A 57,175-nucleotide genomic window follows, 5' to 3' on the forward strand; every position below is an offset into this window, starting at 1 on the left:
GGCATGGTGTGCTTTGGTTTTGCCATGCGGGTGGGCGACGGCATCAGCAGCCGCGCGGTGACCCATGTGTTTCCCGGCGACCGGGCGCAGGTGCGCCAGGCGGCCGTGGAGTTTGCGTTGCGCGGCGTTCTGGAATTGCTGGGCGCGCCGGTCAACCGGCGCTGAGCCGCATCGCGCCGATCAACGTACCGCGTTGATCGCGTCGCGCAGGCCGCGGGCGGCCTGGCCGGCGGCGTCGCGCCAGTCGTCGCCGCCGCTGGCGTAGATGATGGCGCGCGACGAGTTGATCATCATGCCGCTGCGCGCGGCGTTGGCGCCGGCGTTGACCGTGGCGGTGATGTCACCGCCCTGGGCGCCGATGCCGGGCACCAGCAGCGGCACCGCGTCGCCGATGCGCTGGCGCACCGCGGCCAGTTCGTTCGGGAAGGTCGCGCCCACCACCAGGCCGCATTGGCCGTTGGCATTCCATTTGTCGGCCACCAGCCCCGCCACGTGCAGGTAGAGGGGTTCGCCGTTATCCATTTTCAGGAATTGCAGGTCGGACCCGCCGGGGTTGGACGTGCGGCACAGCACGATCACGCCGCGGTCGCGCCAGGCCAGGTAGGGCTCGACCGAGTCCAGGCCCATGTAGGGGCTGACGGTCAGGGCGTGCGCCTGGTAGCGCTCGTAGGCTTCGCGGGCGTAGTTTTCGGCGGTGGAGCCGATGTCGCCGCGCTTGGCGTCCAGCACGATGGGCAGGTCGGGGTGCTTGTCGCGGATGTGCTGGCACAGGGCTTCGAGCTGGTCTTCGGCGCGGTGGGCGGCGAAGTAGGCAATCTGGGGCTTGAAGCTGCAGGCGTACGGCGCGGTGGCGTCGACGATGTCGCGGCAGAACTGGAAGATCGCGTCGGGCTTGTCCTGCAATTCGCGCGGAAAGCGCTGCGGATCGGGGTCAAGCCCGACTTGCAGCAGCGAGTTGCGGGAGGTCCAGGCGTGTTCGAGTCTTTGGAGGAAATTCATGGGAGTTCAGTGCAATTTGACCCGGGGACGCGTGCGCCGCATGAGCAGGCGGGCCAGGGCCAGGGAGGCGGTGCGCGAGATGCCCAGCACCGCTTTGTGGTGCATCAGGTGCAGGCTCATGTACATCAGGCGCGCCAGTGTACCGCTTACGAAGAGGCCCCGTCCGGCCAGCTTGCCCATCAGGCTGCCTACGCCGGCGTCCTGGCCCAGCGACACCAGCGAGCCGTGGTCTTCGTAGACGTAGGGCTTGGTGGGTTCGGCCGTGCCGCGCAGGCGGGCGGTGATTTTCTTGGCCAGGTAGTCGGCCTGCTGGTGGGCGGCCTGGGCGCGGGCGGGTACCGTGCGGCCATCGCGCCAGGGCGCGGCGCAGCAGTCGCCCAGCGCCAGGATGTGCGGGTCGGCGGTTTCCAGGCGTTCGTTCACTTCGACCTGGCCCAGCTTGTTCAGCGGCAGGTCCAGGTCAGCCAATAGCGCCGGGCCCTTGATGCCCGCCGCCCACATGCAGAGCTGGGCGGGGAAGGTGCGGCCGTCGGCGGTCTTGACCGAATCAGCGGTGACTTCGGACACGCGGCAGGCGGTTTCGACGCGGATGCCGAGTTCGGTCAGGCGGGTGGTGGCCGCGGTGGAGATCTTTTCGGGCAGCGCCGACAGGATGCGCGGCGCGCCTTCGACCAGCGTGATGGCCAGGTCGCGTTCGGCGCGGAAGTTCGGCAGGCCATAGGCGCTGACGACGTGGCTGGCTTCGGTGAGTTCGACCGCCAGTTCGACGCCGGTGGCGCCGCCGCCGACGATGACGAGGTCAAGGCGGGCGGACGGGTCACGCACCTTGGCCTGGTCGACCAGCGCCATGGCCTTGAGCATGGTCAGGCGGAACTGTTCGGCGTTTTCGGTGGTGTCCAGCGTCACGGCGTGATCGGCCGCGCCGGGGGTGTTGAAGAAGTTGGACGTGCTGCCCAGGGCCAGCACCAGGGTGTCGTACGCCAGTTCGCGGCGCGGCAGGACTTCCTGGCCTTGGGAATCGGACACCGGGTCTACGGTGACCAGGCGGCGCTCGCGGTCGACGCCGACCAGCCGGCCCTGCGCGAACGAAAAGCCGTTCATGTGCGCCAGCATCAGGTAGGACAGGCCTTCCTGGTGGATATCGAGCGTGCCGGCCGCCGCTTCGTGCAGCGACGGCTTCCAGATGTGGAACGGGCGGCTGTCGACCAGGGTGATGTGCTGGCGGCCGTGGATGCGGCCGAGCTTGGCGGCAAGTTCGAGGCCGCCGGCACCCCCGCCGACGATGACAATGCGTTCCGGGGAAGCGGGCTTGGTGTTGGGCATCATGGCTCCCAGTATAGAGGCGCCGTTACGGGCGCGGGGGCCGGGGCGGGCAAGCCGGCGTCCGACTTTCAGTGCATGACGAACCGGCTCACGGCCACGCCGACCCAGACGGCCACCGTGAACAACAGCAATAGCATAACGGCGGCGCTGCCCAGGTCCTTGGCGCGGCCCAGCAGCGGGTGGGTGTCGACCGACAGCGCGTCGGCCAGCGCCTCGACCGCCGAATTGAGCAGCTCCACCGCCAGCACCAGGATCACGGTGCCGATCAGGAAGAACACTTCGACGGTGGTGCGGCCCAGGAAGAACGCGGCGGGGATGAGCAGCACGGCCAGCGCCAGTTCCTGGCGAAACGCCGCCTCGTACTTGATGGCGGCCTTCAGGCCCTGCAGCGAATAGCGCAGCGCGTTCAGGATGCGGCGCAGGCCGCCGGTGCTTTTGTAGGGCGAGTGGTGCGGATTCGTGGACATGGGGTGCGTAATAAGGCCGGGTGTGGCGGCTTTTTACCAGATATGGGTTGCTGCCGTGGTTTGGCTTTGCGGTCGTGCCTTTGCCGCCGTCATGGAACGCGTTTTAACGTAATACTACGTTACGTTTTGCCTTCGCCGCGGCCATACGATACGCTGGCGCGAATTCCCACCCACGCGCCTGGCTGCAGGCCTTTCGGCAGACGCACGACGGCGACCTTTTGGCACTGCAATCCATGCTCGAACGTTTGAATACGGAGTCGTTGACGCGTCTGCCCGCAGACGTGGAGAAGCCCCCCTATGACCGCAGCCGGCTCACGCCCGGCATCGTGCATCTGGGGCTGGGGGCATTTCACCGTGCGCATCAGGCGGTGGCCACCGACCTGGCCATGGCTGCCACGCAGGACCTGTCCTGGGGCATCCTGGGCGTGTCGCTGCGCAGCGCCGCCACGCGCGATGCGCTGACGCCGCAGGACGGCCTGTACACGCTGGCGCTGCGCGATACCGCGCCGGGCGGCGAGCCGCGCGAGCAACTGCGCGTGGTGGGGGCGGTGCAGCGCGTGATGGTGGCTGAAGAAGACCCCAACGCGGTGCTTGAACGCATCGCCTATCCGCAGACCCGCATCGTCAGCCTGACGATCACCGAGAAAGGCTACAGCCACGAGCCGGCCACGGGCCACCTGCGCTGGGACGATCCGGACATCCTGCACGACCTGGACAACCCGATCCGGCCGCGCAGCGCGATCGGCCTCCTGGTCTATGGCCTGGCGCTGCGCCGCGAGCGCGGCCTGCCACCGCTGACGCTGCTGTCCTGCGACAACCTGCAGGCCAACGGCGACACCCTGCGCAGCCTGGTGCTGGCCTTTGCGCTGCGCATCGACGCGGCGCTGACCGGCTGGATCGACAAGCACTGCACCTTTCCCAATTCCATGGTGGACCGCATCGTGCCGGCCACCCGCGACGAAGACCGCGCGCGCATCGCGCTGCGGCTGGGCGTGGAAGACGCCTGGCCGGTGGTGGGCGAGCCTTACCTGAACTGGGTGATCGAAGACAAGTTCGCCGCTGGCCGCCCCGCCTGGGAAGCGGCGGGCGCCACCTTCGTGACCAACGCCGCGCCCTACGAGCGCCTGAAGCTGCGCATGGTCAACGGCCCGCATTCGGCGCTGGCCTATCTGGGCGGCTTGCTGGGCATTGCCACGATCGGCGAGGCGGCGGCGCTGCCGGCCTTGCGCGGCTTTCTGGATGACATGATGCGCTGCGAGATCGCGCCGACGCTCAAGGGCATTCCGGACGTGGGGCTGGAAGGCTATCGCCACCGCTTCCTGGGACGCGTGGTGAACCCTGAACTGCCGCAGCTGACGCGGCAGGTCGCGATGGACGGCTCGCAGAAGCTGCCGCAACGGTTGCTGGCCACCATCCGCGAACGCCTGCGCGGCGGCGACGACATCCGCCGGCTGGCATTGGCGGTGGCCGCCTGGCTGCACTATCTGCGCGGCGTGGACGAAACGGGCGCGCGCCACCCCATCCAGGACCCGCTGGCCACGCCGCTGGCCAAGCTGCTGGCACGGGCCGACGTGGCGGCGCGTGCGGCGGCGCCCAGCCAGGCCGCGCATCGCCGCGCCATGGTGCTGGCGGGTTATCGGCCGGTGTTTGGCGACCTGGGTAAAAAGCCGGTGTTCATCGCCGCGCTGGCCGCGCAGCTGGAAACGTTGCGCGAGCATGGCGTGCTGCATGCCTTGCAGGAAGTCGCGCGTGAGCCGCAAGCCGCGGCGCCGATACCGGACGACGGCGAGGCCACGGTGGCAACGTCTGTGCGCGAGCCGGCCGGCGTCGGCGCGTAAACAGCGGGTCGTCGGTACGAACCATCGGGCGCTTGCGGGCGCCCGATGTTCTTTGGGGGCATCCCGGCCCTGGTCGCTACACGCCCAGGTATTGCAGCAACCGAGGTTCGTCGTCGATGAAGGCCTGCGACGTGCCCGTCCAGGCCACGCGGCCCTTCTCCACGATGGCGTGGCGGTCGGCCGTGGCGAGCAGCGGCTCAAGATTCTTGTCGATGCACAGCACCGCCAGGCCCGTGCGCTTCAGGCTTTCCAGCGCCTGCCAGATTTCTTCGCGCACCACCGGCGCCAGGCCCTCGGTGGCCTCGTCCAGGATCAAGAGGCGCGGGTTGGTGAGCAGCGCCCGGCCGATGGCCAGCATCTGCTGTTCGCCGCCCGACAGGTGGCTGCCCAGGTGGCGCGCGCGTTCGCCCAGCCGCGGGAACAGGCCGTAGACCCGGTCCAGCGTCCAGGGGGCTGCCAGGCCCTGGCGGTTGTGGGCGGTGGCGACCAGGTTTTCGCGCACCGACAGGTTGGGAAACACGTGGCGGCCTTCGGGCACCAGGCCGATGCCGCACTGCGCCACCTTGTACGAGGGCAGCGTCGTGATGTCACGGCCGTCGAACGCGATGGCGCCGCGGCTGGCGCGGTTCAGGCCCATGATGGCTTTGACGGTGGTGGACTTGCCCATGCCGTTGCGCCCGAGCAGCGTCACGAATTCGCCCGGCCCGATGTCCAGGTCGATGCCGAACAGCGCCTGGCTGGCGCCGTAGTGCGCGGTGACGCCGCGCAGCGACAGCAGCGGCGTGGCGGGCGTGGTCGGGCCGGCCAGAGGCGCCCCGGCATGCCGGGCGTTGTCCACGGTGGCGCTCACGGTGTTGTCTGCCGCGTGGTTCATGCCGTCGCTCCCGCCAGGGCGCCTGGCGCGCGGCGCCCGGCATGGCCGCGTTCGCTGCCCAGGTAGCATTCGCGCACCTGCGGATCGCGACGGATGTCGTCGGCGCTGCCGCAGGCCAGGGCGCGGCCGTACACCAGCACCGTGATGCGGTCGGACAGGGCAAAGACGGCTTGCATATCGTGTTCCACCAGCAAGATGGTGTATTGCCCGCGCAGCCGTTGCAGCAGCCGCGTCATGGCTTCGGATTCGTGCTGGCTCATGCCCGCCATGGGCTCGTCCAGCAGCAGCAGGGTGGGCTGGCACGCCAGTACCATGGCCAGCTCCAGCTGGCGCAGTTCGCCATGCGCCAATTCGCCGGCCGGGGTGTTGGCGCGGGCCGCCAGCCCGGCCAGTTCCAGCGCCTGGTGCGCCGGATCGCGCAGCGCGGGCGTGGCCAGCACCGGCCGCCAGAAGCGAAAGCTGTGGCCGCGCCGCGCCTGCACCGCCATGATGACGTTTTCCAGCGCGGTAAAGGGCTTGAACACGGAAGTGATCTGGTACGAGCGCGCCAGGCCGTGGCGCACGCGCTTGTCGACCGGCATGCGGGTCACATCCACCCCGTCGAGCCGCACGCGGCCGCCGTCGGGCCGCAGTTCGCCGCTCAATTGGCCGATCAGCGTGGTCTTGCCGGCGCCGTTGGGGCCGATGACGGCGTGCAGTTCCCCGCTGGGCACGTCCAGCGACAGGTCATCGGTGACGGTCAGGCCGCCGTAGCGCTTGACCAGGTTTTCCACGCGCAGGGTGCTCATCGCGGTTCTCCGGTGGGGCGTGGCGCGGGCCGCAGGCCGCCCAGGCGCCAGGGCTTGTCCGACAGGCCGCCATACAGGCCGCGGCGCGACACCAGCACCACTGCCACGATGAACAGACCCATCACCAGCATCCAGTGGTCGGTCAGCAGCTTCAGGCCTTCTTCGAGCAGCAGGAACGCCAGGGCGCCCGCGACCGGGCCGAACAACGTGCCCAGGCCGCCCAGCGCCACCATCACGATCAGTTCGCCCGAAGTCGTCCAGGCCAGGTACGACGGCGACACGTACAGCGTCAGGTTGGCCAGCAGCACGCCGGCCACGCCGCACACCATGGCCGATATGACGTAGGCCGCCAGCCGGTAGCGCAGCGTGGCAAAGCCCAGTGCGCGCATGCGCCGCTCGTTGGCCTGGCAGCCGCGCAGCGCCATGCCGAAGGGCGCGTGCACCAGACGGTGCAGCGCGGCCAGCGTGAGCAGCAGCACGCCAAATGCGGCCAGGTACAGCGCCAGCGGCGTATCCAGCCGGAACAGGCCGAAGTCGCTGCCCGAAAACAGCGACATGCCATCGTCGCCGCCAAAACCTTCCAGCCCCGTCGCCAGGAAATAGAACATCTGCGCGAAGGCCAGGGTGATCATGATGAAGGCGATGCCTGACGTGCGCATCGCGACGTAACCGCTGACCAGCCCGACCACGGCGCAGGCGCCCAGGGCGGCGGCCAGGTGCAGCCAGCCGTTGTCGATGCCGTAGTGGTTCAGTACGCCCACGGCATAGGCGCCCAGGCCCAGGTACAGCGCATGGCCGAAGCTGACCATGCCGCCATAGCCCAGCAGCAGGTTCAACGCCAACGCCGCGATGCCGTACACCAGCACACGGCCGAACAGCGCCAGCAGAAAGGGTTCGCCCTGCCACTGCGCATACAGCGGCACCAGGGCCAGCGCCAGCAGCAGGATGCCGGCGGCCAGCTTGCGTGCAGAAAGTTCAAGCATGTTGCGCGCCCCTTATCCGTGCCGCACGGGAAACAGGCCTTGCGGCCGCATCGCCAGCACCAGCGCCATGACGATATAGATCAGCATCGATGCGATCGCCGGGCCAGCCGCGTTGGCGGCGGCGGGCGACAGCGCCGCGCGCAGCAGGGCCGGCAGCAGCGCGCGGCCCAGCGTGTCGATCAGCCCCACCATCAGCGCGGCCAGGAAGGCGCCGCGTACCGAGCCGATGCCGCCGATGACGATCACCACCAGCGTCAGGATCAGGATCGGCTCGCCCATGCCGGTCTGTGCCGACAGGATCGGCCCGGCCATCAACCCCGCCACGCCGGCCAGCACCGCGCCCAGCACGAACAGCAGCGTGTTCAGCCGCGCGATGTTCACGCCCAGCGCGCCCACCATCATGCGGTCGGTCGACCCCGCGCGGATCAGCATGCCCAGCCGGGTACGGTGGATCAGCACATAGCAGCCCGCGGCCACCGCCAGGCCTGCCACGATGATGAGAAAGCGGTAGAGCGGATACGTGACGCCCAGAAGGTCGATGGTGCCGGACAGCCACGACGGCAGTCCCATGCTGATGGGCGCGGGACCCCAGATGATGCGCGTGAGCTCGTTGAAGAACAGGATGAAACCGAAGGTGGCCAGCACCTGGTCCAGGTGTTCGCGCGGATACAGCCGCGCCAGCGCGATGCGGTCCAGCAGCAGCCCCAGCAGCGCCATGCCGGCCACCACGGCGGCGGCCGCCAGCAGGAACGAGCCGGTGTGGCGGAACACGGTGGCCGCGATGAAGGCGCCCATCATGTAGAGCGAGCCGTGCGCCAGGTTGATGAAGTTCATGATGCCGAACACCAGCGTCAAGCCGGCGGCCAGCAGGAAAAGCAGGATACCCAGTTGCAGGCCGTTCAGGGCCTGCACCAGCAGCAGCGTCGCGGACATGGAGCCTTACCTCTCATCTGCCTGGGCGGCCCGGTTGCGCGGGCCGCCAGGGCTTCATTTCATGACGCACTGCGTGGCGTACTGGTCCGATACCTTGGACAGGTCGGGAAAGATGGGGCCCTTGTTGACGAAGCCCACCTTGCCGTCCGCGCCCTGCGCCACGTCGGCACGGAAGAAGCCGGCCACCGGGAAGTGATTGGGCTGGTAGCGGAATTCACCGCGCACCGATTGGAAATCGGCGGCTTCCAGCGCGCGGCGCAGCGCGTCCTTGTCGTCGACCTTGCCGCCGGTGCGCTTGAGCGCCGAGCCGATCAACTGCGCCGCATCCCACGATTGGGCGGCGTAGCTGGAAGGCTCGCGGCCGTATTTCTGCCGGAATGCGGCGGCAAAGGCCTTGTTGGCGGCGTTGTCCAGGTCAGGCGAGTACGGCACGTTGGTGACCGCGCCCAGGGCGTCCTGCCCCAAGGCGGGCAGCGTCGCGCCGTCGATGGTGTCGACCGACAGCAGCGGGATCTTGCCGAACAGGCCCGCCTGACGGTACTGCTTGACGAAGTTCACGCCCATGCCGCCGGGAAAGAACACATAAGCGGCATCTGGCTTGGCGTCGGCCAGGGCGGCCAGTTCCACCGAGTAGTCGGGCTGGTTGACCTGGGTGAACACCTCGTTGACGACCTGGCCCTGGTAGAAACGCTTGAAGCCGGCCATGGCGTCTTTGCCGGCCTGGTAGTTGGGCGCCAGCAGGTAGACCTTCTTGAAGCCCATCTGGTTGGCCATTTCGCCACTGCCTTCGTGGCGCTGGGTGTTGTTCCACGAGGTCGAGAAAAAGAAGGGCGAACAGTCCTTGCCGGCCAGGTTGGTGGGGCCGGCGTTCGAGCCCACCAGGAACACCCCGGCGCTGGTGACAGGCCGCGCCACGGCCAGCATCACGTTGGAATACACCACGCCGGTGATGATCGGCACCTTGTCGCTTTGCACCAGCTTGCGAGCGGCCTGCACGCCGACTTCGGGCTTGAACTGGTCGTCTTCCTTGATGACCTGCACGGGCACGCCGCCCAGCTTGCCGCCGCCTTGTTCCACGGCCAGCATGAAGCCGTCGAGCTGATCCTGCCCCAGCACCGAGCCGGGGCCGGTCAACGTTGTGAGCAGGCCGATCTTGACGTCGGCCCAGGCGGGCGCGCCGTGGGCCAGGCCCAGGGCCGCCAAGGCGGCCAGCAGATGGATGCGTTTCATGGTGATTCCCCTTGCGTTGCCGTGTCTCACGGTCATGTGGTGGCGATGCAGCGTTCAGCGGCCCAGGCCAAAGAACGCCACGGTGTTGCTGAACAGAATCTTCTGCTGCACGGCCGGCAGCAGGTCGGAATGCGAAACCAGTTTGCCGACTTCCTGTTCGCCCAGCGGGTACGGGTAGTCGGACCCCAGCAGCACGCGGTCTTCGCCCATCACGTCGATCAACAGGCGCAGCGAACGCGGGTCGAACACGGCGCTGTCGACGTAGAAGCGGTCGGTGTAGGACGAAGGCAGTTGCGGGCAGTCTTGGCGAATGATGTCGCGATGGCGCCAGGCGTTGTCGACGCGGCCCAGCAGAAAGGCAAAGCTGCCACCGCCGTGCGCGAAGCACAGCTTCAGGCTGCGCGGAATGCGCTCGAAGGCGCCGGACAGGATCAGCGACAGAATGCCAAGCTGCGTTTCGGCGGGCATGGCGACCAGCCAGGGCAGCATCCATTTCTTCATGCGGCCGTCGGTCATCATGTCCCAGGGGTGCACGAGCACCGGGATGTCGTCGTGGGCGCAGTGCACCAGGAACTGCACCAGCGTGTCGTCATCAAGGTCGCGCGGGCCGACGTGGTTGCCGATCTGCACGCCCAGGTGGCCGGCGGCGCGGGCGCGCGAGGCTTCGCGGCAGGCCAGGTCCAGGTCTTGCAGCGGCACCTGGGCCAGGGCCTTCAGGCGGGCAGGGGCGTGGGCGCAGTGTTCCAGCGCCAGGTCGTTCATGCGGGCGGCCCAGTCGGCCGCGGCCTGGGCCGGGTAGGTGTAGCCGAACATGACGGGGGTGGCGCACAGGATCTGCACGTCAACGCCGTGGCGGTCCATCTGCGCGACGCGCAGGGCCGGGTCCCACAGGGTGGCGTCGACGGGGCGGAAGGGGCGGTCGCCGGCCATGATCTGGCCGGTCGAGCCATCGCCGTCGCGCCGCAGCCAGGGGGCATTGACGGGGTCGAGCGCGGCCGCTTCCTGCCGCGTGATCGGCGGAAAGAAGTGGGCGTGCATGTCGATTTTCTGGGTCATGGGCAAGGCGTGCAAAAGGCGTGGGATGAAGGCGGCTTGTCGCGGGTTGGGCAACGGGATGTGCGAGGGCAAGCGCGGATCAGGCAAGCGGCTGTCGTTGGGCAGACAGCCAGGGTCAAACCAAGGCGCGGGGTCAGGCGGGCGCGGGCTGCGTGGCTGGGGCTTGCGCCTTGCCGGGGTGGATGGCGCCGCAGCCGGGGCAGGTGCGTTTCTGTTCGCTGCCGTAAAAGCCCTGGAACAGGGGCGGCAGGTCGGTGACGATGCTTTTCAGTTGGACTTCGACGCGGTGCACCAGGTGGCCGCAGTGGGGGCAATACCACTCGAAGCCGTCGAGCAGGCCCTGCGGGCGCTGGCGTTCGATGACCAGACAGGCGCTGTCGGTTTCAGGGCGCTGGGGGGAATGGCGCACGTGGGGGGGCAACAGGAAGATGTCGCCTTCCTTGAGGTCGACGCGTTCGGGCTTGCCGTCGATCCACAACGAAAGCCAGGCGTTGCCGCGGACCTGGTAGAAGAATTCCTCGAGCGGGTCGTCGTGATAGTCGGTGCGGTGGTTGGGGCCGCCGACGACGGTGACGATGAAGTCGGCGTCCTGCCAGATCTGCTGGTTGCCGACGGGGGGCTTGAGCAGGTGGGCGTGGTCCTGGATCCAGCGTTGGAAGTTCAGGGGCGGGCCGTAGGCGGGCATGTCGATCTCCGGGGAGGCTTGGGCTTGCTTTGATGATGGGAGTCTAGGCGGGTGGGGGGGCGGGGGGACAATAGAAATTGTGTGATCAGATATGCGGGTTATCTATCGCGGGGTTTCCCTTAGGGGTTCTTTTGGGGCTTTCCTTTATTGCTTGTGTGGTTGTTGGTGATTGCTAATGTGATAGTTGGGGTGCTGATGGTGGGGTGGGTTCTTAAGTCGCGCGGCGTCGTGGCGGGAGGCGAACGCGGGGCTACGATTGCGGTCCGGAGCCTTCGCTCCGGACTGCCCCTTCGTCATCGTCGTTGTCGCCTTCGGCGACTGCCTTCCGATTCCCTCGGGCGCAATCTACACGCCCCGCGTTCGCCTCCCGCCACGACGCCGCGCTGGCGTTGGGATCAGCTTTACGGGTGGGTGGATAGCGGATGGTTGGGGGGGGCGTTGCGGCGGTGGGGGGAAAGCGAGGGGGTGGGGCGGTGGCGGGCTTCGCCCGCCGTTGTGGGGGGGAGGGGCTTGTGTGGCGCGTTTGGGATGGCGGCTGGAGTTGGCGTGGCCGTCTATTCGGTTGTTGGTGTTGGGGCGCGTTGTGCCGTGATTTGCTTCAGGTAGTCCACCAGGCGTTGGCACGCGGGGGTCAGGGGGCGGTCGGCGCGGATGGAGTAGCCGACGTCGCCGAAGGTGCCGAAGACGGTGGTGGGCAGGCGGGCGAGCAGGCCCATGGTGAGGAATTGGGCGGCGGCGTCGTAGGGGATCAGGGCCAGGGCGTCGCTGTGCATCAGGATGCCGATGTTGGTCAGGAGCGAGAGCGACTCTACGTGGCGGGCGGGCAGGCGCAGGCCGGCGTCGAAGAAGGTGCGTTCTATCGAGGCGCGCAGGGGGGAAGTGGGGGCGGGCAGGATCCAGATGTGGTCGATCAGGTCGGGCAGGGCGATCTGGGAGGCGCGGGCCAGGGGGTGTTGGGCGCCGACGACCAGGCACAGGTCTTCGCGGTAGAGCTTGTGGTGGTCGACGGCGACGCCGGAGATCGAGGCCATGTCGGGGCCGGGCAGGCGGCCGACGACGATGTCGACGTCGCCGGTAGCCAGGGCGGGCAGAAGCTGGGCCGAAGGGCCTTCGCGGACGGTGACCTGGATGCCGGGGTGGTCGGTCATGAGGCGGGCGATGGCTTCGGGCAGCAGCTTGGCGGACGCGGCGATCAGGGTGCCGACGACGACGTGGCCGCTGGCGCCGCCCAGGACGGCGTCGATGTCGTCGGCCATGTAGCGGATCTCGGCCATCATGGCGTGCACGCGGCGGCCCAGGACCAGGGCCAGTTCGGTGGGGGTGACGCCGCGGTTGGAACGTTCGAACAGGGTGGCGCCGAAGAAGGCTTCCAGGTCGTGGATGGCCTTGGTGACGGTGGGCTGGGTCAGGTGCAGTTCGCTGGCGGCGCGCGACAGCGAGCGGCGCGCCAGCACGCGTTCGAAGATCTGCAGCTGGTGCAGTTTCAGCTTGTGGCTGAGCGCGTTGGGCGTGATGCGGAAGTTCGACATGCGCGCGGCCGTCCCGGCGGGGCGCCGGGGGCGGGGATCCTGTTCCGAAGGAAAAGCCGGAGGGCGGTCGCGCGCCATGGCCGTGCGCGGGGAAGGCTTAACGCGCGAGCGGCTTGTAGGCGACTGCCTTGATTTCAATCAGCAATTGCGGGTGCGGCAGCTGATGCACCGCCACGGTGGTGCGTGCCGGCCCATCGGCGTCGAAGAACTCGCCGTAGACCTGATTGTAGCCACCGAAGTCGTTCATGTTGACCAGGAAAGTACTGATCTCGACCAGGTCGGCAAGGCCGGCGCCGGCGGTGGCCAGGATGTCGCGGATGTTCTCGATGACGGCGCGGGTCTGCACGCGGATGTCGAGCGTGGCCGTGCCCAGCGCGTCGACCTCGGCGCCGGCGATGCGGTTGTCGGGCAGGCGCGAGCTGGTGCCGGAGACGAACAGGAAGTCGCCGGCACGCTTGATGTGGGGATACTTGCCGCGGGGCGTGGCTTTGCCGGCGACGACGGTGGCGCTGACGGGGGCGGTGGTCATGGTGGTTTCCTTGGAGGCTTAGAGCTTGATGCAGACGTTGGTGGGTTCGGTGTAGAAGTGCAGCGAATGGCGGCCGCCTTCGCGGCCGATGCCGGACAGGCCGCTGCCGCCGAAGGGCGTGCGCAGGTCGCGCAGGAACCAGCAGTTGACCCACGCCAGGCCAACCTTCATCGCCTGGGCCACGCGGTGGCCGCGGGTCAGGTTCTGGGTCCAGACGGCGGCGGCCAGGCCGTAGCGGGTGTCGTTGGCCAGGCGGATGGCCTCTTCTTCGGTGTCGAAGGGGGCCACGTGGCAGACGGGGCCGAACACCTCTTCCTTGATGCAGCGCGCGGTCTCGGGCAGGCCGGTCCAGATGGTGGGCTGCACGTAGGCGCCAGCATCGCGGGCGTCGCCGAATTCGGGGATGCCGCCGCCGGTGACGACGGTGGCGCCTTCTTCGCGGGCCAGCGCGAAGTACGACAGCACTTTCTCGCGGTGTTCGCGCGACACCAGCGGCCCCATGCCGGTGGCGGGATCGTCGGGCCAGCCGATGCGCAGCGCCTGCGCGCGCTCGGCCAGTGCGGCGACGAAGCGCTCGAAGATCGGGCGTTCGACGTACACGCGTTCGGTGCACAGGCAGACCTGGCCGCAATTGGCGAAGACCGAACGCGCGGTGCCTTCGACCGCCGCGTCGAAGTCGGCGTCGGCGAACACCAGCGCCGCGTTCTTGCCGCCCAGTTCGAACGACACGGGTTTCACACCCGGCGCCACGGCGCGCATGATGGCCGCGCCGGTGGCGGATTCGCCGGTGAAGGTGATGCCGTCGATGTCGGGATGCGTGGTCATGAATTCGCCCGCGGACCCCGGGCCGAAGCCATGCACCAGGTTCAGCACGCCGGGCGGCAGGCCGGTGTCGCGCGCCACTTCGGCCAGCAGGGTGGCGGTGGATGGCGTCACTTCCGATGGCTTCATGATGACGGTGTTGCCAAAGGCCAGCGCGGGCGCGACCTTCCAGGTCAAGAGCAGCAGCGGCAGGTTCCACGGCGAGATCACGCCCACCACGCCCAGCGGCTTGCGATAGGCGTAGTTCAGCGCCTGGCGGCCGTCGGGCGTGTCGGTCATGTAGCTTTCCATGTCCAGTGTGCGGGCCAGTTCGGCAAAAGCGCGAAAGTTGGCCGCGCCGCGCGGAATGTCGATCTGGCTGGCCCAGGACACTGGCTTGCCGGTATCGCCGATCTCGGCCTGCAGGAAGTCGTCGAAGCGGCGATTGATGCCGTCGGCCAGCGCCAGCAGATGGTCGGTGCGGGCGGCGACCGGCAGCGCGGCCCAGGCGGGCAGGGCGCGGTGCGCCGCGGCCACGGCGCGGTCGACCTGTTCGCGGCTGGCCTCGTGGGCTTGCGCGATCAGGGCGCCGTCCACCGGGCTGTGCTTGTCGAAGGTGGACGCGCCGTCTTCGAAACGGCCGTCGATGTAGTTGCGCAGTTGGCGGATCGTCATGATCGAGATTCCAGAAGAGGCCGTGGCGGTCGGACGACCGGACAGGCTTTGCGTATAAAGTACGTATACGTACTATTATGGCGATAGTAAGGAGCCGGCCAGGTGAAGTCAATGCAGGGTTTTGCCGGAGGACGCGAGGTCAGCGCCTACAATCGCCACGCGTATTTCAAGGAACCGCCCGATGCCCGCATCCCGTTCAGCCCCGCCTCAAGCGTTACAGGATTTCGACCTGACCCAGGTGGCATCCCACCTGCTGCGGCGCGCCCATTTCCGGGCCGAAGGGTTGTTTGCCCAGGCGTTTCCCGAAGAAGACCTGACGCCGCGCCAGAAGGCGCTGCTGATCACGGTGCATCAGAACCCCGGGGCCACGCAAAGCCGCATCGCCGAGCTGATCGCGCTGGACCGCAATTCCTTCGCGGAAATGATCGCGCGCATGACGGCCAAGGGCTACGTGCGCCGCACGCGCTCGGCACAGGACGCACGCGCCTACGCGCTGGAAATCACCGACGAGGGCATGGCGTTGCTGGCCCGCGTGCTGCCGCGGGACGCCGAGGTCGAGGCCGAAGTGCTGGCGCCGATTCCGCCCGAACTGCGGCCCATGTTCTTGAAGTGCCTGCGTCTGATGGCAGGGCTGGAGCCGGCAGAGGCGCCGTAAGGCGGGTGGCGTCAGGGGGCAGGCGGCTTGGGCGGGAGCGAGGGATCGGGTGCGTGTGCAGTCGGGGCGGCACCCTCTGACGTGCCCGGCGAAGCGGGCGGCGTCGATGCCGTGGCCGAAGCGGTGCCGGGCGATGCGGCAGGTGCCGAAGGTGTAGCAGGCGTCGCAGGCGCAGGCATGGCCTCGGCATCCGCCACCGCTTCTTCCTTCTTGGCCGCGCGGCCGAAGCGCAACGCGAACTGGCGCGTGAACACCGCGCCGAAAAAGAAGATCTGCGCCGAGTAATAGATCCACAGCAGCAGCGCAATCAACGAGCCCGCCGCGCCATAGGCCGACACGGCGGCCCCACGGCTGAGATACACCCCGATACCCCACTTGCCCACCAGGAACAGCGCCGCCGTCACGATGGCGCCGGGAATGACGTCGCGCCAGGAAATCCGCGCGCTGGGCAGCAGCTTGAAGATCACCGCGAACAGCGCCACCACCACCGAGAACGAGAAGGCGGTGGAAATCCAGTCGGCCACGGTGGCAAAGGCGGACGCGGCCCACAGGTCGCCGTAGTACTTGCGCGCCGCGCCCAGCGCCGCGTTCACCGTCAGCGAAATCAGCAGGAACAGCGCCAGCACCAGCACCAGGCCGAACGACAGCATGCGGCTGCGCACCATGCCTTGCAGCCCGCCTTTCTGGTTGGCCGACACTTCCCACAGATCGTCCAGGCTGGCCTTCAGCTCGGCGAACGCCGTAGTGGCGCTGAAGATCAGCACGAAAATCGAGATCAGCGCGGCGATCCAGCCGCCGCCCGATTCATGCGCGCTGGCCAGCACCGTCTGGATCACCTCGGCGCCGCGCTCACCCGTCAGGTCGCGCAGCGACGAGAACAATTCCGATCGCACCGCGTCTTCGCCAAAGAAGGCGCCCGCCACCGCAATTACCAGAATCAGCATCGGCGCCAGCGAAAACACCATGTACAGCGCCAGCGCGGCGCCCTTGCTGGACGCGCGGTGGGTCGACCACTGGTTGGCGGAATCCATCAGCAGCCCGCCGATCTCGGACGGGCGCAGGGCACGCAGGCTCTGGGGTAGACGCATGGGACTGGGCTCGGGCTTGGGATCCCTCATTGTAGGGACGCATGCGTCGCGGCGAAACCCGCAACTTGTAGGCAAGTGTTCCGACTCGGGACACCGGCGCGCCGCAGAACCGGGCGGCCAGGAACGCTTTGCACAAAAAGAAAAACCCCCGGGGCGAAGGTCCGGGGGTTTCTCGGGGTACTGTTCCCCGGCCGAAGCCGGGGAGGCCTTGCAAGGTAAGCGGGACTTAGAAGTCCATGCCGCCCATGCCGCCCATGCCACCCGGCATGGCCGGGGCAGCGGGCTTGTCTTCGGCCAGTTCGACCACGGCGGCTTCGGCCGTCAGCAGCAGGCTGGCGACGGAGGCAGCGTTTTGCAGGGCGGTGCGGGTCACCTTGGTGGGATCCAGCACGCCTTGCTCGACCAGGTCGGTGTACTCGCCGGTCGCGGCGTTGTAGCCGTAGTTGCCCTTGCCGTTCAGCACGTTGCTGACCACGACGCTGGCTTCTTCGCCGGCGTTCGTGACGATGGTGCGCAGGGGCTCTTCCACAGCGCGCAGGATCAGCTTGATACCGGCGTTCTGGTCAGGCGTGTCGCCCTTCAGGTCAGCGATGGCTTGCTTGGCACGCAGCAGAGCCACGCCGCCACCAGCCACGACGCCTTCTTCCACAGCAGCGCGGGTAGCGTGCAGGGCATCTTCGACGCGGGCCTTCTTTTCCTTCATTTCGACTTCGGTGGCAGCGCCAACGCGAATCACGGCAACGCCGCCGGCCAGCTTGGCCACGCGTTCTTGCAGCTTTTCACGGTCGTAGTCGGACGTGGCTTCTTCGATCTGGATACGGACTTGCTTGACGCGAGCCTCGATCGACTTGCTGTCGCCAGCGCCGTCGATGATCGTGGTGTTTTCCTTGCCCACTTCGATGCGCTTGGCTTGGCCCAGTTCAGCCAGGCCGGCCTTTTCCAGCGACATGCCGGTTTCTTCGGAGATCACCGTGCCGCCCGTCAGGATGGCGATGTCTTCCAGCATGGCCTTGCGGCGGTCGCCGAAGCCCGGAGCCTTGACGGCGGTGGTCTTCAGGATGCCACGGATGTTGTTCACCACCAGGGTGGCCAGCGCTTCGCCTTCGACGTCTTCGGCGATGATCAGCAGCGGACGGCTCGACTTGGCGACTTGTTCCAGCACGGGCAGCAGGTCACGGATGTTGCTGATCTTCTTGTCGAAGATCAGGACAAACGGGTCTTCCAGCACGGCAACTTGCTTTTCCGGGCTGTTGATGAAGTAGGGCGACAGGTAGCCGCGGTCGAATTGCATGCCTTCGACGACGTCCAGCTCGTTTTCCAGCGACTTGCCGTCTTCGACGGTGATGACGCCTTCCTTGCCGACCTTGTCCATCGCGTCAGCGATGATCTGGCCGATGGAGGAATCGCTGTTGGCCGAGATCGAGCCGACTTGAGCGATTTCCTTGCTGGTCGTGACCGGCTTGGATTGCTTCTTCAGTTCGGCGACGGCGGCGGCGACAGCCTTGTCGATGCCGCGCTTCAGGTCGATCGGGTTGAAACCGGCGGCAACGTACTTCAGGCCTTCCTGAACGATGGCCTGGGCCAGCACGGTGGCGGTGGTGGTGCCGTCACCGGCGTTGTCGGAGGTCTTGGAGGCAACGTCCTTGACCAGCTGGGCGCCGATGTTTTCGAACTTGTCCTTCAGTTCGATTTCCTTGGCGACGGACACGCCGTCCTTGGTCACGGTCGGGGCGCCGAACGAGCGCTCCAGCACGACGTTGCGACCCTTGGGGCCCAGGGTGGTCTTGACAGCGTTGGCGAGGACATTCACGCCGCGGACGATGCGCACACGGGCGTCGTCACCGAACAATACTTGCTTGGCAGCCATTTGTTAGCTTCCTTCGAAAATTCGTTTGAGGCAGGGTTTACTGGACCACGGCGAGGATTTCGTCCTCGCGGATGACGAGCAGCTCTTCGCCGTCAACCTTCACGGACTGGCCGGCGTACTTGCCGAACAGAACCTTGTCGCCAGCCTTCAGGTCGACCGGCAGAATCTTGCCGTCTTCGGTCTTCTTGCCGGGGCCGACGGCCACGACTTCACCCTGGTCGGGCTTTTCAGCGGCGCTGTCGGGGATGACGATGCCCGACGCAGTCTTGCGCTCGTTTTCGAGGCGTTTGACGATCACGCGATCGCCCAGGGGACGCAAGGCCATGAGGAACTCCTGTTACTTAAGAAGAAAGTGAATGATCGGTTTGGCCCGGGAGACTGTTAGCACTCACCGGAGTCGAGTGCTAATTATAGGGATGATGTGGTGGGGTTCAAGGGGGCGGGGGCGGGCTGTTACATCTTGGGAGGGGCGGAGGGGCCCTGAAGAATGTAACTGCGCAGGGCGTTGCCCGTGGCTGGCAATAGATCAGCCGGCCGGAAGGCGCTGGCTTGCGCCTCGGCGATCGGCGTTGCACCGACCGCCAGCAGGGCGCCGCGGCGCGTCAGCGGGAGATTCCCGCGTCGAAAACGCAGCCTACGAAAATGTAGCCTGACACTTTAAATGACCCCGGGCGCTTGCCATCAACCGCCATAGCATTGTGCGTAAGTAAAGTCGACCAGGCGCTTGTCTGAGGCATCCTGTGGCGTGGACGGCTCTACTTGGAAATGCCCGAACATGTCGTCGTTGCAGATCCTCACGTTCTTGCGCTGCGTACCTTCCTGCAATACGCAGGAGCCGCCAAAACTGTGATTGCTCCCAGCGACGCCAACCGGTAGATCAATCAGCTGGCTGCAACCGATGATGCGGCCTTTTTGCTTCTGATGCGCCAACGATTGGTTGAACGATTCAACGCGGGCGTTGGGATCACGAATCGGCACGACATTGACGCATTCGCCACTAGCGGTTTGCTTGCCCGGCAGCTTGCAGTCTGAGTACACCTCGCCATTGGCGATATGTTTGTCATTACGCGCCAGCATGGCGATGCGGGCTGTGTATGCCTGCTGCAGGCACGCGCTGTCTTGACACACGTCGCGAGCGTATTTGATCCAGTTGCGCTGTTCTTTAGCCAACTCTTTCTTGCCATAGGCATCGGTTGCGGCCTGTGCTGTTTCATAGGCCCCTTTCAATTTCCCATCCAGCGCGGATGTCTCGGCATCGCTGCAGATCAACCTTTCCGTCGTGCTCACGGCCTTTTTGCAATCAAAACTGGCGGCCTGGGCGCCAGTCCATAGCGTTGCAAGGCCCAACGTCAAGAGAAGCGTCATCGCAGCTGTAGACCGTATCTTCAGTGCGTAAGCGGGTGAGCGTGTGGAATGCGGCTGGGTCATGATCCTATCTTCTCAAGTTGGATGTCGACGATGTCTTGCGTACAGCGCGACACATCTTCCTCGTGCCACGTCAAATCAGCTTGACCGAGCTGATGCACAACTCTGGTCTTGTGATCTTGTCGCTGGAGCATCAGAGGCATTCTTATTTAGATACCCGGCTCAGTTTTTACCAGATTCAAGCTGGCGCCTGTGCCTTTACCAACTGAAGCGGCAGGCAGACCAAGGCGACCGGCCCGAAGGGGATGATCAGAAACCCATACGGGCCCGCCCAGAACGGCATCGCGCGGCCGCTTCGGCGCCGCCGTCGTAGACGTAGCCTGGCACCTTGAATTCCCCGCATCGACACGTCGATCAGGAGGTCGCCAGTAGTACCGAGGTCAGCGCTACGGTGCCTCGATCTCTTTTTCCTTCTGCTTCTCTTTGTCCTTTTTTTCGCCATCGTAGTGAGACTTGATGGCGAGGAACATGCCCGTGCCCAGGACGAGAAGCTTGAACGTACCGAAGATTACAGGGACCCAGAAATTCATCATTGCCTCAAAACGCTGCTTCAGGTGGGGAGGGGCGAGCGTGAGCGCCCACCTCCCGATTGACGGTCAAATTCTACCGTCAAAATCCATACAATTTGTTGAATGTCTATCTTTGTATGGATTTTTAGCGCGATTTTTTGAGGAATAAAACCATACATAAGGGTGTTAGGCATCTGGCATGCTTGCATAAAAAAAGCAAACATGCCGGGCCCCTGCCGCAGCACCGGTCATTCGATCCGGATGTTGCCGTCCTTGATCACCTTCGCCCATTTGTCATGCTCTGCCTGCACGAACGCGGCGAAGTCGGCCTGGCTGCCGACTTTGGGTTCGCCGCCTTGCCGGCGGATCTGGTCCGCGACGGCGGGGGAGGCGAGCAGTTGCTCGGTCTCGTCATGCAAGCGGGCTACGATGGCGGCGGGCACCTTGACCGGGGCGAACAGCGCGAACCAGCCTTCCACCGAATAGCCGGGCAGGCCGGCTTCGGCGATGGTCGGGACGTTGGGCAACAAGGGCGAGCGCTGCGCCGAGGTCACGCCAAGCGCGACCAGCTTGCCGGCCTGGATATGCGGCAGGCACACAGGCAGGTTGCAGAACATCACCTGCACGCGGTTGCTCATCAGGTCCGGCAAGGGCTCGGCGCCGCCTTTGTAGGGAATGTGCACCATGTCGGTCTTGGACAGGGATTTGAACAGCTCGGCCGACAAGTGCTGGCTGCCTCCGGCGCCGCTGGAGGCATAGCTGTAATTGTTGGCCTTGAGTTCTTCGATCAGGCCTTTGACGTCGCGCGCCTTGACCTGCGGACTGACGACCAGTACGTTGGTCACCGAGGCGACATTGGCGACAGGCACGAAGGCCTGCATCGCATCGAATTTCAGGTTCGGGTAGAGGCTGGGATTGATGGCATTGGTGCTGGCCGCGCCCATCAGCAGCGTGTAGCCGTCGGGCGCGCTTTCCGCGACGTACCCCGCACCGATGTTGCCGCCGGCTCCGGCCTTGTTCTCGACGACGATCGCGGCGCCCAGGCGCTCTGACAGGCCCGTGGCCACGACCCGGGCCAACTGGTCGGTGGCGCTGCCCGGACCAAAAGGCACGATCAGGCGGATGGGCTTGTTCGGATACTGGGCGTCCGCGGCGTGCGCGGCCGGCGTGGCGGCCATTGTCAGAATGCCGGCCATCGTCAGGCCCGCGGCAAGTGCTGCCCTGCGGTGTTTCTGCATGAACATTGGTGTTCCCCTTGAGCTATGTGTGCTTCGCCCGCGCTATCCCGCGCGTGGCGGCGAATTCATAGTAAGGAGCGCCTATTCATAGATCCAATACAAATACTCCCGCGTATTAAGACGAAAATCGACCTTATCAGCTGCGAGGCCGATCGCGGTCATCAGAGAGATGCCTGGCACCGTTCTCGCGCCAGCCGCGGGGCGACGAGCACGGCAAGGCGTTCCGGCTGGAATGACTGTGCACCGGCGTTGACAACGCATAACTGAAAAGTTATAAATAAATCCATAACTTCTTGGCTATGAATTGGGTGAGATCAGCGTATGGATAGGGAGCCGGCTCGTGTTCTGTTTACCGCCTTGGGCGATTCGACCCGGCGGGCGATTTTTCAGCAGCTCACGCTTGAAGGTGAGCTGACGGTTGGCCGCTTGACCGATCACGCCGGCATTTCCCAGCCGGCCGTCTCGAAACACCTGGCGGTGCTGCGGCACGCCGGGCTGGTGGAGGGGCGCAAGGAAGGGCGCGAAACGTACTACCACGCCACGTCGCAGGGGCTGGCCCCGTTGATCGACTGGCTGCAAGTCTATGGCGTCTTCTGGCGTGACCGGCTTGATGCCTTGTCCGACGTGCTGGACAGGATGGACACATGATGGCGACGCAAGACTCGCACAGCCTGGTGTTCAACAGGACCTTGCGGCATCCGCCAGAAAAAGTGTGGCGCGCGCTGACGCAGTCGTGGCTGATAGAAGAATGGCTGATGGCGAACGACTTCGTTGCCGAGGTCGGCCATCGTTTCACCGTGCGCGCCGCGCCGTTGCCGGGATGGTCGGGCATCACGCACTGCCAGGTCGTGGCCGTGGAATCGCCGCGATTGCTGGTCTATCGCTGGGGCGATGGCACCGAGTCGGCCAGCGGCTTGCAGACCACGGTCACGTGGACGTTGACGCCCGAAAGGGGCGGCACGCGGTTGCGTATGGAGCAGTCCGGCTTTCCGTCGCCGACCGCGCTCAGCTATGTGCGGCTGGGCCAGGCGTGGGCACGCTTTCTCGACAGGCTCGATAGCGTCGTGTCTCGCATCAGCGACTGATCACTCGTTTTCTTTTTTGTCTTTTCAGGGGCTGGCTGTCGGCCCCTGTGGCCAAGCTCGTCCTGCAAAAACGTCAGGCGGGAATTGTTTATGGAGCATTGCATGTCGAACGTCCAGATCGCGGTCATCTACCACAGCACCTATGGCCACACCGCCAGGCAGGCGCAAGCCGTGCGGGCCGGTGTGGAACGGGTCGAAGGCGCGCACGCGCTGCTGCTGACCACGGAACAGGCCCAGGCCCGCTGGGATGACCTGGCACAGGTGGACGGCATCATCTTTGGAACGCCTACCTATATGGCCAGCGCTTCCGCGGCGTTCAAGACCTTTCAGGAAGCCACTTCGCCCGCCGTGCTGTCCAAGGGCGCCGCCTGGCAGAACAAGCTGGCCGCCGGGTTCACGAACTCGGGCGCGCACGCGGGCGACAAGCTGGCCACGCTGATCCAGCTTGCCTTGTTTGCCGCGCAGCATGGCATGCACTGGATCAACATGGCCTTGCCCCCGGCCAACAACTCGGCGACCGGCTCCGAGCGCGACTTGAATCGCCTGGGCTTCTGGCTGGGGGCCGGCGCGCAATCCAACGTGGACCAGACCGCGGACACGGCGCCGCCGGAATCCGACCTGGAAACGGCAAGCCATCTGGGGCAGCGCGTGGCACAGGTGGCGCTGCAGATGGCTCGCGGCCGGGCAAATCAATAACCCAGCGCCCCGCCCGCCGGCGCCCGATTGTCGTGGCCGCCGAAGATCAGTCCGCGCTTTTCGTCCACCACGATGGCGTCGGCGACGCTCCAGTTTTCTTCCGTCGTGAAGCGGTGGCCCATCTTTTCGAGCATGGCCTGGGTGTCGGGCGACAAGGCGCCGGCTTCCAGGTAGGCCGTGTCCGGCAGCCACTGGTGATGGATGCGCGGGGCGTCGACGGCGGCCTGCACGTCCATGCCGTAGTCGATGACGTTGAGAATGGTCTGCAAGGTGGTGGTGATGATGCGCGGGCCGCCGGGGCTGCCGGTCACCATGAATACCTTGCCGTCCTTGAGCACGACCGTGGGCGTCATGGAGCTGAGCGAACGTTTGCCCGGGGCAATGGCGTTGGCCTTGCCTTGAATCAGGCCGAACACATTGGGCGCGCCTACCTTGGCGGTGAAGCCTTCCATGGTGTCGTTCAGGAAGAAGCCGGCGTCACCCGCGACTTTGCCCGTGCCGAAACGCAGGCCCAGCGAGTAGGTGACCGAGACCGCGTTGCCGGCCTTGTCGACGATGGAGTAGTGCGTGGTGTGGTTGCCTTCCTTGACCGGCACGCCGCCCTTGATGTCGGACGAAGGGGTGGCGCGGGCCGGGTCGATACTGGCCAGGACCTGTTTTGCGTAGGACTTGGAAATCAGGTTGTCGACCGGGTTCTGGACGAACCGCGGATCGCCGAGTTCGACGTTGCGATCGGCAAAGGCGCGGCGCAGGGTTTCGATATACAGGTGCGTGCTGGCTGCCGACCGCAAGCCCATGTCCTTGAGCGACACGTTCTCAAGCACGTTCAGGCTTTCGCACAGCGAGATGCCGCCTGAACTGGGAGGGGCGGCCGAAACCAGGGCGTAGCCCCGGTAGTTGCAGTGAATGGGCTTGTAGACCAAGGCCTTGTACTGCGAGAAGTCTTCCGCGGAAAAGATGCCGCCGCCCGCCTTGCTGGCGCGCACGGTTTCGTCGGCGATCCAGCCGCCGTAGAACGATTGCGGCCCTTGGTCGGCGATGGTTTGCAGGGTCTTGGCCAGGGCGGGTTGGCGGAAGCGTTCGCCGGCGCGGTAGGGGCGGTCTCCGTTCAGGAAATACTTCTTGGCGTAGGCATCCGTCTTGGCGAATGTGGTCAGCAGATCGGCGTGCGCGACCACGTCGTCCCACTGGGTCAGCACGTAGCCATCGCGCGCCAGTGCCACGGCGGGCATCACCAGCGATTTGCTGGGCAGGCTGCCAAAGTGTTCGCGCGCATATTCCAGCCCGGCGACGGTGCCGGGCACGGCGGCGCCCAGCCAGGACCGCGATACTGCTTCCTTGCGGACGTTGCCGTCCTTGTCCAGGTACATGTCGGCGCTGGCGGCCAGCGGCGCGGCTTCGCGGAAATCGACCATGGTCTCGCGGCCATCGGCCATGCGTATGACCAGGAAGCCGCCGCCGCCGAGGTTGCCGGCCTGGGGCAGGGTGACCGCCAGCGCATAGCCCACGGCGACGGCGGCATCCACGGCGTTGCCGCCCTGTTTCAGTACATCCACGCCGACCTGGCTGGCCAGTTTGTGGGCGCTGACCACCATGCCATTTTCTCCTTGGGCAGGGGGTGGCGATACCGCCTGTGCGGGTACGGCAAGAAGCAGCGCGCCAGCGCTGGCAATGGACGCGAACAGCGGACTACGGGTAAGGCCGTGCATGCAATGTCTCCTGATTATTATGGGTGTCGGCGCGCCCGGCGAGGGACGCTCCGCACAGCCATTCTGGAAGCGCGCCGGGCGGGCCACAAACGAAAAAAAATCCCGACGTCATTCCATGGCGGCATGCTGCGGCGCAAAAGCGGTTGGGGTCCGGCTACCTGGCAGCGCAGTGTGGCCGGGGGCAATCATCAAGACGTCAGGCCAACACAAGTCGGCTGGTCAGGCGCCCGCCCACACCGTCGGACGACGCGCATGCCAAGGCATCGTTTGCTCCAGTTGTCCGGCCAGGCGCAGCAGCACGTCCTCGCGGGCAAAGGCGGCTGCGAACTGCATGCCGATGGGCAGGCCGCTGCTCGCGGCGGTTGCCATGGGGACGGACATGGCGGGCGTGCCGGCCACGTTGAATATCGGTGTGAACGGCGAGTGCTGAAAGACGCGCGAGGTCCATTCCAGGCCATTCATTTGCGCCGCGCCGGCGCTGTACGTGCCCAGCGGCTGGGGCAATTGGGGCAGGGTGGGTGTCATCAGCACATCGACACGCTCGAACCAGCTGGCCACCGTCCGGGCCACGCTGTTGCGCACTTCCAGGGCGCCGGCGAAGTCGGATGCGCGTGCCTGTAGGCCATAGGCGTAGCAGGCCAGCGTCGAAGGCTCCAAGGTGCTGGCATCGATGCGGCGGCCGGTGGCCGACGCCAGGCCGTCGATCCAGCGCACCAGGGTGGCGCACCAGATCTGCGCGTTGGCATGCACGAAGGCTTCCCAGGACACACCCAGGTCGAAGGATGATTCTTCGATCTGATGGCCCTGCGCCTGCAAGTGCAAGGCCGCAAGCTGCGTGGCTTGCGCGATGTCGGCATCTACCGCGCCGGCATTCCAGGGCGTGCGCAGCAGGCCGATTCTCAAGCGCCCCGGGTCACGGCCGACCTGCGTTAGAAAGCGCTCGGCGGGTGCCGACGTGTAGTAGGGATCGCCAGGTGATTGGCCCTGTATGGCGTCCAGCAGCGCGGCGCTGTCGCGCACCGTGCGGCTCAGACCCAGCTGCACGCCGAACCCGGCGAACACTTCGTCCAGGCCGGGGCCGTGCGAACTGCGCCCGCGTGTGGGCTTCAGCCCGAACAGCCCATTGAACGCGGCGGGCACGCGGATGGACCCCGCGGCATCGGTGGCATGCGCCAGGGGCACGATGCCTGCCGCGACGGCGGCGCCCGCGCCGCCGCTCGACCCCCCGGCGCTGAGCAGCGGATTCCAGGGATTGCGCGTCGGCCCTGCCAGCGCCGATTCGGTTTCGGTGCTGAAGGCCATTTCGGGAGTGGTGGTGCGGCCGATGGTCTGCAGGCCTGCCGCCTTGAATCGGCTCATCAGGTACGAGTCTGCCGGGGCGACCAGGCCCGCCGCCAACCGGCTGCCCAGCTCGCTGCGCCGCCCCGCGTACGAGACGGCCAGATCCTTGATGAGAAAGGGCACCCCTGCCAGCGGACCGCTCGCCGGGGGCTGGGCAACGTCTGGCTGCCAGTGTTCGATGACCGCGTTCAGGCGCGGGTTCACCGTTTCGATGGCCAAGGCTGCCAAGGCGGCCAGCTCGGCGGCACTGACGTCGCCGCGGGCGACCAACTGTGCAAGGCCCACACCGTCGTGGGCGCTGTATTCGTTCAAATTCATGGCTTGTTCCAGAGAAGGGGTAGAGCAAAGATATCGGCTGGCGGCCAGTTTTATTAGCCCGTTTCAATGGCAAAGATTGAACCGTTCATGGGACAATCTGACGATGAACCGCGATATGAACGACACGCTGGTGTTTGTGCGCGTGGTACAGGCCGGCAGCTTCACTGCCGCGGCCCACGCGCTGCAGATGCCCAAGACCACCGTGAGCCGACGCGTCATGGCGCTGGAGCGCTTTATCGGTGCGCAATTGCTGCGACGCTCTACGCGGCGTCTGAGCCTGACCGAGGCGGGCGCCGTGTATTTCGAGAAGTGCAAGCAGGTGGCCGAAACTCTGGAAGCGGCCGAGTCCGCCGTCCAGCAGCTGCGTGACGGGCCTCGCGGATGGCTGCGCGTGACCTTGCCGTACTCGTTCGGCGTCAGCTGGTTTGCGCCATTGATTGCGGGCTTCAGAGCCCGTTACCCGGACATCCGGCTTGAGTTGCTGGCCTCACACGAGACGCTGGACCTGATCAAGGAAGAACTGGATGTGGCCCTGCGATTGGGTGCGCTGCCGGATTCCTCGCTGGTGGCTCGCCGCCTGGGCGGCTTTCCCACGGGCATCTACGCCAGCCCGGCCTACCTGGATCAGCACGGCTGCCCCCAAAGCCCTGATGATCTGGGCGATCACAAGGTGCTGTCCCTGCATCAGGGACAGCAGGACGTGGGGCATGTCTGGCCCCTGCGCCAGGGTAGCGGCCGGCTGCGCGGCTACCTGGTGAACCCGGTGGTGGTCGCGTCCGATCCGGCGCTGCTGCGCGATGCCGTGCTGGCCGGTGAAGGACTGACCTTGGCAATGGAAGCCAGCATGGCGGCCGACGTGGCCGAAGGGCGGCTGGTGCGGGTGCTTGCCCAATGGCAAGGACCCGTCCAGGAATTCCACGCCGTCACCCCGCGCGAGCGGCTGCCGTCGCCGAAGCTCAAAGCCTTCATCGACTACCTGCGCGAAGCTATCCGGCAGTAGGCGGCTGCGGCGAGCGCAGCGGCGTGGCGTCGGGAATTTTCAGCGTGTAAACGCTTAATGTTCCAGACAGGGAGAACCGCCTACAGTATTGAACGCATCGATTTCACGGTGCGATCAGGAGCGAGGCAATGAGAACAGGAAGATTCTTTTCGTACATCAAATGGGGGGTGCTGTGCGGGCCGTTGCTGTTGGCCGCGAACGGCTGTGCCACCCGCGAAGCCGCCAGTCCCCCGCCAGCGAAAGTGTCCAAGCTGGAGGCGCCGGTGAAGCGGGTCGCGGATCAGGTGCTTGCCGTGAAGGGGGCGGCTGGCGTGGGAGATCTTCCGCTGTATGCGTCGATGGACATCGTGGCCGCGGCCCCGAAGGTCTCGACCGTGCTGATCGTCATTCACGGCACGCTGCGCAATGCGGATACCTACTTCGACACCGGCAAGGAAATCCTGTCGGGGGCCGGCAAGCCGGACGGCAGCGTGCTGGTGGTGGCGCCGCAGTTCCTGACCGCGCCGGACGTCAAGCAATTCTCGATGCCGCCGCAGACCTTGATGTGGACGCAAGAGGGCTGGAAGAGCGGCGAACCTGCCATCGGGCCGGCGCCGATCAGTTCATTCGAGGCGATTGATGCCTTGCTGGATCACTTTGCGGACAAGCGTCTTTATCCCGCGCTGCGCAATGTCGTCGTGATGGGGCATTCGGCGGGCGCGCAGATCGTTCAACGTTATGCCGTGGTGGGCCAGGGCGGCAAGTTGCTGGCGCGCAAGGGCGTGCCGGTGCGCTTTGTGGTGGCGAACCCTTCCAGCTATCTGTACTTTAGCGACCAGCGGCCCAATCCTGCGCCCGCCGGCACGTGTCCCGCCGCGACGAAGTGGAAGTACCAGCTTGAGGGCGGGCCGCCCTACGTGGCGTCGCAGAACGCGGACGAGGTCGAGGCCCGCTATGCCAAGCGGCGCGTGGAGTACCTGTTGGGCCAGGCAGACACCGATCCCTATACCCACTTCATCGATCGTTCATGCGGCGGCATGGCGCAAGGCCCCAACCGGCTGGAACGCGGCCTTGCCTATTTCGACTACCTGAAGAGCCGGCATCCCGCGGGGCTGAATCAGCGCGTCGTGCAGGTGCCTGGGGTGGGTCACAACAACCTGGGGATGTTCACGTCGGCGTGCGGGATGGCCGTGCTGTTTGATCGTCCCGTGCCGGCGAGTTGTCCGGTGGTGGGGCGACCCGGGCCGCGCACCAACGCTGTGTCGCCACAGAGCCGGCGACCGCCAGGATGATCGGCACCAGGAAAGCCTGATCGACCCGCGTGAATTCCAGGATCAGGACGATGGCGGTCAGCGGCATGCGCATGGACGCCGCCAGGAAGGCCGCCGCGCCCACCACGGCGTAGGCGCCGGGCGGCGCGTCGGGCCAGATCAGGTTCCAGGCCGCGCCCAGCACGACCGCCAGCAAGGCGCCGATGGCGATGCCTGGGGTGAGCAGGCCGCCGCTGGCGCCCGCACGCAGCGAACCGCTGGTGATGGCCACCTTCAGGACGAGCAGCAGGGCGGCCATGCCCAGCGTCAGTTCGCTGCTGAAGCCCAGTTGTGCCGGACCCTTGCCGTTGCCCAGCAGGGCCGGCAGAAAGATCGCCAGGACGCCGATCAGGGTGAAGTTGACGAACGCCGCGACCGGCAGCCGCCACCCGCGAGCGGCCTGGCGCCGCGCGGCAGAGGTCAACTGCACGAAACCATGGGCCGCCACGCCGAAGAGGGGGCCGGCCACGGCGGCCCAGACGATCAGGCTGGCGCCGGCGGTCATGGGCGGCACCGCGTACTGGATTTCGTTGCCCAGGCCGATCCACGCGATGACGGCGCCGATGCAGCAGGTCACCAACGCGACGGCGGCGGCGGGCCACGCAAACGTACCCAGCAACACTTCCAGCACGAACAGCGCCGCGCCCAGCGGCACGTTGTAGACGGCGGCCAGGCCTGCGCCTGCGCCGCACGCCACGATCAGGCGGTGCTGGTCGGCCGGCAGGCACAGCCATGCCGACACGCCGCTTGCCGCCAGCGCGCCGACTTCTCGTGGCGCGACTTCGCGGCCCAGCGGCGAGCCCAGTCCCACCGTGATGATCTGCAAGAGGGCATGCGCCAAGGTGGTCTTGGCCGGCATGCGCGCGGCCGGGTCCTGCACGGCCTGCGTCACGCTGATGAGCGGCCTGCCGAACCGGTAGATCAGCCACCAGCCACAGCCTGCCACGAGGCCGCACAGCATCAGGACGGCCAGGCGCCGACTGTCGCTGGCGCTTTGCACGCCTTGCAGGAAGGTCTCGGGGCCGATGATGCGATCCAGGCTGTAGCCGTAGGCCAGGTGCTGCACGGCGTGCAGCAACATGCCCAGCAGCATGCCGCCCAGGCCGGCGGACAGGCCGGTCAGCAGGATGGCGAGCAGCAAGCGTGTACGAGCGGTGTGATCGTCGGCAGGCGTGTCGTTCATGCCAGGGGCGATTCCTGTCGGTGGCGGATGGGGCAGGCCGCCAGGGGTGGTTGATGATGGACGGTAGGCCAGGCGGCGTCAACGAATCGTTAAGAGGCGCCGCGCGTCAGGTCAGGGCGCACGTGCCGCGTCGGCGCGTGCAAGACCGGCGGTCAGCCCCAGGCAGGCAAAGAGGATCACGGCGTCGCCCGCCGTCAGCCTGTCCATCAGCCACCCGAAGCCCGGCGCGCCGGCGGTCTGGCCGATGGCCAGCGCCAGGAAGGCAAGGGTCACGCCGGTGGCGGGCCGGTCGGGCAGGGCCGACACGCCCCATAGCAGGTATATGCCCGTGAGCATGATGTAGGCGGCGCCGAACAGCAGGCCGCCGGCCAGCGTCAGCGCGGCCGAGGTGCCGTCGATGCCGATCAGCAGGATGCTGGCCGCCATCGCCGCAAGCGCTGCCCGGTGCACGGGGTTGATGCCGAATCGCGCGATCAGGTGGCCGGCGCCGGCGCCCGCGATGCCGGCCGCGCCGATGGCGGTCCAGAGCAGGCCCGCGCCCGTGCTGCCCCAGTTGAGCCGCAGCGCAACCAGCTGCCCGCCAAAGGACCAGATGGCGGTGCTGGCCGCGCCTGCCAGGCATGCCGCCAGGATCAGGCGTCGCAGCGCGCCGTCCAGCGCGGGCATGCCCTGTGCGGTGGTTGTGGTGGCGGGCGAGGCGCGCGGCAGGATCAACGCCACGGCGAAGGCCAGGCCGAGCGCCGCCAGGGCAAAGCCCGCGAACGCGTAGCGCCACAGTTCACCCAGCAGCAGCGCCACGGGGCCCGACAGGGCCACGCCCGCGCCGGTGCCGGCGTTGATGAGGGTGTTGGTGGCGTTCTGCCGATGGGGCGGGACGGCTGCGGCTACCGCGGCAGCCAGGGGCGGCGAGACCAGTCCCGTGCTGGAGCCGGCCAGCATGACAGCGCCGGCCAGCCAGCCGGGCGAGGGCGCGATGGCGATGCCCGCCATGCCCGCAGCGGCGATCAGGGCGGCGCCCAAGGCCACATACCGGGCGCCGACGCGTTCGGTCAGCCATGCGGACAGGATGACGGCCACGCAATACGTCAGAAACGCGCCGCCGGATATCAACCCGACCAGCGTCGACGACAAGGGCATGTCCGCGCCGATGCGCGGCAGGAACAGGCCGAAGGCAAAGCGCGCGAAGCCGTAGCAGACGGCGATGAGGGCGAAGCCGGTCGCGCCCAGGGAACGGCTCGGGCTCATGAGGATGTCCGTATTGTGGGCAAGCCACCTCCGGAAGCGGGGCCAGGTGAGGGGCTTTCACCTTATCGCGGTCTCTTCACGCCCGGCAACACCTGCGTCGCCGGATTCGTTGCAAGACGTTATCCGTCATGTCGGCGCCAGAGGATGATGCGCCGCATCGCAAACCATCGACACGACGCGGCCACGTCATCCCCGTGTGATCAGCCCGCCGTGTCGGACACCGGCGTATTGAGCAGCTGCTGTTCCCACAGATACGCGATGCCGCTGCCTGCGGCGTGCTGAACAAGAACGTCCGTCAGCGCGGCAGCGGTGCCCACGCGCGCCCAGTCGCGTTGCCACTCGGCGGCCACGGCCAGCCACGTCATGAGGTTCACGCCCGCTGCGGCCATGCGTTGCAGGGCGACTTCGTGCGCTTCCACCGAGACGCCGCCCGACGCATCGGTGACCACCGTCACATCCCAGCCTTCGCCTGCCGCCTGGATGGCCGGCATGGCCACGCAGATCTCGGTCCACAGGCCCGCGATGATCAGCTGCTTGCGGCCCGTGGCCTTGGCGGCGTCGACGACCTTCTTGTCTTCCCAGGTGTTGATGAAGGTGCGGTCGATGACCTCTTGATCGGGAAACACGTCGGTGATCTGCGGGAAGATGCGGCCGCCGCGCGCGGCGATCACGCTGGTCAGGATCGTGGGCACGCCGAAGGCCTTGGCGGCCTTGGCAAGCGCGGTCGAATTGTTGACCACCATTTGCGGATCGTGGCTGTTCAGGTTGGTCAGCTGGTAGGGCTGGTGATCGATCAGGACGAGTACCGAATCTTCGGGGCGTAGCAGTGAATCGAGGCCGTTGCGAAAGCTCATTGTTGATCCCTGGATTGTTGGAGTGGGTGGAATCAGCATTATGTTTTTGTCGCGGGGGACGCGGTAGTTGCGTTCGAAGGCAAGCTGTGTCGCGCGATCAGGAACGCTTCCAGGCACATGTCGACCGTGCGCCGTGGCGCAGCGATGTTTGTGGATTCGATATGCATGGCGCAGTGCTATCCTGCGGCGAAACGCGTCGCACAACGGGGAACCGCGCCACATGGATATCGAAGAACTCCAGACCTTCATCGAAGTTGCCGATGCGGGGGGCGTGTCACCCGCCGCGCTGCGGCTGGGCGTATCCAAGTCGATCGTCAGCCGTCGGTTGCTGCGGCTGGAAGCGGAATTGGGTGTGCAGTTGCTGGCGCGCACGACGCGCGGCGCCGCGCTGACCGAGGCCGGCGCGCTGTTCCGCGACCATGCGGCCAAGGCCTGCGCCGAAATCGATATGGCGCGGGAAGCGATCGTGCCGGCCGGTGAACTGCGGGGCCGCCTGCGCGTCGCCGTGCCGGTGTCTTTCGGCCTGACGCATTTTGCGCCGGTGGTGGCGGAATTGGCGCGTCGTCATCCCAGGCTGCATGTGCAGACCTGCTACAGCGATCGTTTCGTGGATCTCATCGCCGAGGGTTACGACTGCGCGATACGGGTGGGGTATCTGCAGGATTCCAACCTGGTCGCCAGGCGCGTCGGCCCCATCCGCGGCAAGCTGCTGGCCAGCCCCGACTACATCAAGGCGCACGGTGCGCCGGAAACGCCCGCCCAACTGGCGGCGCACGAGGCGCTGATGCAGGGCACCGAGACCTGGCAGTTCATGGATGGCGACAAGGTGGTGGTGGCGCGGCCGCAAGGGCGCTTCAAGGCCGACAACGGCGCGGCCCTGGTGGCTGCGGCGGCGGCCGGACTGGGGGTGGCCTATTTGCCGGACTGCCTGACCCACGATTATGTGGCCGCCGGGGCGCTCGTGCCCATCATGACGCGGTATCCGCCGCCGCCGGCCGGCGCCTACGTCATTCGTCCGCCCGGCCAGCATCCCGCCCGCAAGATACGGGTGCTGACGGAACTGTTGATCGAACACTTCGGCCAGTCGCCGCATTTTGCGGGCACGGGTGTGGACTGACGGCGGGGTCAGGCTCCTTTCTCGATGGCCTGAAGGGTCTTGAGCAAATCCTCGCAAAGCGCGAGCATTTCTCTTCCCTTCGCGGTCAAGCGCGCCTTTTGACGGTCTTGCGGCTCGAACAACGGGACGGCCGAGCTGCGTTCAAGATCGCGCAGTCGCTTGGCGGCAGCGGATGGTGACAGGTGCAGGTGTTCGGCAGCGCGTTGTACGGACCCCAGCCTGGCCGTGTGCACGAAAAGCTCAAGTTGCTTGATTGAGAACATAGGCTCTAGCCCGCCTCTTGGTAGCGCAGGTTGTAGTCGCATACGTCGGCGGCCAGTTCGGCGACGCGGGACAGGAAGGGCGTGCCCTGGTCGCTGCGCAAGACGGTCACGTAGCGCATCGGCGGCATCTTTGGCGAGGTCTTGATTTCGCGGACCAGCCCACGTTCGACAAGTTCGTGCGCCACGGCGCAGGGCAGGCAGCCGATGCCCAGACCGGCAACGGTCATGCCGCCCAGCGCCGCGAAGCTATTGGCATAGAGGGCATTTGCGGGCAGTACCGCGTGCGATTCCAGCCACTGCAGGACCAGGCGACCGGCCGCGGATGCATGGTCCTGCATGACGAGCGGAAAGCGCATCAGTTCATCGAGCGGTAGCGCACGTTGCGGCGCCTGGAAGTCAGGCCGGCAATACCAGCCACACTTCATCAGCCCCAGGGGCAGGACGGTCACGTCCGAACGATCGCCGGCGTCAGACACCATGACCAGCTCCAGCTGTCCGCGCTGGACCTTTTCGACCAGTTCGGATGCCATGGCGCTGACTTCCAGCTGCAGTTGCACCCAAGGGAACGCGGCGCGGAATGCGGTCATGAAACGCGGCAGCCAGGTCTGCGCGGCGATTTCGGTGATGCCCATGCGCAGCGTGCGATGCAGCAAGGTGGGTTCTGCGAATTCTTCGCAGATCACCCGCCATTGCCGCAGCGCGTCCCGGCTCAGCTCGGCCACGCGCGCGCCTTCGTCGGTCAATCTGGCCGCACGCCCTTCACGTTGGAAAACGGCCGATCGCAAGCGGCTTTCAAGCTCGTTGATGTTGCGCGAGATCGCAGACTGGGCAATGCCCAATTGCCGGCCCGCCGCGGAGAACGAGCCTTGTTCGACGATGGCGACCAAGGCCTGCAGTTGTGCGATGGAGACTTTGGTGACCATGTATTGATCTGGTTTTTGGCTGTCAGATGATCAATATAAATCACTTTCTTTCCGGTGGTGGTGAAACGAGAATTTCGACATTGCAACTTGAAGGGCGTGTGGGTTCCGACCGGCACGCCTGCATTCCGGGCCGTTCCTATTCATGTCATACCGCACCGAAGATCTGACACAGGCGCTAGAGCGCAGACCGCGCGCGCCGTTGCTGGCCGGCCCCACGCCGGTTCAACGGCTGAAGAACGTGGAACAGGCGTTTCGCGATCAACTGGGGACGACCCGGCTCTTTGCCAAGCGCGACGACCATATGGCGCTGGGCGGGGGCGGCAACAAGCTGAGAAAGCTTGAGTTCCTGCTGGGAGACGCGCAAGCGATGGCCGCGGACGTGATCATCACCACGGGCGGACGCCAGTCGAACCACGCACGTCTGACCGCGGCTGCCTGCGCGCACCTTGGGCTGGCGTGCGAACTGGTGGTCAAGCCGACGGTGGGGCACGCCAATGCGGAACATCGCCTGGGCGGCAACGTTCTGCTCGACCGATTGTTCGGCGCAGCGCGCATTGAGATTCCTGCGTCTGCCGACGCCAACGACGCGATGCAGGCGCGCGCGGACTTTCACCGTGCACGAGGCCGCATTCCTTATGTGATTCCTGCGGGCGGGTCCAACGCCATCGGCGCGCTGGGCTATGCCGCGGCGGCGCGCGAAATCGTCGAGCAGCAGGCCGCCTGCGGCTTTCGATTGGCACGGATCTTCCTGGCCAATGGCGGTTCGGGAACCCATGCCGGCCTGGCGGCAGGATGGGTGGCCATGGGGGGATCCGCCCGTGCCATCCAGTCATTCGCGGTGATCGGCGATGCCGACGCGGTGCAACAGACGACGGCGCTCAAGGCCATGGCGGCTATCGACCTGCTGGGCACGGGCGGTGACATTGCGCAGGCCGACATGCTTGTGGATGGCAGTCAGCGGGGATCGGCCTACGGCGTGCCGACTGCGGCCATGGTCGAGGCCGTGAACCTGATGGCGTGTCGCGAAGGGCTATTGCTGGACCCGGTGTATTCCGGAAAGGCCTTTGCCGGACTGCTGGCGCTGATACGTGGCAATGGCCTGCGCGATGCCGGAGACATCGTCTTCCTGATGACAGGGGGCGTTCCTACCCTGTTTGCCTACCGCGACGCGCTCGCACCCGGCACCGCAACCGATGAACCACTGCTGGAAACTCAAGGGGAGTAAGCGCCATGCGCCTTTCAGAGAAGAAATTCGGCGTTTTTGCGCCGGTTGTCACGCCGTTCCAGGCGGATCTTTGTGTCAATACGCCGGCTTTCGTCGAGCATTGCCGCGGGCTCGTTGCCTGCGACGTGGGGCTGGCCGTTTTTGGAACGAATTCGGAAGCGAATTCCCTGGCGCTGTCAGAACGAAAGGGCCTCTTGGAAGCGCTGGTCGAAGCGGGGATACCCGCGCATCGGATGATGCCTGGCACGGGTTGTTGTTCGATGCCCGAGACGATCAGTTTGACCCAGCATGCGCTGAGCCTGGGCGTCAGCGGGGTGCTGATGCTGCCGCCGTTCTACTACAAGAACGTCAGCGACGAGGGTCTGGTCGCGTACTTCTCGCGGGTCATCGATCGCGTCAACGACGATCGGCTTCGCGTGTACCTCTACAACTTTCCCGCGATGTCCCAGGTGCCGATCAGCCTGGGTGTGGTGCAAGCGCTGCTGCGCCGTTATCCCACGCAGGTGGCCGGCATGAAGGATTCGTCGGGTGATTGGGAAAGCACCCGGGGCTACATCGAGCATTTCGCCCGGGACGGATTCGAAGTGTTCGCGGGTACCGAGATGTTGCTCAGGGACACCGTGCTGGCGGGCGGGGCGGGCTGCATCAGCGCCACGGCCAATGTGAATCCGCGGGCGCTGGCCGATCTGTATGTGGCATGCGTGCGTGGGGGGGGCGAAAAAGAGAACGACGCGGCACGCAATGTGCGCACGGTCTTTCAAGGCTATCCCCTCATCGCGGCCATGAAGCAGGTGATCGCGGATGCGCGCGCTGAACCTGACTGGTCGGTCGTGCGGCCGCCGCTCTTGCCGCTCACCGCAGGCCAGGGAAAGGCATTGTCGGCACAGTTGTCCGCCATCGGCTTTGACCCCCACAAACATCTGCCGACGGCCAGGGCCGTTCCAGGAACAGAAGTGTAGTTTCACGTAGGTCGCACCCCCCAAGGAGATAACCATGCGCTGTTCAAAATTGTTCGCAGCCGTAGGCACGGTGATGTTGCTGGCCGGCAATCCCGCCCATGCCCAGGAAAGCTCGACGCCGGTCCGGCTGATTGTCGGCTTTGCGCCGGGCGGTGCGCTGGATGCCGTGGCGCGGGCGGTTGCCGGCCAGCTGCGCATCGCGCTGAACCAGCCTGTGCTCGTTGAAAACAAGCCGGGCGCGGGTCAACGCATCGCCTTGGGGGAAACCAGGCGAGCGAAGGCGGATGGACTGACGCTGATTCTGGCGAACAGCACGCCGTTCACGATCTACCCGCATATCTACCAGAAGCTGGAGTTTGATCCGGTGCGCGACTTTACGCCGCTGGGACGTGTCGCCACCTTCGAACTCGGCCTGTCCGCCGGCCCGGCCACGCCGGCGGGCAGCATCAAGGAATACCTGGCATGGGCGAAGGCGAATCCGGCAAAGGCCACGTTCGGATCGCCCGGTGCGGGGACGCCAGGGCACCTGGTCGGCGAGATGCTGAACAAGGCGGCTGGCGTGTCGCTGGTCCATGTGCCCTACAAAGGCGGCGCGCCGGCGATGAATGATCTGGTCGGGGGACAGATATCGCTGGTGGTAGACACCATTCTTGAGGCGCTGGAGATGGCCAAGGCGGGCAAGGTCCGGATCCTGGCCACGACGGGCAGCGAAAGAACGGCGATCACCCCTGACGTGCCGACGCTTCGGGAAGCCGGCATCGACGTCGTCTTTGATGCCTACATCGGGCTTTACGGGCCTGCCAACCTGCCGGCAGACAAGGCCGAACGCATCAGCAAGGCGCTTGAAGCCACGCTCCAATCCGAGGACCTGCAAAAGCGCATTGCGCAATTCGCCTATAAGCCGGCGTATGCCCCGCCAGCAGCTGTCGTCAAGCTGCAGCAAGACGAGCTGAAACGCTGGGAGGCGCCCATCAAGGCCATCGGCTTCGTGGCGGATTGATGCGTCGACGCGTCACGGCATCACGGCACCGGGTCCGCCGTTTGCGTCATCGCGGTGTCATGTCCGGGTCATATCGCCGGGCTAGCCTGCTGGCCGGTGTCGCCTTGTTGGGGCGTGCGCCGGCCCTGTTCCCTTACCCGACGTCCATATCGCCCGATGATAGGTACCCCGGCACCGCTCAGTGTGTTGGCGCTGGTTGGCGTGTGTCTCCTGTGCCTGGCGACGCCCATCCTGGCGGGCGGCGCCGCGTCCGCCTCGGCGGGGTTGTCCGATCGCCTGCGCGGCGAGCGGTATGACTTTGCCTTGCCCGCGCAGCCGCTGGGCGACAGCCTGGAGGCCATCGGGCACGTCGCGGGGGTGGCGGTGCTGGTCGACGAACGCCATGCGGGTCGGCGCGCACCGGCGCTGGCGGGCCGCCTGACGGTCATGGACGCCCTGCGCCGCCTGCTGGAGGGCTCTGGGCTGCGCATTCGCCAGACGGATGGCGAGGCCATCGTGGTCTATGCACCGTCCGCCGACGGGCCGGGGCGTGCCGCGACGGACGCCGGACCCGCATTGCGCGCCGAGGACATTCCCGGTGCGCGGGCTGGCGGAGCCAATTTCAGCGGATATATCGGGCGGCTGCAAAAGGCCGTGTTGCGCACGCTGTGCGGCAATGCCGCCGCCCGGCCGGGAGAATACCGCCTGGCGCTGCAACTGCGGCTGGATGACGGCGGGCATGTCGCGCGGATGCGCCTTTTGGACAGCACGGGCAGCAGCCGGGTGGACGCGGCGGTGACGCGCGCCATCCAGGGCATGGACGTGGGCGCGCCGCCGCCTGCCGGAATGCCGCAGCCGGTGTCGATCCTGCTGTTGCCCGGCGGCACCCACTGTGCGGCGCCGCGCCGCTCGGGGCCGTGACGGCATGTCGATGATCTCTGCTGCGCTGCTGCGGCTGCGCCTGATCGCCCGCTACGCCGAACTGCGGCGCAGCCTGGAACGCATCGTCGGGTCGCGTGACCAGGCGTCGGCCGCGCTGCATGAAACCTGGCTGCGGCTGGATGTGGCCAAGCCCGCCAGCCCGGTGCTCAATCCCGACGCCTACCTGCTGCGCATGGCGGCGCGCATCGCCACCGACGATTGGCGGCGCAACCGCGAGCCGCTGGCCGACGACGAGCGCGAAGCGCTGCTCTACGTGGCCGACGAAACCGCGGACCCGCAGCGCATCGTGGCGGCGCGGCGCGACGTGCGCACGCTGGAGGTCGCGATGGACGAACTGCCGCCGCGCCAGCGTGCCATCCTGGCGGCGGCGCGCGTGGACGGGCTGCTCAATGCCGAGATCGCCGAACGCTTCCAGATTTCGGTGGCGATGGTGAAAAAGGAATTGGCCGCCGCCATGCGGCATTGCCGCGAACGCCTGGCCGACACCGAGGCCGTGGCCAATGGCGATGTTGTCGGCCGACGGAAATTCTGACACGATGCTCGGCGCCATGAACCCATCCGAAGACCTCAACCGCTTGCGGCGCGAAGCCGAGCAATGGTGGTTGCGCCTGCGTGACCGCGACGCGACGCGCGGCGACGCGGAAGCGATGAAGCAGTGGCGCGCGCGCAGCCCGTTGCATGCGCAGGCCTGGGACGAGGTGGCGCGGTTGTGGCAGGACCTGGACCCGGTGTTGCGCCAGGCCGTGCGCCGCGATCCGGGCTTGGCGCACCCGCCTGCCCGCAGGGGCCCGAGCCGGCCCGCCCGCCGGGCCTTTCTGGGCACGGCCATGGCCATGGCTGCGGGCGGCGCGGCGGTGGCGGTGTGGCCGCCGCTGTCCCTGTGGCCGTCGTTGCTGGACTACACGGCGGATTTCCGGACCGGCACGGCCGAGCAGCGCGAACTGGCGCTGTCCGATCAGCTGCACGTGCAGATGAACACACAGACCCGCATCAACCAGCGCGGCGCGCAGGCCGGCAGCGCAGCCATCGAACTGGTGGCGGGCGAGGCCCAGGTGGAAGCGGCCGGCAGCGGCGCGCCGGTGATCGTCTACGCCGGGGCCGGCGCCACGCGGGCGCGACAGGCGCGCTTCAACCTGCGCTATACCGGGCCCGAAGTCTGCGTGACCTGCCTGCAGGGCACGGTGGACGTGCAGTGGGCGGGCGCGCAGCGCACCCTGGCCGAAGGCGAGCAGGTCACCTACGACGATACCGGCCTGCACGCGCCGCTGGCGGCCGATACGGCGCAGGTGAACGCCTGGCGCACGGGGACGTTGACCTTCGCCGGGCAGACGCTGGCTGAGGTGGTGGATGAGATCAACCGCTATCGCCCGGGCCGCGTGCTGCTGCGCAATGCCGATCTGGCCGCGCGGCGCGTGCGCATGCGCTTTGAGATTACCCAGACCGACCTGGCGCTGCACATGCTGCGCGACCTGTACGGCGCGCAGCTGACGCGCCTGCCGGGCGGCATCGTGCTGCTCAGCTGAGGGTGCTGTTACAAAATATTTAGGGGTTTTCGGTAGCCCTTCCTTCGCGTCCCTCCGTCATTGGAGTATGAGCCGCCATCACGCGCCACGAACGCGCCGATGACGTGATCTCGCTCCCTTGGCTACACGGATCAGGATTGCCCGCTATGACATCGCGTCTTCGCAAACTCCCTATGACCCGCCTTGTTGCGGCTGGCGCGCGGGGAGGCCGGCTCAAGCCGCTGCCTGCCGCGCTGGCGCTGATGCTGGTGTCGGGGGGCGTGGCCATGCCGGCCTCGGCGCAACAGGCTTTCAGCAGCGGCTGGTTCGCGGCCAAGAACGCGGCGCAGACGCAGGCCATCACGACGGGCCGGCTGCCCAACGGCGCACCGGTGAGCTCGCTGACCGGCGCGCGCCAGTCGCAGGCGGCGCGTGAGCAGTTGCAGCGGTCGGTGGGCAACCTGGGCACGACGGCGGCGGCGATCGCCGCGCAGCAGGCCGCGCAACGCGCCGCGCGTGACGCGGCGCTGGCGTCAGGCGCGCCGGTGCCGGACGGCATGGTCGAAGGCGGCCTGAAGGTGGATGCCAATCCGCTGACGGCGGGTTGGCGCAATGCCCGGGCGCCCGTGACGACCGTCGAAGACGGCCGCACCAAGGTCGCCATCGAACAGACCGGCTCGAAGGCGGTGCTGAACTGGGAAACCTTCAACGTCGGCAAGCGCACCACGGTGGAATTCCAGCAGGATTCGACGTGGGCGGTGCTCAACCGCGTCAACGATCCGCAGGCGCGGCCGTCGGTGATCCAGGGGCAGATCAAGGCCGCCGGCACGGTGATGGTGGTCAATCGCAACGGGGTGGTGTTCGACGGCACCTCGCAGGTGAATGTACGCAACCTGGTGGCGGCCGCGGCGCGCATCAGCGACACGCAGTTCGAGAACAACGGCCTGTACGGGCCGGACGACAAGACCCCGACCTTCACGGACGCGCTGGGCAAGGTGGAATTGCGGCCCGGCGCGCTCATCGAGACCAACCGGCCCGCCACCGTGACGCAATCCGGCGGCTACGTGCTGCTGGTGGGCCGCGAGGTGGACAACGCCGGCACCATCACGACGGCCCGCGGGCAGGCGGCGCTGGTAGCCGGCGACAGCTTCATCATCAAGCGCGGCCAGGGTACCGAGGGCAATGCCGCGTCGACCACCCGCGGCAACGAAATCACGCCGACGGGTGAGGGCGTGGTGACGAACCGCGGCCTGATCCTGTCGCCGCAGGGTGATATCACGCTGGCGGCCCGCGCGGTGGACCAGGCGGGTGTGCTGGCGGCATCCACGTCGGTGGATTCGCGCGGCACCATCCACCTGAATGGCGTGGGCGCCAAGGCGGCGGTGACGCTGCGTTCGGGCGCGGTCAGCGCCATTCTGGTGGACGTGGACAACGCCACGGCGCTGGACGGCCAGCGCGACAACCTGATGCCGCCCAGCGTCGACACGACCGGCACGCTGGCGCAGACCGACCGCAATCGGCGCGAGCTGTCGCTGGTGCAGATCGACAGCGGCGGCACGGTGGATTTCCAGCGCGATTCGCTGACGCTGGCCACGGGCGGCCAGATCGCGGTCAAGGCGGCCGGGCGCAGCCTGGTGCGTGACGGCGCGCAGCTGGACGTGGCCGGCGCCATCGGCGTGGCCGTGTCGATGGAATCGAACAATCTCAAGATCAATCTGCAAGGCAACGAGCAGCGTGATTCGCCGCTGAACCGCGACGATGCGCGCTTGAACAACAGCGATGTGTGGCTGGACCGGCGCTCGCTGATCCGTGTTGCCGGCGGCACCGGCGGCTACGAGGGCGACCGCTGGTACAGCGCCGGTGGCCTGCTGGAAGTGGGCGGTTACCTGGGCACGCTGGCGGTGCCGGCCAGCCACTGGCTGGCGCAGGGCGGACAGGTCCGCTTCGAAGGCGCCGAGGTCGTGACGCAGGCCGGCTCGACCATCAATCTGTCGGGCGGCACGCTGGACGTGCAGGCCGGCACCCTGCAGCAGACCTGGCTGCGCGGCCAGGACGGACGCCTCTATACGGCCGACCGGGCGCCGGCCGACCTGCTGTACACCGGCATCTACAACGGCTTCGAGCAGCGTTCCGAGCGCTGGGGCGAGAAGGCCACGCGCCGCTTCTACAACGCGCTGCTGGCGCCGCGCACGCGCCAGGAAGACGGCTACACGGTAGGGCGCGATGCGGGGGCGCTGGTCATCTCGACCCGCAACGCCGTGCTGGAAGGCGATCTGGTCAGCAATACCTATCAGGGCGTGCGCCAGGACCGCGCGCCGCAGGCGGGCCTGGACGGCTACAGCCAGTCGCAACGCGCGGTGGCGCGCGGCGCGGCGCTGGTGGTGGGCAACGATTTGCGCTACTACGATCCCGTCGCGAGGCAGGTGCACTATCAGCTGGGCGCCACGGCGGATACCGTGGCCGAGGTGATCGTGGGCGCGGGCGGGCAGCGCCTGGCCGATGGGCTGGACCTGGCGGCCGCCTTGCCCAAGGAAAACCTGGGCAAGCTGTTCCTGGACGCGGATCGGCTCAATGGCTTTTCGTTGGGCCGGGTGCGCATCGCCGCGGGCCGGTCCATCACGGTCGATTCGGCGTTGCACAGCGCCGACGGTGGCGAAATCACGCTCTATGCGCCCGAGGTGGACATCAAGGCCAACCTGGTCAGCCGCGGCGGCTTGATCCAGGCCGGCAACATCCTGCTGCAACCCAGCTTCCTTGCGCCGCGTATCGAAGACACGGGCCTGGCGCCCCAAGCCAATCAGAAGCCTCGGGTGCACGTGGCTTCGGGCGTGATGCTGGATGCTCGCGGCGTGTGGGCCAACCTGCTGCGCGACGCCGAGAGCCTGGCCGGTTTGCCGGTGCGTGACGGCGGCCGCGTGGCGCTGCGCAGCTCGGGCGACGTGACCCTGGATGCGGGCAGCGTGCTGGATGTATCGGCCGGCGCGTCGGTGCTGGCCGACGGCAAGCTGCAGGGCGGCCAGGGCGGCAGCGTGACGCTGGCCGCCTATGCGCTGAGCAGCGTGGCGGCAACCGGTGGCCAGCTGTCGATGAACGGTGACGTGCGAGGCTATGGCGTGACGGGCGGCGGCACGTTGTCCGTGTCCAGCGGCGGGCACATCGTGTTGGGCGGCCCGCTCGATCCGCAGGAAAAGGGCACGCTGCGGCTGGATGCATCGTTGTTTCGCACCGGTTTCGGCAAGTACGAGATCAACGGCTACGAGGGCCTGACGGTGGCCGACGGCGCGCAGATCGACGTGGCCATGCCGGTGCTGCGGTTGCCGGGCAGCACCGCGCAGGCGCCGGGTTCGGGCGTCGAGCCGGGCGACGTGCTGTCGCTCTGGACGCCGCCGCTATACACCGAAGACCCGCTGCGCGGCCGTCTGACGCAGCGCGTTGGCGCCGACCTGGCGCTGTACTCGGACCGGGGCGCCGTGGGCGGACCGATCTTGGTGGGCGAGGGCGCGCGCGTCAGCGTCGACCCCGGCCGCACGATCCAGATCAAGGGCGCGGACCAACTGACGGTGCTGGGCCGGCTGGACGCCTGGGGCGGACGCATTGCGATCAATGAGCCGCGCATCGGCGAGCAACCCTACGTGCCCAAGGCGAATCCGCGCTCGGTCTGGATCGGCGAGCAGGCGGTGCTGGACGTGGCCGGGCGCAGCTATGTGGCGGTGGACCGGAAGGGCCAGCGCTATGGCGTGGTGCAGGCGGGTGGTTCGATCGAGATCGGCGGCAAGATCGACTGGGAAACCGATGTCGATACGCTGAACCGGCCCATCGACCGGCACATCATCCTGCGGCCGGGGTCGCTGCTGGACGCATCGGGCACGCAGGCCGTGCTGGATCTGCCGGGTCGCGGCGCCACCGTGGTGGGGTCCGATGGCGGCACGATCGTGCTGTCGTCCGCCAATGGCCTGCACCTGGATGGCATGCTGCGCGCGGCGGCCGGTTCCCGCCAGGCGGCCGGCGGCACCCTGGGCGTGTCGCTGGCCGGCGCGTTCTATATGCGCAACCAGTCGCCGGAACTGGCGGTGCAGGCGGAACGCCAGCTGATCCTGGCGCAACGCCAGGGCGAAAGCCTGCTGGCCTCGGACCTCAAGCCGGGCCAGGCCAATCCCGCATTGGTGTATGGCTATGGCCGTCTGGGCGTGGATCGCATCGAGGCGGGCGGTTTTGACAACCTGGCGCTGAACGCCGATGTGCACGCCGACGGCGACGTCTCGCTGGCCTTGCGCCAGAGCCTGCGGCTGTCGGGCGCGCTGTCGTTGCAGGAAACGGCGCCTGCCGCCAGCGTGGTGAATCTGAGCGCGTCGTATGTGTTGTTCAACCAGGCGCGCTATCGGCCGCTGGATGGCGCCGACGCCTTCCTGCAGCCGGTTGCCGCACCGCTGAAGTATCTCCATGTCGATCACCGGCTGAACGTGGCGGCGGATCTGCTGGATGTGCGCGGCATGCGCAACCTGGTCACCTTTGACGACGTGCGTTTCGACGTGCTGGGCGACATGCGCCTGGGCGCGTTGGGGTTTGGCGACCGCGGCCTGATGAACAAGCTGGCCGCGCCCGGCCGCCTGACGCTGACCGCGGCACAGATCTACCCGGTCACCGGTCCGGGTTCGGGGGGCATCATCGCCGTCGGCGACTACCTCGCCAAGGGACCGAACGGCGACATCGCCAGCTACAACCACGATGCCGTGCTGACGTTGCGGCGCACGGACGGCCAGACGCCGGCCATGCCCTATTCCGCATTCGGGGCGATCACGCTGGCGGCGCCGCTGATCGAGCAGGGCGGCGTGCTGCGCGCACCGTTGGGCGCCATCACCTTTGAAAGCCGCACCGAAAAGCCGAGCACGGTGCGGTTCCTGCCGGGCAGCATCACGTCCATCAGCGGCGGTGGGCTGCTCATGCCGTATGGCGGCACGGTGGACGGCGTGAAATACACCTATGCCGGCAGGGACGTGACGCCGGACCCGACCCGCAGCGACGATTATCTGGGCAGAAAGATCCAGATCCAGGGCAGCGTGATCGAGGTGGCCGAGGGCGCGGTGCTGGATCTGTCCGGCGGCGGCGAACTGACGGGCGGCGCGTTCGTGCGTGGCCGGGGCGGTTCGGTCGACGTGCTGCGCTACGCCATGGCCGATGCCAATCCGGGATTCAGCTTCAGCCGGTCGGGCAACGCGGTCTATGCCATCGTGCCGGGTTTCACCGGCAGCCAGGCGCCGGTTGCGGCCGATGCTGGCGCGGGCAATCCGGCAGTGGGGCGGCAGGTCACCATTCAGGCCGGCGTGCCGGGCCTGCCGGCGGGCACTTACACCTTGCTGCCCTCGACGTATGCGCTGCTGCCCGGCGCCTTCCGCGTCGAACTGGGCCCGCAGGGCGCCAATGAAGCGTCGGTGACGGCGGCGACGCGCGGCGGCTCGTGGGTGGGCAGCGGATTGCTGGGCACGGCCCGGACCGGGCAGCTTGCCGCGCTGCCGACGCGCCTGTTGATCACGCCTGCCGACGTGGTGCGGCGCCATGCGCAGTACAACGAGACATCCTATAACGCCTTCGTGCTGGCCGACGCGGCGCGCAAGGGCATTGCTCGCGGCATGCTGACCACGGATGCCCGCGCGCTGCATCTGAACCTGGCGCAGGGCGCCGGCATGGGCGATGTCCCGGCGCTGTCGTTCAAGGGAACCGCTCGGTTCGATGTGCCCGCAGGCAGCGGCAGTTATGCCGGCCGCCTGGCGGTGACCGGCCCGGCAGATGGCCTGGAGATCCTGGCGGCCGGCCAGGCACCCGTGCTGAACCCGAAGGCCGCGGCGATCTATGCCGCGGACCTGAACGCCTTGTCGCCTGGTTCGATGTTCATCGGCGGCACCGTCGGGGGCCAATATGCGTCGGGCGCCCGCAGCGTAGGGGGCAACGTGAAGCAGGTAGTCGTGCGCAGCGGCGCCGCGCTGCGGGCACCCGAGATCTTCCTGTATTCGCTCGATGGCGGCCGGGGCATCCTTGTGGAACAGGGGGCGACCCTTTCCACGCTGGGGCGCGGCGACGTGGCGCAGGATGCGCGCACGGGCCTTTACTACGACTTGATCAGCGGCGCCATGCTGGCGGTCTCCAACGGGCTGGTGAACCTGTTGGTGCCCAAGTACGGCAGCGGCACCGCCATCGATGTGGGCGGCTGCCTCACGGATTGCACGGGGCCTGCCCGCCTGCTGTCGGAAGGCTCGATCGGTGCCTCCACCAGCGGTGCGTTCACCTGGCGCGATACGGTGCAATACGGCACTCGCAACCTGGCGCTGAGCGTGTCGGCCGTCAACCTGGGCAGCGCCCAGGCCCTGCAGCAGGCCGGCGCGGCAGGCCGCCTGCCGCCGGGTCTGGCGCTGAACCAGGACGTGCTGGGTAATCTGCTGCGTGGCAATACCGCGCTGGAAGCCCCGGCGCTGGAAAGCCTGATCCTCAACGCGGGCGAATCGGTCAACGTGTACGGCTCGGTCTCGCTGGACGCGCGCGGCGCGGGCGGCCGGTCGCTGCAGCGGCTGGTGCTGGGCGCACCGGCCATCTATGGTTACGGCGCGGCGGGTGATACCGCCACGATTGCCGCCGCTGAATTCGTATGGGCGGGGGCGACTGCCGCCGACCGTGGCGGTTCAAGCGGCGCCGGCGCCAACAAGCCGCAGGCGCCGGGCGGCGCGATCCTGGACAGCCTGGGTGGCGGTGCGCTGAACATCGCGGCCGATGTGATCCGGCTGGAATCTTCGCCCTATCGATTGCCGAACGACCTGGTGCCGGCCGAGCGCCTGGTGCTGGGCTTTTCGTCGGTGACCCTGGATGCCGCGCAGATGATTTCCAGCCGCGCCAAGGGCGGCCTGTCGGTCTATCACGCGCCGGATGGCTACACCGCGCAAGACGGCTGGCGCTATCGCGACGGCGATCTGCTGATCCGCACGCCGCTCTTGACCGGCGAGGCCGGTTCGGTGAACTCGATCAAGGCGGGCGGTGCGCTGGCCGTCACCGGCACGGGAGGCGCCGCTGCCGCACGCAATGCGCTGGGCGCCACCCTGAACCTGGCCGGCCGCAGCGTCCTGGTGGACACGACCGTGGCGTTGCCGTCGGGCAAGCTGACCGTCAAGGCCGATGGCGACATCACGCTGGGCGCGGGGTCGCGCCTGGATATGTCGGGCCGCGAGGTGCGGCTGCTTGACCAGATGCGCTACAGCTGGGGCGGCGATATCGACCTGCAAAGCACGGCGGGCAACATCACGCAGGCGCGTGGCGGCCTGATCGATGTGTCGGCGGTGCACAACCGCGCGGGCCGTATCCAGGCCGTTGCGCTGGGCGAAGGCGCCGGCCGCCTGGACCTGGCGGGATCGTTCCGCGGCACGGCGTCGGGCCTGTATGACGCGGGCGGCACGCGGGTGGCATACGAAAGCGCCGAGGCGGTGCTGCGTGCCCAGACCGTGGCCGACTTTGCCGACCTGAACGCGCGCCTGACCGAAGGCGGCGTGTTCGGCGCCCGGCGCTTCCAGATCAAACGCGGCGACCTGGTGGTGGGCGACGAGGTACGTGCGCGCCAGGTGGAACTGGTGCTGGACGGCGGCAGCCTGACTGTGAATGGCCGCATCGACGCCAGCGGCGCGCAGGTGGGCAGCATCCGCCTGGCCGCCATGCGCGACCTGGTCATCAACGGCCTGCTGGACACGCACGGCACCGGCCTGCGCGTGGACAGCTACGGCAAGATCATTGATAGCGTCAACCGCGCCATCGTGGACCTGACGTCCCGCGAGGGCACGCTGGTGCTGGGGGCTGGCGCGGCAGTGGACCTGCGCGCCGGCACCGACGCGCCGAACAATGATGGCGTGGCGCGCGGCACGCTGGACCTGAACGCGCGCCGCCTGGGCGGCGGCAACGGGCAGGGCGCCTTTGCCGGTTCGGGCGACGGCGCCAACGACGTGGCCGTGACGGTGCTGGGCACGCCCGCCATCCTGGGGGCCAAGACCGTCGCGGTGAATGCCTTCCGCCGCTACAACGACGCGCCGCTGGCGAGCGCGCCGGACGTGACGGGCAAGGTGCCGCAGCTGATCTCGCAGGCCTACCTGGACGGCATCGACGTGCAGAGCCAGGCCTTCATGACCGCGGCGCTGGGCAATCCGGCGTTGTCCGCCCGTCTGGCGGGCCTGGGCAATTACCATCTGCGCCCCGGTGTCGAGGTGGTCAGCGCCACGCCGGATGGCGACCTGAGCGTGGTGGGCGACATCGACCTGTCCAACTACCGCTACGGCCCGAACGTCGACCGCATCACGCCGGCACGGCGCGGCTATGGCGAACCGGGCGCGCTGGTGTTGCGCGCGGGCGGCAACCTGAACATCTACGGCAGCATCAACGACGGCTTTGCGCCGCCGCCGGATTCGCCGGACGACGCGGCTGGCTGGCAACTGGTCGAGGGCCGCTACGGCTCGCAGGCCGTGACGCCGTTTGGCGGGGACCTGGTGGTGCCGATCGGCGGCGTCAAGCTGGAAGCGGGCACCTCGTTCCCCGAGGGCCGTACGTTGAACTACGACCTGCCCGCGCGCCCCGCGACCTTGCCGATGGGCACGGTGCTGCCGGTTGCCATGACGCTGAACGCGGCGTTGTCGCTGCCTGCCGGCCTGGTGCTGACGGGCGACGTCACCACCGCCAGCGGCAGCGTGCTGCGCGCCGGTACGGTGCTGGCGAGCGAGGTCAAGCTTGACGCGGGTTCGATGCTGGGGGCCGGCTTCGTGCTGCGCAGCAGTGCGTCGATGCGCGCATTCACCTGGCCCAAGGGCGTGGCGTTGCCGACCGAGCTGGTGGCCAGCACGCGGATCGTGCTGGCGCAGGGCTCGCTGATTCCGTCCCAGACCAAGGTGGTGCTGCTCGATGGCAAGCCGGTGGATCTGCGGCCCAAGGGCCCGGACGGCAAGCAAGGCCGCAACTGGGCATTGGCGCCCATGCTGGGCCCGGGCGCCAGCGCCTGGAGCCTGACGGCGGTGGCCGGCGCAGACCTCGACTCGGCCGACGTGCGCGCCCGCAACGTGCTGGGCAAGGGCGACCTGGTGCTGGCCGATACGCACTACGGCCTGGCGGCCCGCGCGACCCAGACCACCAAGACGATCTTCGTCGGCGTGATGGTGTTGACGCCGGCCGGCGCCGAAGAGCTGTTCGGCGACCCGCTTTTGGTCGGCAAGCCCATCAAGGAATTGGCCGAACAGTGGGGCTTCGAATGGGAGGAGATGTGTGGCTGGGGCGACTATTGCACGCCCGCGCCGCGCACGGTGTCGGAAACCGGTTCCATGAACTGGTGGGGAGACTTGAGCTGGGTGGGCAAGCCGGTCGAGCAGCTCGTGGCCCAGTTGGGTATCACCGTAGACGAATTCTGCGCCGATGCCACCAATTGCCTGGGCGGCGGCACCTCGGAAACCATCGTCACCCGCGAATACAAGTACGGCTTTGGCTCGCCGGCCTTCAGCGTGCTGCGCACCGGCACGGGCGACCTGTCGCTGCTGGCCGGGCGCGACGTCGGCATGGCGTCGTTGTACGGCGTGTACACGGCGGGTACGCAATCATCGCTGGGCGCGGCCGATGCGCGGTTCAACCTGCCGCGCGGGGCCGACAAGACCACCGGCACGCTGGGGCTGATCCAGCTGGACGGCAAGTATGACGCCGCTCTGTCCGTGTACCAGGCCTGGTATCCCGACCAGGGCGGCAACCTGGTGGTGCAGGCCGGGCGCGACGTCTACGGCGATGCGGTGGGTTCGGCCGCCGACGCAGGCGTCCCGCTTGAAGGCTCGTCGCCCCGTGCACGCTATGCCAACACGCTGACCGGCGCGTGGCTGTGGCGCCAGGGCAGCCTGGGCACGCCGGGCGTGGCGGACATCGCGCCCAGTTGGTGGATCAACTTCGGCAGCTATGCAACGAAGGCTTCCGTGGGCGGCGGCTATGAAGAGCCGCGGCTGCTTGGCTTTACCGGTTTCGGCACACTGGGCGGCGGCAACCTCAGCATTTCCGCCGGACGCGACGCGGGTATCCGCGATGCTCGCGGCGATGCGGCCCGTTACGTCAATGGCGTGGAACCGCGTTCGCAAGGCCTGACCGCTGTCGTCGGCAGCACCGGCCGGGTGCTCGATGGCAACATGGTGCTGACGGGCGGCGGCGATCTGGACTTGCGCGTGGGCGGCAGCATCAATCCGTCGCTGGCCGCCACCCAGCTGAACGCGACCGGTCCGCACACCGGCGGTAGCGACCACCTGGACCTGAACGGCGTGCTGGCGAACCTGCGCGGCCGGCTGGCCGTGTCCGCCGGCCAGATGGGCGGCATGGATCTGAACTACGGCGACGGTGGCGGCCTGCGCGCCGCCGATCCGTATGCGGTGGCGGGCGGCCGGCCGATGGGCGGACCGCGACTGGTGCTGGGCGATGCCGTGGCCTGGATCGACACGCGCTCGGACCTGGTGCTGGGCGGCGTCAGCGACCCCGGACGGGCCCGGCCGGTCAATGCCAGTCCGTACCAGCGGGTCGGCGACGCGCTGCCCACGACGGGCGGCGGCGAAAGCTGGTTCACGCTCTGGACGCCATCGACGGCCGTCAATCTGTTTTCGGCGGGCGGCAATCTCACGCCGATGACCGTCACCAATGCCCGTTTTTCCGGTGACGAACTGCGGCCCGAAATCACGCAGATCGATGGGACGGGCCGCAGGTATTTCGTGTACCCGTCGATTCTGCGGGCGGTGGCCGCCAACGGCAATATCGTGCTGGCCAGCAACGCCACCGGCGAGAACAATCCGGTGCTGCTGCTGGCGCCGTCGGCGGGCGGCCAGCTGGAAATGCTGGCGGGCCGGTCCATTCTGGCCACAGACGCGCATACGGTGTCGATGTCGGCGGCCGATGTGGCGTTGCCCACGCCGTTGCGTCCGGCCTTCAGCGCCTACTCGACGGACATGTACGCCACGCTGATCTTGACCAACACCAGCACTCAAGGGGTGATGCAGGCGTCCGGATGGGATAACAAGCCGCTCTTTGTGTTCGGGCCTGGCACCCCGCTGGACCGGTCGCTGCACGCGGGGGATGCCAGCGTCGCCCGCTTCTATGCCGCGTCTGGCGACATCGTGGGCGTCAAGAGCGGCGCGGTGGTGCGCTTTAACGGGGGGGGCGGCGTGGTGCGCAGCGTCGATACCTGGTACGAGGCCGCCTTGCCGGTGTCGGTGCGGGCGGGTCGAGACATCCTGGGGCTGGACGTCACCGCGCTGCACAGCAACGCCCGTGATTTCTCGCTGATCGAAGCCGGCCGCGACATCGTCTACGCCAATGCGCAGGTGGCAGGGCCCGGCACGCTGTTGATGCAGGCCGGGCGCCAACTGCGCCAGGAAGACGTGGCCAGCGTGCGCAGCCTGGGCGCCATCGTGCGCGGCGACACCCGCCCCGGCGCAGACCTGGCCGTGCTGGCCGGCGTGGGCTCGGCGGGTCCGGACTACGCGTCGTTCCTGGCGCGTTACCTGGACGGCGCACGCGGGCTGCAAGCCGGCGAGGCGCTGGGCACCCATCCGGGCAAGGTCGTGCAGGCCTATGGCGGCGAGATGACGCTGCGCGGCTGGCTGGCGGCCGAGTTCGGCTATGCCGGCGATGACGCCGGTGCGCCGGCCGAGCTGGCGCGCCAGCAGGCGCTGCGCGATGCCGACACGAACAAAGCCCGCCGCGACCTGAAGAACGACTTCGAGCAGGACAGCGGCGTCTACCTGGTGAACTGGCTGCGCAAGCACCATGGCTACCAAGGGGATGAGGCGGGTGCGGGCGCGGCCCTGGCGGCGCTGGCCCCGGCCGAACTGGGCATCTACGCGCGCCAGCTGTTCTTTGCCGAACTGAAGGAAGGCGGGCGCGAATACAACGACGATGGCGGCCCGCGCTTTGGCAGCTATCTGCGTGGACGCCGCGCCATCGCTGCGCTGTTCCCCGACGTCGACGCCGCGGGCACGCCGCTGCGCTACGACGGCAGCTTCACGATGTACGGCGGCGCGGGGCTGCGCAGCAACTTCGGCGGCAACATCCAGCTGCTTACGCCGGGCGGCCGGCAGGTGCTGGGCGTGGAAGGCGTGGCGCCGCCGGCCAGCGCGGGCGTGGTGACGCAAGGGCAGGGCAACATCCAGCTGTATGCGCAAGGCAGCCTGTTGCTGGGCCAGAGCCGCATCATGACCACGTTCGGCGGCCACATCCAGGCCTGGTCGGCCGAAGGCGACATCAACGCCGGCCGGGGCGCCAAGACGACGGTGCTGTATACGCCGCCGCGGCGCGTGTACGACGCCTTCGGCAACGTCACGCTGTCGCCGACCGTGCCGTCCACCGGCGCGGGCATCGGTACGCTGGCGCCGATTCCGGAAGTGCCGGCGGGCGACGTGGACCTGATCGCGCCCCTGGGCACCATCGATGCGGGCGAGGCCGGCATCCGCGTGTCGGGCAACGTCAACGTGGCGGCGCTGCATGTGGTGAACGCCGCCAACATCCAGGTGCAGGGCGACAGCAAGGGCATCCCGGTGACGGTGTCGGTCAACACCAACGCGCTGACCAGCGCCAGCGCGGCGGCGACCTCGGCGTCGTCCGCGGCGCAGGACGTGATGCAGCGCGACCGCGCGGCGGCGCGCCAGAACCAGCCGTCGATCTTCAACGTGCAGATCCTGGGCTTTGGCACGGAACAGTTGCCGGCCGGCAGCGGCGCCGAAGCGCCGCCGCCCAAGCCGCCGGCGCCGTCGGCGTCCTATGACCCGGGTAGCGCGGTGCGCGTCCTGGGCCTGGGCGAGTTGCCGCAAGAGGCGCAGCAGCAGCTGACCGAACGCGAACAGAGCAACCTGGGCCGGCTGTGATGATGACGCCCCTATCGAGCGCGCGCCCGCGGCCGGCGCCCGCCTTGCCGCCGCCCTGGCTGGACGTCGATGCGTGGCACCTGCCGCGCCTGCCCTTGCGGCAGGCACGGCAGGCCGAGCGTCCGCATGACGAAGCGGTGCACTCGCCGGACGGCACCGTGCGCCCGCCTGACGAATCGCCGCGTCGGGTCGACGATACGGCGCGGCTGCGCGAGCACCTGAGCGGCAGTTACGCCGCGCTGCATGGCCGGCTGTTGCGGCGGTTTCGTTGCGCCGACCTGGCGCATGAATGCCTGCACGAGACCTGGCTGCGGCTGCAGCGGCCGGTGCTGGCCGAGGTGCGCGAGGCCGACGCCTATGTGTTCCGCATGGCCTGCCATGTGGCCATCGACCGGTTGCGCGGCCAGCCGTCGTGCCTGTCGCTGGATGACCCAGCCGCGGCGCTGCCCGAGCTGGTCGACCACACCCCCGGGCCGCAGGCCGTGACCGAGGGGCGGTCGGCCCTGGCCGCGCTGTCGCGCATCGTGGACCAATTGCCGCGCCGCCAGCGCGCCGTGCTGATCGCCTTGCGGGTGGAAGGGCGCAGCCGCGCCGATGCGGCCGAATGGCTGGGCATGTCGTTGCGGTCGGTGGACACGGCGCTGCGCCAGGCGCTGCGGCATTGCGAGCAGGCGGCGGCGCTTATTTGAGGCGGCCGCTGGCCTTGGCCGGGCCGCCGCCGGCCTTTGCGGTGCGGGGGCGCCGGGCAGGGCGCTTGTCGCCGGCCGGCGCCAGCCCGGGGGCCGAGGTCATGGCCAGATTGGCCTTGACCGTCTGCACGAACTCCGTGACCGCCTTCGAGCGGTAGCGCTCGCGCGGCCAGAGGAGGGCGGCCGTGCGCGTCACCTGCGGCACGATGGGAATGGCCCGCAGCGTCGGCAGGGGCAGCACCGCCCCTTCGAACAGCATGCACGCCAGATGGCTATGGGCGACGATGCTCTGCATGGCCGGAATCGAGTCCAGCTCCAGCCGCACCCGGCCTTCGATGTACTTGGCCAGTTGGCGTTCGATCAGCTGGCGCGACACATACAGGCGCGATTGCAGGGCGATGTCCAGGCCCGACAGGTCTTTCTTGTCGATGGTCTGGCGCGCGGCCAGGGGATGGTCGTCTTTCACCAGCAGCATCAGGCGTTCGGTGAAGAGGGGCTCGCTGTCCAGGTGTTCGCCGTTGTCGGGCGTGGTGAAGCCCAGGCCGATATCCAGCAGGCCATCCTGCAGGCGCTGTTCGATCTGCCGCATGGGCAGGTCTTCGACGTGCAGGTGGATGCCCGGATAGCGCGTGGCGAACGACGCAATGGCGCGCGGCAGCAGCGAATTGGTATAGGTGGTGATCACGCCGACGCGCAGTTCGCCGCTTTGCAGGTCATTCAGCGATTGCAGCGCCAGCTGGCCATCTTCCAGGTCGCGCAGCGCCCTGAGCGCAAAGCGTGAGAACAGCCGTCCGGCCGCCGTCAGCCGCACCTGGCGTCCGACCCGGTCGAACAGCGGCGTGCCCAGCTGCGCTTCCAGCTGGCGCAGCTGGTGCGACAGCGTGGACTGCGTGATGTGCAGCGCGCTGGCCGCCTGCGTGATGTGTTCGCGCTTGGCGGCTTCGAGAAAATACCTGAGTTGCCGGATTTCCATGGTCTGCCCTATGGGTGTTCTTATGGGTCGTTCTTATGGATCGTTCGTTCGCCCGCCGTGCTTCATCGGCATGTGAATTCATCGATAAAAACGAACGATTCTGGCGTTCCAAATCATTATACGGATGGGTGGCCGCTCACTAGAATGCGCTCCATAGCGATAAAACAGGAGACATTCATGAAACGGCTCATTCCCGGCGCACTGCTTGCGTGCGCGGCGCTGGTTGGCGCATCCACGGCCCAGGCGGCCTTTCCCGACAAGCCGATCACGCTGATCGTGCATTTCCCGGCCGGCGCGTCGACCGACATCATTGCCCGCACGCTGGCCAAGGAAGTGGGCGAAGACCTGGGCCAGGCCGTCATCATCCAGAACAAGCCCGGCGCGGACGGCGCCATCGCCGCCCAGGAAGTGGTGCGCGCCAAGCCCGACGGCTACACCCTGCTTATCGCGACCAACAGCCCGATGTCGGGCGTGCCGGTGATGCGCAAGACGCCGCCCTACGATCCGGTGAAGGATTTCACGCCCATCACCGACATCGGCCGCTATTCGTTCTTTCTGTACACCCGCGCCGACGTCCCGGGCAACACGCTGCAGGAATTCGTGCAGCATGCCAAGAAGAACCCCGGCAAGCTGACCTACGGGTCGGGCAACGTCACGGGCCTGCTGTCGTTTGCGTACGTGGCGCAGGCCAGCAAGATCGACATCCTGAGCGTGCCCTACAAGGGCGAGCCGCCGATGATCAATGACATCCTGGGCGGCCACCTGGATGCGGGCATCGCCACGGCGGGCACCGGCATGCCGCAGGTGCAGGCCGGCAAGCTCAAGGCGCTGGCCACCGTGCTGCCCGCCCGCAGCCCCAACGCACCGACCGTGCCAACCATGGCCGAAGCCGGCCTGGGCGGCTTTCCCATCGCGCCCTGGCTGGGGCTGTTCGGCCCGGCGGGCATGCCGGCCGATCTGGTCGAGCAGTTGAACGCGGCCTTCAAGCGCGCCATGGACAAGCCTTCGGTCAAGCAAGCCATGCAAGTGCAGGACTTCATGCTGACCCCGTCCACGCCGCAAGCGTTGGGCGCGCTGGTCAAGGACCAACTCGAAAGCCATCGCACGCTGCTGCGCGCGACCGGCCTGGAAGGCAGCCAGAACTGAGCACACAGACCATGACCTATTTCATCGAAACGTTCGACAAGCCGGACCACCAGGCCGTGCGCCAGGCCTTGCGTCCGCAGCATCTGGATTTCCTGCAAGCCCACGCCCACCGGCTGCTGGCCTGCGGTGCCAAGCTGCGCGATGACGGCAGCGACGCGGGCGGCGGCGTGTACATCATCACTGCCGACAGCCTGGCCGAGGCGCAGGCGTTCATCCACGCCGATCCATTCTTCCAGGGCGAGCTGTTTGCCGAAGTGCGCATCACCCGCTGGCGCAAGGCGTATGTGGACGGCGTCTGCCACCTGCCGGGGGCGCAATGAAGCTTCACAGCATCGACACCACCATCGTCGATCTGCCGGTGGCCCGGCCACACAAGCTGGCCATGGCCGTGATCGACCGCCACAGCCAGGTCATCGTGCGCGTGCGCACCGAATGCGGCGTCGAAGGCCTGGGCGAGATCGCCATCATTCCGCACTATGGCGAAGAAGCGCCGGGCGCGATCAAGTCGATGATCGACGAAGTGATCGCGCCTTACCTGGTGGGCTACGACATCCGGCGGCTGGAAGGCCTGGTCCAGTTCATGGACCAGATCATCAAGAACAACGCCTACGCCAAGGGCGGCATCGAAATGGCCTGCGTGGACGCCATCGCCCGCGCCATGAACGTGCCGGCCTACCAGCTGTTCGGCGGCAAGCTGCACGACAGCATTCCGCTCTTGTGGGTGCTGGGCAATGGCGTCATCGACAAGGACATTGCCGAAGCCGAGGCGCGGCTGGGCGACTACAAGCTGTTCCTGGTCAAGATCGGCAAGGGCGACCCGCGTGAAAACGTCGACCGCGCGCTGGCCATCCGCGATGCGCTGGGCGACCGCGCCCAGGTGCGGGTCGACATCAACCAGGGCTGGGATGAAGCCACTGCCACCTGGGGCATCGGCGAACTGCAGGCCGGCGGCATCGAGATCATCGAGCAGCCGCTGCCCGGCCACAACGTCGAAGGCATGCGCCGCCTGACCGAACGCTTCACCGTGCCCATCATGGCCGACGAAGGCGTCATGACCGCGCAAGACGCGCTGCGCATCGCGCAGCGCAACGCCGCCGACGCCTTTTCGGTGAAGGTCACCAAGCATGGCGGCATGCTGCGCACCAAGCAGGTCGCCAACATTGCCCAGGCCGCCGGCATCCGTCTGTTTGGCGGCACGATGATCGAAGGGCAGATCGGCACGTCGGCCTATGCGCAGATCTTCTCGACCATGCCCAACCTGACGCTGGGCGCGCAGTTGTTCGGCCCGCATCTGCTGACCGACGACATCGCCTCGCCGGTCATCGCATTCAAGGACCACGCGCTGGTCGTGCCCG

46 protein-coding genes and 1 pseudogene (2 of these 47 running past the window's edge) are annotated in these 57,175 nt (G+C 67.4%); 20 read left to right on the forward strand and 27 right to left on the reverse strand.

Translation table 11 applies throughout. The annotated features are described in order from the left end of the window. On the forward strand, positions 1–165 hold the final stretch of the coding sequence (locus tag HV798_RS03275; protein WP_025139476.1) for a CinA family protein. Its footprint begins 402 nt before the window's first position; only the last 165 of its 567 coding nucleotides appear in the window; its start codon lies off the left edge, out of view; the stop codon is at positions 163–165. Between the two features lie 15 nt (positions 166–180). Here the strand turns inward: HV798_RS03275 and pyrF are convergent, their stop codons facing one another. The 3 genes from pyrF to HV798_RS03290 all read right to left on the reverse strand — a co-directional run bounded on the left by pyrF (position 181) and on the right by HV798_RS03290 (position 2,789). After that, complete coding sequence (gene pyrF, locus HV798_RS03280; protein ID WP_025139477.1) at positions 181–999, reverse strand: orotidine-5'-phosphate decarboxylase; 819 nt, start codon at positions 997–999, stop codon at positions 181–183. 6 nt (positions 1,000–1,005) lie between these two features. Further along, positions 1,006–2,322 carry an NAD(P)/FAD-dependent oxidoreductase gene (locus HV798_RS03285; protein WP_425486115.1) on the reverse strand — a complete coding sequence of 439 codons (1,317 nt, stop codon included), beginning with the start codon at positions 2,320–2,322 and terminating at the stop codon, positions 1,006–1,008. 68 nt (positions 2,323–2,390) lie between these two features. Beyond that, positions 2,391–2,789 carry a diacylglycerol kinase gene (locus HV798_RS03290; protein WP_025139479.1) on the reverse strand — a complete coding sequence of 133 codons (399 nt, stop codon included), beginning with the start codon at positions 2,787–2,789 and terminating at the stop codon, positions 2,391–2,393. A gap of 233 nt (positions 2,790–3,022) precedes the next feature. On the opposite strand from HV798_RS03290, the gene HV798_RS03295 reads away from it, so the two are divergent. Next, complete coding sequence (locus tag HV798_RS03295) at positions 3,023–4,627, forward strand: mannitol dehydrogenase family protein (protein ID WP_175191373.1); 1,605 nt, start codon at positions 3,023–3,025, stop codon at positions 4,625–4,627. Between the two features lie 76 nt (positions 4,628–4,703). Here the strand turns inward: HV798_RS03295 and HV798_RS03300 are convergent, their stop codons facing one another. The 10 genes from HV798_RS03300 to HV798_RS03345 form a co-directional block, all read right to left on the reverse strand. Beyond that, entirely contained in the window at positions 4,704–5,501 is a 798-nt protein-coding gene (locus HV798_RS03300; RefSeq protein WP_246288555.1) for an ABC transporter ATP-binding protein, read from the reverse strand. After that, entirely contained in the window at positions 5,498–6,289 is a 792-nt protein-coding gene (locus HV798_RS03305; protein ID WP_175191372.1) for an ABC transporter ATP-binding protein, read from the reverse strand. Before HV798_RS03305 ends, HV798_RS03300 begins: the two co-directional genes overlap by 4 nt. Beyond that, a complete protein-coding gene (locus tag HV798_RS03310) occupies positions 6,286–7,272 on the reverse strand; it encodes a branched-chain amino acid ABC transporter permease (RefSeq protein WP_025139483.1) in 987 nt (328 codons plus the stop codon). Before HV798_RS03310 ends, HV798_RS03305 begins: the two co-directional genes overlap by 4 nt. Before the next feature lie 12 nt (positions 7,273–7,284). Beyond that, a complete protein-coding gene (locus HV798_RS03315) occupies positions 7,285–8,205 on the reverse strand; it encodes a branched-chain amino acid ABC transporter permease (RefSeq protein WP_025139484.1) in 921 nt (306 codons plus the stop codon). Between the two features lie 54 nt (positions 8,206–8,259). Continuing rightward, entirely contained in the window at positions 8,260–9,435 is a 1,176-nt protein-coding gene (locus HV798_RS03320) for an ABC transporter substrate-binding protein (protein ID WP_025139485.1), read from the reverse strand. Between the two features lie 54 nt (positions 9,436–9,489). After that, a complete protein-coding gene (locus HV798_RS03325) occupies positions 9,490–10,491 on the reverse strand; it encodes an amidohydrolase family protein (protein WP_175191371.1) in 1,002 nt (333 codons plus the stop codon). 133 nt (positions 10,492–10,624) lie between these two features. Beyond that, complete coding sequence (locus HV798_RS03330) at positions 10,625–11,176, reverse strand: 3-hydroxyanthranilate 3,4-dioxygenase (RefSeq protein WP_025139487.1); 552 nt, start codon at positions 11,174–11,176, stop codon at positions 10,625–10,627. Between the two features lie 554 nt (positions 11,177–11,730). Beyond that, the gene (locus HV798_RS03335; RefSeq protein WP_246288556.1) at positions 11,731–12,705 is read right to left on the reverse strand and encodes a LysR substrate-binding domain-containing protein; all 975 of its coding nucleotides are present in this window, start codon (positions 12,703–12,705) and stop codon (positions 11,731–11,733) included. Between the two features lie 97 nt (positions 12,706–12,802). After that, positions 12,803–13,234: a RidA family protein gene (locus tag HV798_RS03340; RefSeq protein WP_175191369.1), complete on the reverse strand. Its 432-nt coding sequence runs from the start codon at positions 13,232–13,234 to the stop codon at positions 12,803–12,805. Positions 13,235–13,252: 18 nt separating this feature from the next. Continuing rightward, positions 13,253–14,710 (reverse strand): 2-hydroxymuconic semialdehyde dehydrogenase, encoded by a 1,458-nt coding sequence (locus HV798_RS03345; RefSeq protein WP_175191368.1) that lies wholly within the window; start codon positions 14,708–14,710, stop codon positions 13,253–13,255. 181 nt (positions 14,711–14,891) lie between these two features. Here HV798_RS03345 and HV798_RS03350 point away from each other — a divergent pair, with 181 nt between their 5' ends. Then, positions 14,892–15,365: a MarR family winged helix-turn-helix transcriptional regulator gene (locus HV798_RS03350; protein WP_175191367.1), complete on the forward strand. Its 474-nt coding sequence runs from the start codon at positions 14,892–14,894 to the stop codon at positions 15,363–15,365. 11 nt (positions 15,366–15,376) lie between these two features. Here the strand turns inward: HV798_RS03350 and HV798_RS03355 are convergent, their stop codons facing one another. From HV798_RS03355 to HV798_RS03380, 6 genes are all read right to left on the reverse strand, one after another. Continuing rightward, positions 15,377–16,453, reverse strand: a complete 1,077-nt coding sequence (locus tag HV798_RS03355; RefSeq protein ID WP_246288557.1) for a YihY/virulence factor BrkB family protein — start codon at positions 16,451–16,453, stop codon at positions 15,377–15,379. A 226-nt stretch (positions 16,454–16,679) separates the two neighbouring features. Further along, the gene (gene groL, locus HV798_RS03360; RefSeq protein ID WP_175191366.1) at positions 16,680–18,320 is read right to left on the reverse strand and encodes a chaperonin GroEL; all 1,641 of its coding nucleotides are present in this window, start codon (positions 18,318–18,320) and stop codon (positions 16,680–16,682) included. 37 nt (positions 18,321–18,357) lie between these two features. After that, positions 18,358–18,645: a co-chaperone GroES gene (gene groES, locus HV798_RS03365; protein ID WP_006221616.1), complete on the reverse strand. Its 288-nt coding sequence runs from the start codon at positions 18,643–18,645 to the stop codon at positions 18,358–18,360. A gap of 356 nt (positions 18,646–19,001) precedes the next feature. Next, on the reverse strand, positions 19,002–19,748 hold the full coding sequence (locus HV798_RS03370) for a lysozyme inhibitor LprI family protein (RefSeq protein WP_246288558.1): 747 nt from the start codon (positions 19,746–19,748) through the stop codon (positions 19,002–19,004). A gap of 383 nt (positions 19,749–20,131) precedes the next feature. Beyond that, a complete protein-coding gene (locus HV798_RS03375; protein ID WP_175191122.1) occupies positions 20,132–20,278 on the reverse strand; it encodes a hypothetical protein in 147 nt (48 codons plus the stop codon). Between the two features lie 224 nt (positions 20,279–20,502). Beyond that, positions 20,503–21,498: a Bug family tripartite tricarboxylate transporter substrate binding protein gene (locus HV798_RS03380; RefSeq protein ID WP_246288559.1), complete on the reverse strand. Its 996-nt coding sequence runs from the start codon at positions 21,496–21,498 to the stop codon at positions 20,503–20,505. A gap of 315 nt (positions 21,499–21,813) precedes the next feature. Here HV798_RS03380 and HV798_RS03385 point away from each other — a divergent pair, with 315 nt between their 5' ends. The 3 genes from HV798_RS03385 to HV798_RS03395 all read left to right on the forward strand — a co-directional run bounded on the left by HV798_RS03385 (position 21,814) and on the right by HV798_RS03395 (position 23,273). Then, positions 21,814–22,140 carry an ArsR/SmtB family transcription factor gene (locus HV798_RS03385; protein WP_025141221.1) on the forward strand — a complete coding sequence of 109 codons (327 nt, stop codon included), beginning with the start codon at positions 21,814–21,816 and terminating at the stop codon, positions 22,138–22,140. Further along, positions 22,137–22,577 carry an SRPBCC family protein gene (locus HV798_RS03390; RefSeq protein ID WP_175216331.1) on the forward strand — a complete coding sequence of 147 codons (441 nt, stop codon included), beginning with the start codon at positions 22,137–22,139 and terminating at the stop codon, positions 22,575–22,577. Before HV798_RS03385 ends, HV798_RS03390 begins: the two co-directional genes overlap by 4 nt. A gap of 102 nt (positions 22,578–22,679) precedes the next feature. Next, a complete protein-coding gene (locus tag HV798_RS03395; protein WP_175191364.1) occupies positions 22,680–23,273 on the forward strand; it encodes a flavodoxin family protein in 594 nt (197 codons plus the stop codon). Here HV798_RS03395 and ggt read toward each other — a convergent pair. Both ggt and HV798_RS03405 read right to left on the reverse strand, forming a co-directional pair. Then, on the reverse strand, positions 23,267–24,982 hold the full coding sequence (gene ggt, locus HV798_RS03400) for a gamma-glutamyltransferase (protein ID WP_175191363.1): 1,716 nt from the start codon (positions 24,980–24,982) through the stop codon (positions 23,267–23,269). The genes HV798_RS03395 and ggt overlap by 7 nt on opposite strands. Before the next feature lie 219 nt (positions 24,983–25,201). Beyond that, positions 25,202–26,641, reverse strand: a complete 1,440-nt coding sequence (locus HV798_RS03405) for an amidase (RefSeq protein ID WP_175191362.1) — start codon at positions 26,639–26,641, stop codon at positions 25,202–25,204. 103 nt (positions 26,642–26,744) lie between these two features. Between HV798_RS03405 and HV798_RS03410 the strand changes: the two genes are divergently transcribed. Together HV798_RS03410 and HV798_RS31600 are read left to right on the forward strand one after the other, a co-directional pair. Further along, on the forward strand, positions 26,745–27,641 hold the full coding sequence (locus HV798_RS03410) for a LysR family transcriptional regulator (RefSeq protein ID WP_175191361.1): 897 nt from the start codon (positions 26,745–26,747) through the stop codon (positions 27,639–27,641). Between the two features lie 128 nt (positions 27,642–27,769). After that, positions 27,770–28,879 (forward strand): annotated as a pseudogene (locus HV798_RS31600) (alpha/beta fold hydrolase); the annotation flags it as partial. Here the strand turns inward: HV798_RS31600 and HV798_RS03415 are convergent. The 3 genes from HV798_RS03415 to HV798_RS03425 form a co-directional block, all read right to left on the reverse strand. After that, the gene (locus HV798_RS03415; protein WP_175191360.1) at positions 28,788–30,113 is read right to left on the reverse strand and encodes a chloride channel protein; all 1,326 of its coding nucleotides are present in this window, start codon (positions 30,111–30,113) and stop codon (positions 28,788–28,790) included. The pseudogene HV798_RS31600 and the gene HV798_RS03415 overlap by 92 nt on opposite strands. A 111-nt stretch (positions 30,114–30,224) precedes the next feature. Next, positions 30,225–31,358: an MFS transporter gene (locus tag HV798_RS03420; RefSeq protein WP_175191359.1), complete on the reverse strand. Its 1,134-nt coding sequence runs from the start codon at positions 31,356–31,358 to the stop codon at positions 30,225–30,227. A 200-nt stretch (positions 31,359–31,558) separates the two neighbouring features. Next, entirely contained in the window at positions 31,559–32,212 is a 654-nt protein-coding gene (locus tag HV798_RS03425; protein ID WP_175191358.1) for a hydrolase, read from the reverse strand. A 220-nt stretch (positions 32,213–32,432) separates the two neighbouring features. Here HV798_RS03425 and HV798_RS03430 point away from each other — a divergent pair, with 220 nt between their 5' ends. Further along, positions 32,433–33,329 (forward strand): LysR family transcriptional regulator, encoded by an 897-nt coding sequence (locus HV798_RS03430; RefSeq protein ID WP_175191357.1) that lies wholly within the window; start codon positions 32,433–32,435, stop codon positions 33,327–33,329. Between the two features lie 8 nt (positions 33,330–33,337). Here the strand turns inward: HV798_RS03430 and HV798_RS03435 are convergent, their stop codons facing one another. Together HV798_RS03435 and HV798_RS03440 are read right to left on the reverse strand one after the other, a co-directional pair. After that, complete coding sequence (locus HV798_RS03435) at positions 33,338–33,592, reverse strand: helix-turn-helix domain-containing protein (protein ID WP_175191356.1); 255 nt, start codon at positions 33,590–33,592, stop codon at positions 33,338–33,340. 5 nt (positions 33,593–33,597) lie between these two features. Continuing rightward, a complete protein-coding gene (locus HV798_RS03440) occupies positions 33,598–34,515 on the reverse strand; it encodes a LysR family transcriptional regulator (protein WP_175191355.1) in 918 nt (305 codons plus the stop codon). A 142-nt stretch (positions 34,516–34,657) separates the two neighbouring features. Between HV798_RS03440 and HV798_RS03445 the strand changes: the two genes are divergently transcribed. From HV798_RS03445 to HV798_RS03480, 8 genes are all read left to right on the forward strand, one after another. Beyond that, positions 34,658–35,740: a D-cysteine desulfhydrase family protein gene (locus HV798_RS03445; protein ID WP_175191354.1), complete on the forward strand. Its 1,083-nt coding sequence runs from the start codon at positions 34,658–34,660 to the stop codon at positions 35,738–35,740. 5 nt (positions 35,741–35,745) lie between these two features. Then, positions 35,746–36,699 carry a dihydrodipicolinate synthase family protein gene (locus HV798_RS03450; protein ID WP_175191353.1) on the forward strand — a complete coding sequence of 318 codons (954 nt, stop codon included), beginning with the start codon at positions 35,746–35,748 and terminating at the stop codon, positions 36,697–36,699. Positions 36,700–36,733: 34 nt separating this feature from the next. Next, on the forward strand, positions 36,734–37,699 hold the full coding sequence (locus HV798_RS03455; protein ID WP_175191352.1) for a Bug family tripartite tricarboxylate transporter substrate binding protein: 966 nt from the start codon (positions 36,734–36,736) through the stop codon (positions 37,697–37,699). Between the two features lie 156 nt (positions 37,700–37,855). After that, positions 37,856–38,599 (forward strand): TonB family protein, encoded by a 744-nt coding sequence (locus HV798_RS03460; RefSeq protein ID WP_175216332.1) that lies wholly within the window; start codon positions 37,856–37,858, stop codon positions 38,597–38,599. Between the two features lie 4 nt (positions 38,600–38,603). Continuing rightward, positions 38,604–39,152, forward strand: coding sequence for an RNA polymerase sigma factor (locus tag HV798_RS03465; RefSeq protein ID WP_025141234.1), 549 nt, complete (start codon positions 38,604–38,606; stop codon positions 39,150–39,152). A 16-nt stretch (positions 39,153–39,168) separates the two neighbouring features. After that, positions 39,169–40,143 (forward strand): FecR family protein, encoded by a 975-nt coding sequence (locus tag HV798_RS03470; protein ID WP_175191350.1) that lies wholly within the window; start codon positions 39,169–39,171, stop codon positions 40,141–40,143. Positions 40,144–40,316: 173 nt separating this feature from the next. Next, a complete protein-coding gene (locus tag HV798_RS03475; RefSeq protein ID WP_175216333.1) occupies positions 40,317–53,012 on the forward strand; it encodes a filamentous haemagglutinin family protein in 12,696 nt (4,231 codons plus the stop codon). Then, positions 53,012–53,701, forward strand: coding sequence for an RNA polymerase sigma factor (locus HV798_RS03480; RefSeq protein WP_175239445.1), 690 nt, complete (start codon positions 53,012–53,014; stop codon positions 53,699–53,701). The genes HV798_RS03475 and HV798_RS03480 overlap by 1 nt, the downstream gene beginning before the upstream one ends. On the opposite strand, the gene HV798_RS03485 is transcribed toward HV798_RS03480, so the two are convergent. Next, entirely contained in the window at positions 53,694–54,674 is a 981-nt protein-coding gene (locus tag HV798_RS03485; protein ID WP_175191347.1) for a LysR substrate-binding domain-containing protein, read from the reverse strand. The genes HV798_RS03480 and HV798_RS03485 overlap by 8 nt on opposite strands. Before the next feature lie 177 nt (positions 54,675–54,851). On the opposite strand from HV798_RS03485, the gene HV798_RS03490 reads away from it, so the two are divergent. The 3 genes in view from HV798_RS03490 to HV798_RS03500 are tightly spaced (at most 11 nt apart) and all read left to right on the forward strand, a layout consistent with a single transcriptional unit that may run on beyond the window. Next, a complete protein-coding gene (locus HV798_RS03490) occupies positions 54,852–55,820 on the forward strand; it encodes a Bug family tripartite tricarboxylate transporter substrate binding protein (RefSeq protein ID WP_175191346.1) in 969 nt (322 codons plus the stop codon). Between the two features lie 11 nt (positions 55,821–55,831). Continuing rightward, positions 55,832–56,140 carry a YciI family protein gene (locus HV798_RS03495; protein ID WP_175191345.1) on the forward strand — a complete coding sequence of 103 codons (309 nt, stop codon included), beginning with the start codon at positions 55,832–55,834 and terminating at the stop codon, positions 56,138–56,140. Then, on the forward strand, positions 56,137–57,175 hold the 5' portion of the coding sequence (locus tag HV798_RS03500; protein WP_175191344.1) for a muconate/chloromuconate family cycloisomerase. 71 nt of this gene lie beyond the right edge of the window; 1,039 of the gene's 1,110 nt are visible here — the first part of the coding sequence; the start codon lies at positions 56,137–56,139; its stop codon lies beyond the right edge, outside the window. The genes HV798_RS03495 and HV798_RS03500 overlap by 4 nt, the downstream gene beginning before the upstream one ends.

Source organism: Achromobacter deleyi, from assembly GCF_902859705.1.
Lineage (GTDB): Bacteria > Pseudomonadota > Gammaproteobacteria > Burkholderiales > Burkholderiaceae_B > Achromobacter > Achromobacter deleyi.

Excerpts from the sequence above, each read along its gene's own strand:
- HV798_RS03485 (WP_175191347.1), bottom strand. The coding sequence starts at position 54,674 with ATGGAAATCCGGCAACTCAGGTATTTTCTCGAAGCCGCCAAGCGCGAA.
- HV798_RS03385 (WP_025141221.1), top strand. The coding sequence starts at position 21,814 with ATGGATAGGGAGCCGGCTCGTGTTCTGTTTACCGCCTTGGGCGATTCG.
- HV798_RS03415 (WP_175191360.1), bottom strand. The coding sequence starts at position 30,113 with ATGAACGACACGCCTGCCGACGATCACACCGCTCGTACACGCTTGCTG.
- HV798_RS03380 (WP_246288559.1), bottom strand. The coding sequence starts at position 21,498 with ATGTTCATGCAGAAACACCGCAGGGCAGCACTTGCCGCGGGCCTGACG.
- HV798_RS03370 (WP_246288558.1), bottom strand. The coding sequence starts at position 19,748 with ATGACCCAGCCGCATTCCACACGCTCACCCGCTTACGCACTGAAGATA.
- HV798_RS03490 (WP_175191346.1), top strand. The coding sequence starts at position 54,852 with ATGAAACGGCTCATTCCCGGCGCACTGCTTGCGTGCGCGGCGCTGGTT.
- HV798_RS03390 (WP_175216331.1), top strand. The coding sequence starts at position 22,137 with ATGATGGCGACGCAAGACTCGCACAGCCTGGTGTTCAACAGGACCTTG.
- HV798_RS03345 (WP_175191368.1), bottom strand. The coding sequence starts at position 14,710 with ATGACGATCCGCCAACTGCGCAACTACATCGACGGCCGTTTCGAAGAC.
- HV798_RS03340 (WP_175191369.1), bottom strand. The coding sequence starts at position 13,234 with ATGACCACCGCCCCCGTCAGCGCCACCGTCGTCGCCGGCAAAGCCACG.
- groES (WP_006221616.1), bottom strand. The coding sequence starts at position 18,645 with ATGGCCTTGCGTCCCCTGGGCGATCGCGTGATCGTCAAACGCCTCGAA.
- groL (WP_175191366.1), bottom strand. The coding sequence starts at position 18,320 with ATGGCTGCCAAGCAAGTATTGTTCGGTGACGACGCCCGTGTGCGCATC.
- HV798_RS03495 (WP_175191345.1), top strand. The coding sequence starts at position 55,832 with ATGACCTATTTCATCGAAACGTTCGACAAGCCGGACCACCAGGCCGTG.
- HV798_RS03290 (WP_025139479.1), bottom strand. The coding sequence starts at position 2,789 with ATGTCCACGAATCCGCACCACTCGCCCTACAAAAGCACCGGCGGCCTG.
- HV798_RS03470 (WP_175191350.1), top strand. The coding sequence starts at position 39,169 with ATGAACCCATCCGAAGACCTCAACCGCTTGCGGCGCGAAGCCGAGCAA.
- HV798_RS03350 (WP_175191367.1), top strand. The coding sequence starts at position 14,892 with ATGCCCGCATCCCGTTCAGCCCCGCCTCAAGCGTTACAGGATTTCGAC.
- HV798_RS03435 (WP_175191356.1), bottom strand. The coding sequence starts at position 33,592 with ATGTTCTCAATCAAGCAACTTGAGCTTTTCGTGCACACGGCCAGGCTG.
- HV798_RS03460 (WP_175216332.1), top strand. The coding sequence starts at position 37,856 with ATGATAGGTACCCCGGCACCGCTCAGTGTGTTGGCGCTGGTTGGCGTG.
- HV798_RS03315 (WP_025139484.1), bottom strand. The coding sequence starts at position 8,205 with ATGTCCGCGACGCTGCTGCTGGTGCAGGCCCTGAACGGCCTGCAACTG.
- HV798_RS03450 (WP_175191353.1), top strand. The coding sequence starts at position 35,746 with ATGCGCCTTTCAGAGAAGAAATTCGGCGTTTTTGCGCCGGTTGTCACG.
- HV798_RS03300 (WP_246288555.1), bottom strand. The coding sequence starts at position 5,501 with ATGAACCACGCGGCAGACAACACCGTGAGCGCCACCGTGGACAACGCC.
- HV798_RS03410 (WP_175191361.1), top strand. The coding sequence starts at position 26,745 with ATGAACCGCGATATGAACGACACGCTGGTGTTTGTGCGCGTGGTACAG.
- pyrF (WP_025139477.1), bottom strand. The coding sequence starts at position 999 with ATGAATTTCCTCCAAAGACTCGAACACGCCTGGACCTCCCGCAACTCG.
- HV798_RS03295 (WP_175191373.1), top strand. The coding sequence starts at position 3,023 with ATGCTCGAACGTTTGAATACGGAGTCGTTGACGCGTCTGCCCGCAGAC.
- HV798_RS03455 (WP_175191352.1), top strand. The coding sequence starts at position 36,734 with ATGCGCTGTTCAAAATTGTTCGCAGCCGTAGGCACGGTGATGTTGCTG.
- HV798_RS03440 (WP_175191355.1), bottom strand. The coding sequence starts at position 34,515 with ATGGTCACCAAAGTCTCCATCGCACAACTGCAGGCCTTGGTCGCCATC.
- HV798_RS03355 (WP_246288557.1), bottom strand. The coding sequence starts at position 16,453 with ATGCGTCTACCCCAGAGCCTGCGTGCCCTGCGCCCGTCCGAGATCGGC.
- HV798_RS03285 (WP_425486115.1), bottom strand. The coding sequence starts at position 2,322 with ATGCCCAACACCAAGCCCGCTTCCCCGGAACGCATTGTCATCGTCGGC.
- HV798_RS03425 (WP_175191358.1), bottom strand. The coding sequence starts at position 32,212 with ATGAGCTTTCGCAACGGCCTCGATTCACTGCTACGCCCCGAAGATTCG.
- ggt (WP_175191363.1), bottom strand. The coding sequence starts at position 24,982 with ATGCACGGCCTTACCCGTAGTCCGCTGTTCGCGTCCATTGCCAGCGCT.
- HV798_RS03375 (WP_175191122.1), bottom strand. The coding sequence starts at position 20,278 with ATGATGAATTTCTGGGTCCCTGTAATCTTCGGTACGTTCAAGCTTCTC.
- HV798_RS03445 (WP_175191354.1), top strand. The coding sequence starts at position 34,658 with ATGTCATACCGCACCGAAGATCTGACACAGGCGCTAGAGCGCAGACCG.
- HV798_RS03325 (WP_175191371.1), bottom strand. The coding sequence starts at position 10,491 with ATGACCCAGAAAATCGACATGCACGCCCACTTCTTTCCGCCGATCACG.
- HV798_RS03310 (WP_025139483.1), bottom strand. The coding sequence starts at position 7,272 with ATGCTTGAACTTTCTGCACGCAAGCTGGCCGCCGGCATCCTGCTGCTG.
- HV798_RS03420 (WP_175191359.1), bottom strand. The coding sequence starts at position 31,358 with ATGAGCCCGAGCCGTTCCCTGGGCGCGACCGGCTTCGCCCTCATCGCC.
- HV798_RS03475 (WP_175216333.1), top strand. The coding sequence starts at position 40,317 with ATGACCCGCCTTGTTGCGGCTGGCGCGCGGGGAGGCCGGCTCAAGCCG.
- HV798_RS03430 (WP_175191357.1), top strand. The coding sequence starts at position 32,433 with ATGGATATCGAAGAACTCCAGACCTTCATCGAAGTTGCCGATGCGGGG.
- HV798_RS03320 (WP_025139485.1), bottom strand. The coding sequence starts at position 9,435 with ATGAAACGCATCCATCTGCTGGCCGCCTTGGCGGCCCTGGGCCTGGCC.
- HV798_RS03335 (WP_246288556.1), bottom strand. The coding sequence starts at position 12,705 with ATGTCGAACTTCCGCATCACGCCCAACGCGCTCAGCCACAAGCTGAAA.
- HV798_RS03405 (WP_175191362.1), bottom strand. The coding sequence starts at position 26,641 with ATGAATTTGAACGAATACAGCGCCCACGACGGTGTGGGCCTTGCACAG.
- HV798_RS03395 (WP_175191364.1), top strand. The coding sequence starts at position 22,680 with ATGTCGAACGTCCAGATCGCGGTCATCTACCACAGCACCTATGGCCAC.
- HV798_RS03480 (WP_175239445.1), top strand. The coding sequence starts at position 53,012 with ATGATGACGCCCCTATCGAGCGCGCGCCCGCGGCCGGCGCCCGCCTTG.
- HV798_RS03305 (WP_175191372.1), bottom strand. The coding sequence starts at position 6,289 with ATGAGCACCCTGCGCGTGGAAAACCTGGTCAAGCGCTACGGCGGCCTG.
- HV798_RS03465 (WP_025141234.1), top strand. The coding sequence starts at position 38,604 with ATGTCGATGATCTCTGCTGCGCTGCTGCGGCTGCGCCTGATCGCCCGC.
- HV798_RS03330 (WP_025139487.1), bottom strand. The coding sequence starts at position 11,176 with ATGCCCGCCTACGGCCCGCCCCTGAACTTCCAACGCTGGATCCAGGAC.